Here is a 56,403-nt window from a genome sequence, read left to right as displayed (position 1 = left end):
CTGCTGCTCGCGCAACGTGGTCGGCGCGGCATTGAGCCAGATGCCGGGCTGCGGCAGTTCCAGGGCGGCGATCGCGTTCATCGGCCGATTATGCCGGAGCCGCCGTCGGCGGACAGTCGCGCCACGCTGCCGGCGGCGGCTTCGTCTACCAGGCGCCAGACGTCCTCGAAGTGCTGGCTGCCGCCGGTGTACGGGTCGGGAATCTCGCGGCGCCCGTCCAGGCCCGCCCACGGCAGCCACAGCGCCACCCGTTGCAGCGCGGCGGCCGGGGCGCGTTGGCGCACGTCGCGCAGGTTGCTCGCGTCGGCGCACAGGATCCAGTCGAAGTCGGCGAAGTCGGCGGCCTGCAGCTGGCGCGCGCGCAGCCCGGCGATGTCCACGCCATGGCCGCGGGCGCAGGCGATCGCGCGCCGGTCCGGCGCCTCGCCGCTGTGCCAGTCGCCGGTCCCGGCCGAATCCACCTGCACCTGGCCGGCCAGCGGCGAGCGCTCGAGATGGTGGCGCAGCGCGCCTTCGGCCATCGGCGAGCGGCAGATATTGCCCAGGCACACCAGCAGCAGCTTCATGCCAGGGCCTGCAGGTGCGCCTCGGCACGGGCCAGGTCCTCGGGCGTATCCACCCCGGGCGGGAACCGCGCCGGCGACAGCGCCACCGCGATGCAGAAGCCGGCTTCCAGCACCCGCAGCTGCTCCAGCGCCTCCAGCTGTTCCAGGCCGCCCGGCGGCATCGCCGCGAAACGGCGCAGGAACCCGGCGCGGTAGGCGTAGATGCCGATGTGGCGCAGCCACGGGCCCGGCGGCAGCCGTTCGCGCGAGGCGGCGAACGCGTCGCGGTGCCAGGGAATCGGCGCGCGGCTGAAATACAGCGCATCGCCCTGCGCGTTGCGCACCAGCTTGACCACGTTCGGATCGAACAGGCTCTCGGCCGATTCCACCGGCGTGCCCAACGTCGCCATTTCCGCGCCGCTGGCGGCCAGCGCCTGCGCCACCGCGACGATGCCGGCGGCCGGCGCGAACGGTTCGTCGCCCTGCAGGTTGACCACCAGGGTGGCGTCGTCCCAGCCAGCGAGGTCGGCGCATTCGGCCAGGCGATCGGTGCCGGAGACGTGCGCCGCCGAGGTCAGCGCCACGTGCACACCGTCCAGATCGGCCACCGCCGCGGCGATGCGCGGATCGTCCGCGGCCACCCACACCTGCTGCGCACCGGCGCCGAGCGCACGGCGCGCCACATGCCGCACCAGCGGTTCGCCGCCGAGCAGGCGCAGTGGCTTGCCGGGCAGGCGCGAGGCGGCGTAGCGCGCCGGAATGGCGACCACGAACGGCGGCGGCAGCGCGGGCGTGGCGCTCATGCGCGGCGCGCGCCGGCGCCGGCGGCGGCTGAATGCTGGAATGCGTGGGATCCAAACATGGATGGTCTTCTCCGTGGTCGATGGGGGGCAACGCGTCTTCGAAGGCTCGGCGGCGGCAGCCGGTTCGCTGCAGCCAGGCACGCCAGCCGCCGCCGAGCGCGTGGCGCTCGCCGTTGCTGCCATTCTATAGACCCTGTCGATCGCGCTCTGCAGCTATTCCGCTTGGGCGAAAGCGTCTGCAGGGTCGGCGACGGCGACGGCTGGTCCGCGATGGCAGCAGAAGCGCACACAACGCCTTCCCGTGGCCGGGCGACGCCATTTCGACCCGGCACCGCAGCCAGCGCGGGACCGTGTGGGAGCGACTTCCGTCGCGACGGGCGTTACCGGTAGAACCTGTCGCGACTGAAGTCCTACACGGCCTGCGGATAGCCTACTGGTGCGCTGCAGGAGTGGTTTCAGCCGCGACAACTTCCGAAGTCGGAAGGCCCGCCGCTGCGTTCGTCGCGACTGAAGTCGCTCCCACAAGGATTCCACCGGCGCCGCGGAGCTGTGAGGCCTCTTGTGGGAGGGACTTCAGTCCCGACTGCATGCCGGTTCGGAACATTCGCCACTGCGCTCGTCGCGGCTGAAGACAGTTGCTCCTACATGATTCGCCTGCCGTGGTACGTGCCTGCAAAGGTCGCGGATGCGCTGTTTGCGAACCGCTATTCGATGGCGTCGCCGCTGCGCCCGCGCAGCTTGTCCAGCCGGTCGAGCAGGCCGATCCAGAACGCGGCCGGCAACTCGGCCAGCAGCGGCACGCTGAAGCACCAGTCGTTGACCAGCGACGCGCACTTGACCGCATCCTTCTCGGTCATCAGCACCGGCAGTTCGCTGCCGAACGACAGGTCGGCGGCGCGGTAGCGGTGATGGTCGGGAAACGCGTGCGGCACCACGCCGATGCCGTGCGCGCGCAGCATGTCGAAGAAGCGCTGCGGATGGGCGATGCCGGCGACGGCATGCACGCGCTGCCCGGCGAAGCTGCGCAGGGCGCGCGCGCGGCCGCCCTGCAGCGGTTGCGCGCTGTCGATGCGCAGGCGCATCGCCCACTCGCCGAACCCGGCCTGGACTTCGCCGACATCGCTGGCCTGGCCCAGGTTGATGACCCGGAAATCGCATTCGCGGCCGCGCGCCACCGGCTCGCGCAGCGGCCCGGCCGGCAGCAGGCGGCCGTTGCCGTAGCGGCGATGGGCGTCCACCACTTCGATCTCGATGTCGCGCTGCAACCGGTAGTGCTGCAGGCCGTCGTCGCAGACCACGATGTCGCAGCCGGCCTGCAGCAGCGCGCGCGCGGCGGCGACGCGGTCGCGGTCCACCCGCACCGGCGCGCCGGTCTTGTGCGCGATCAGCACCGGCTCGTCGCCACCGAGTTCGGGGGTGGTGCCGGGCTCGATCCAGCGCGCGACCTGGTCCTGGCTGCGGCCGTAGCCGCGGGTGGCCACGCCCGGTTTCCAGCCGGCGTCCTGCAGCTTGCGCACCAGGGCGATGGTCAGCGGGGTCTTGCCGGCGCCGCCGGCGGTGAGGTTGCCGACCACCACCACCGGCACCGCGATGCTGTAGCGCTTGCGCCAGCCGCGCCGGTACAGCGCGCGGCGCAGGCCGATCGCCGCCGCGTACAGCGGCGTGAGCAGCTGCGCGTACAGCGGCGGCGTGCCCTGGCCATACCAATAGCCAGGCGTGTGTGGCCCGCGACCGCTCATCAGGGCTGCCTTTCGCGGAACTGCATGCTGTGCAGGTGGGCGTACAGGCCACCCTGGGCGAGCAGCGCGTGGTGGGTGCCGCGCTCGACGATGCGGCCGTGGTCCATCACCAGCACCTGGTCGGCAGGTTCGATGGTGGACAGGCGGTGCGCGATGACCAGCGTGGTGCGCTCCGGCATCAGCCGGTGCAGCGCGTCCTGCACCAGGCGCTCGGATTCGTTGTCCAGTGCGGCGGTGGCTTCGTCCAGGATCAGGATCGGCGCGTCGCGCAGGATCGCGCGAGCGATCGCCAGGCGCTGGCGCTGGCCGCCGGACAACAGCGCGCCGTTCTCGCCGACCGGGGTGCGCAGCTGCAGCGGCAGCCGTTCGATGAATTCCCAGGCGTTGGCCGCCTCGGCCGCGGCGCGGATCTGCGCGTCGCTGGCCTGCGTGCCGTAGGCGATGTTGGCGGCGATGGTGTCGTCGAACAGCATCACCCGCTGGCCGACCAATGCGATCTGCCGGCGCAGGTCGTGCAGGCGGTAGTCCTGCAGCGGCACCCCGTCCAGGGTGATGCTGCCGCCGCTGGGTTCGTAGAAGCGCGGCACCAGCCGCACCAGGCTGGTCTTGCCGCTGCCGGAACGACCGACGATGGCGGTGACCGTACCCGGCCTGGCCGTGAAGCTGATGTCGTCCAGGGCCAGGCCGCCGTCCTGGAGGTAGCGCAGCATCACCTGGTCGAACGCCAGTTCGCCGCGCACGCGCTGCACCGACACGCTGCCGCTGTCGCGTTCTTCCGGTGTGTCCAGGATCGAGAACAGCCGCTCGGCCGCGGCCACGCCGCGCGAGATCGAGGTCTGCACGCTGGTCAGCCGGCGCAGCGACGGGATGATCGCCATCATCGAGGTCATCAGCGCCATGAACTGGCCGGCGTTGAGGCGCCCGGCCAGCGCCTCGCGGGTGGCGACCCAGACGATCGCCGCCAGCGCCACCGCGGCCAGGAACTGGACCATGCTCGAGGCCAGCGCGCGGGTGGTCTCGACCTTCATGTTCAGGCCCAGCATGCGGTTGGCCAGCGCCGCGTAGTAGCTGATTTCCAGCGCCTGGGTGCCGTGCACCTTCACTTCCTGCTGCGCCCCCAGCGACTGCTCGGCGCGTTGCGCCATCGAGCCCATGCCGTCCTGGATGCCGCGGCTGATCTTGCGGTAGCGCTTGCCGACGTAGGACACGATGACCCCGATCAGCGGCGCCACCACCAGCAGCGCCAGGGTCACCTTGACGCTCATCTGCAGCATCACCACCAGCATGCCGATGATGGTCAGGGTGTCGGCCACCAGTGTCTTCAATGCATCGGACGCGGCCTGGGTGACCTGTTCGGTATCGAAGTTCAGGCGGCTGACCATCACCGGCGTGGCCTCGACGTCGAAGTGCGAGGACGGCAGGTGCAGGTACTTGGCCAGCACCTGCTCGCGCAGATCGCGCACCACGCTGCGCCCGGTGCGGGCCATGCAGTAGTCGCCGACGAAGGTGGCGACGCTGCGCATCAGGAACAGGCCCAGGATCGCCAGCGGCAGCAGCACCGCCATGCGCGCCTCGGGATTGACGAAGCCGCGGTTGACCAGCGGGTCCATCAGCCGGGTGAAGAAATAGCCGGCGGTGGCCTCGATCACCATCGCCACCACCGCCGCGGTCAACATCGCCCAATAAGCGTGGGTATAGCCGAGCAGCCGACGGTAGATCGGCCAGACCGGTGCCGACTTCGCACTCACTGCTTGACTTCCGGCGCGGTGGCGATGGCGATGCGGCGGAAGCCGAGTTGACCCAGCGCGTCCTGCGCGGTGACCACGGCCTGATAGGGAGTGCGCGCATCGGCACGCAGCAGCACCGGCTGCGCGCGGTCGTCGCCGGCGACCTGGGCGATGCTGCGTTTGACCGACTCCACGTCGGTGCGCAGCACTTCCTGGTCGTTGATGAAGTAATGCCCGTCGGCATTGACCAGCACGCTCAGCGCACGCGGCGGCGCCGGGTCGTGCTGGTCGCTGGCGTTGGGCAACTGCAGCTGCAGCGTGGAACGGGCGTCGAAGGTGGTGGTCACTACGAAGAAGATGATCAGAACCAGGATGACGTCGATCAGGGGTACCAGGTCGATCTGCGGCTCGTCCTGGGCGCGGTCGTCGCGGATCCGCACCGGTCAGCCCTTGGCCTGCGCAGCGGCAGCGCTGCGCGAAGCCGGCTGCGCCGCCGCCGCGGTGGCGGCGCCGGGGCGGCCATGGCCGTCGAGGACATCGCTCAAGGCGGTGGCTTCGCGCTCCATCTCGATGATGTAGCCGGCGATGCGGCCCTTGAAATAGCGATGGAAGACCAGTGCCGGCACCGCGATGATCATACCGGTGGCGGTGCACACCAGCGCCTTGCCGATGCCACCGGCGAGCTGGTTCACGTCGCCGACACCGTGGTCGAGGATACCCAGGAACATCTGGATCATGCCAACCACGGTGCCGAGCAGGCCGAGCAGCGGCCCGGCCGAGGCCACCGTGCCCAACGCGTTCAGGAACCGCTCCATGCGATGCACGACGTGGCGGCCGGTGTCCTCGATGCGTTCGCGGACGATCTCGCGCGGCCGGTTGCGCACGTCCAGGCCGGCGGCGAGCAGCTCGCCCAGCGGCGAATTGCGCCGCAGCGACTCGATGTGGGTCGGGTCGAGCTTGCCGCGGGTGGCCCAGTTGCACACTTCCTGGCCCAGCCCCGGCGGCAGCACTTCGCTACGGCGCAGGCTCCAGAACCGCTCCAGGACGATCGCCAGCGCGACCACGCCCAACAGCAGCAACGGCACCATCGGCCAGCCACCGGCCTTGACCAGTTCCCACACGTCGCAACCCTCCGGCACGTTCGGCCGTTCGTTCACCGGCCGATAGGATAGCAGCCGCCCGCGCCCGCTCCGCGGCATCCCACAGCCGCGCCCGCCACGGCCGCCGTTCGCGCAGTTGCAGGCCGGCGCGTCCCAGCCACACGCGCAGCGCGCCGCCCTGCGGGGTGGTCGCGACCTCCGCGCCGGACGCCTGCCAGCGCGCCACCACCGCCGGCCGCGGATGGCCGAAGCGGTTGCCCTCGCCGGCCGAGATCAGCACCAGGCGCGCGCCGGTGGCGGCGACGAAGGCCGCCTGCGAGGAATGCGCGCTGCCGTGATGCGGCGCCAGTACCACCTCGGCACGCAGGTCCTGCGGCGCCTGGCGCAGCAGGCGGCTCTCGACCACCTCGCCGATGTCGCCGGTCAGCAGCATCGCGCCATGCGCGCTTTCCACCCGCAGCACGCAGCTCGACTCGTTGTCGAGATAGGGAAAGCCGGGCGCCGGATGCAGGAAGCGGAAGCGTACCCCATCCCATACCCAGGCGGTGCCGGCCAGGCACGGCCGGTCCACCCGCACCGGCGCGCCGGCCGGCGCCTCGGCCAAGCCGACCGGCAGCGCCGCGCGCACCGCCTCGAACCCGCCGGCATGGTCGTTGTCGCCGTGGCTGATCACGGTCCTGTCCAGCCGCGCCACACCGAGCGCGTGCAGCGCCGGCACCACCGCGCGCTCGCCGGCGTCGTAGCCGTCCTTGATCGCCGGGCCGGCGTCGTACAGCAACTGGTGCTGCGCGGTGCGCACCAGCACCGACAGTCCCTGTCCGACATCGATCATCACCAGTTCCACCTCGCCCGCGGCCGGCCGCTCCAGCGGCGGCCAGAACAGTGGCAGCCACAGCAGCGCCGCCAGCGGCTTGCCCGGCACCGCGCGCGGCAGCAGCAGCCAGAACGCGCCGAGCAGCGCCAGCGGCAACGCCCAGTCGCGCGCTTCCGGCAGCCACCACAGCGCGAAACGGCTTTCGCCGAGCGCGGCGAACAGCGGCCAGGTCAGGTCGAAGCACGCCGCCGCCGCACGCCATGCCCACACGCCGGCGCCGGCATGCAGCGCCTCCAGCGCGGTGCCGAGCAGCGCCAACGGCACCACCACCAGGCTCCACCACGGAATCGCCAGCAGGTTGGCGAGCGGACCGACGGCCGAGGCCTGGCCGAACAGCATCGTGCTCAGCGGCAGCAGGCCGAGCGTGGCCACGCCCTGCGCAGACAGGAATTCGCGCAGCTTGTCGCGCCAACCGCTGCCCGCGACCGGCATGCACCAGGCCAGCCAGGCCACGCCGAGGAAGCTCAGCCAGAAGCCGGCCGACAGCACCGCCAGCGGGTCGAAGGCCAGCATGACGATCGCGGCCAGCGCCAGCGCATCGACCACCCGCACCGGGCGCCGCCACAGCCGCGCGACCACGACGACCGCGATCATCAGTGCGGTCCGCACGGTGGGCAGCGCCATGCCCGACAGCAGGGTGTAGCCGCCGGCGCCGAGCACTGCCAGCAACGCGGCGGCCTGGTGGCGCGGCCAATAGCGCCCCAGCCGCGGCCACAGCCGCCACAGGCCGCCGCCGAGCAGCGCGAACGCGCCGGCGACCAGGCCGACATGGAAACCAGAAATGGCGATCAGATGCGTCAGGCCCGCGGCGCGCAGGATGCGCCAGTCGCGATCGTCCAGCGCGCGCGTGTCGCCGAGCGCCAGCGCCTGCACGTAACGCGCCGACGCGCTCGGCACCGCCGCCGCAATCCGCGCCGACAGCCGCTCGCGCCAGGCATCGATGCCCTGACCAGGCGCCAGTTCGGCGGCTTCGTGAGGCGCGGTCACGTAGCCGCTGGCGCTGATCCGCTGCGCCAGCGCATAGGCCTCCGCGTCGAAGCCGCCCGGATTGCTGAGCCCGCGCGGCGCGCGCAGGCGCACGCTCAGGCGCCAGCGCGCGCCGGCGTGCAATGCCGTGCGCGGACCAGGCGCGTGCGCGCCGAAATCGTCGTACCAGGCCAGTTGCAGCAGGCGCCCGCGCAACGGCGCCGGCTGCGTGGCATCGGCGTCCACCCGGAACATGAACCGCGTGCGCCGCACCTCGGCCTGCGGCAGTTCCAGCACCTGCCCGTGCAGCGTCGCCACGCGTTTTCCCCAACCGGCGGGCAATTGCCGCGCCAGGACCATGCCGGCGATCAGCCCCAGCCACGCAAAGCCCACGGCGAAGGCGCCCAGCCAGCGCCAGCGCGGCATGCCGATCCACACCGCGCTGCCGCCGAGCAACAGCAGCAACGACAGCGGCCACGGCGCCAGCCGCGGCAGCCACAGTGCCGCCAGCACACCCGCGGCGAGCGCGGCGGCGACGGCGATGCCGAACGGGGCGATCGCCTCGGCACGCACACGTCCTGGTGCGGCAAACCCAAGACCAGGCGCAGACTCAGGATGCTGCTGCATGCGATCGCCGCTCCTTGGCGTGAACAGGGTGCAGAGGTAACAGCGGCGATCGCCACAGGCGGCGACAACCGCGACGAGGCCAGGTCGATAGCCTCGCGCGCCGCGGTGATGTGCGCCATCGGCCAAGCCCTGCAAGCGGTGTAGGAATTCGCCTGGAGATGCACGACGACGCGCGACGCATGGGCGCTTTTCGCCATACTTTCATCGGCCTGCGGCTAGCGTACCCGGTTTACACAGAAGGAATTCGCGCATGCGCAAGGGCACCGCACTGGTGGTCGGGGTCACCGGCATCTCCGGCTATAACCTGGCCAATGTTCTGGTCGCGGACGGCTGGACCGTCTATGGCCTGGCACGCCGCCCGATCCCGCAGGAAGGCGTGATTCCCGTGGCCGCCGACCTGCTCGACCGCGATGCCACCGCGGCCGCGCTGCGCGGGCTGCCGATCACCCATGTGTTCTTCTGCACCTGGACGCGGCGCGACACCGAGAAGGAAAACGTCGCCGCCAATGGCGCCATGCTGCGTCACCTGTGCGAAGGCCTGGACGGCGCCGCGCTGCAGCACATGGCGCTGGTCACCGGCACCAAGCACTATCTGGGCTCGTTCGAGCAGTACGGCAGCGGCAAGGCGCAGACCCCGTTCCGCGAGAGCGAGCCGCGCCAGCCGGGCGAGAATTTCTATTACACGCTGGAAGACCTGCTGTTCGACGCCGCCGCGCGCCATGGTTTCGGCTGGAGCGTGCACCGCTCGCACACCATGATCGGCCAGGCCAACGGCAGCAATGCGATGAACATGGGCGTGACCCTGGGGGTGTACGCCACGCTGTGCAAGCACAGCGGGCAGCCCTTCGTGTTCCCCGGCTCGCGCGCGCAGTGGGACAGCCTCACCGACCTCACCGACGCCGGCCTGCTCGGCCGGCAGCTGGCCTGGGCCGCGACCAGTCCGGCCGCGCGCGACCAGGCGTTCAATACGGTCAACGGCGACGTGTTCCGCTGGCGCTGGATGTGGGGCGAGATCGCCGCGTTCTTCGGCCTGGAGGCAGCGCCGTATCCGGATGCGCCGATGCCGCTGCAGCCGCGCCTGCAGGACACCGCGCCGGCGCAGTGGCGCGCGATCGCCGAACGCCATGGATTGGTGCAGGCGGACGTGGACCAGTTGGCGTCGTGGTGGCATACCGATGCCGACCTCGGCCGCGAGATCGAGTGCGTCAACGACATGACCAAGAGCCGCGACCTCGGCTTCCTTGGCTACTACGACAGCCGTGCTTCGTTCCTGGAGCTGTTCACCAGGCTGCGTGCGCAGCGGGTGATTCCGTGAGGGGTGCGGCATCGGCGGGCGAGTTGCTGCCGCGGGGAGATGGGCGGTGCAGGATCGTCGGCTAGACAGGCTTTCCAGCGGTTTTTTTCATCCGATTGTCCGTCCGCATTGCGGGAGCGCTTGCGGGTGGCCCCGGGACATCGGCGCCGACCCATTCCGCAGCCGGACAGACTTCGGCTTCGTTGGTCGCGGCTGAAGCCGCTCCTACACGGTGCGGTTGGGTGCACTGTAGGAGCGGCTTCAGCCGCGACCGATCGCCGACACCGCCATGGCTCCGGGTTGCACGCGTCGCGGCCGCCGGGCCGCGGTCATCCCGGCGCGTTCCATACCGGCACGCGCGCCGCTACACGTCGGCAGGCGCCAGTTCGCGCAGCTTGCCCTGGTGCAGTTCCAGCACGCGGTCGAGCTTGCGCGCCAGGCCGCGGTCGTGAGTGACCAGGGCCAGGCTGGTACCGTGCGCGCGATTGAGATCGAGCATCAGCGCGAACACGTTGGCCGCGGTCTTGTCGTCGAGGTTGCCGGTCGGCTCGTCGCCGAGCACGCAGGCCGGGCGGTTGACCAGCGCGCGCGCCACCGCCGCGCGCTGGCGTTCGCCGCCGGACAGTTCGCCGGGCTTGTGCTCCAGGCGATGGCCCAGGCCCACCGATTCCAACAAGGCGCGCGCGCGCGCGTCGGCGTCCTTGACCGCGGCGCCGCCAAGCAGCACCGGCATCATCACGTTCTCCAGCGCGGTGAATTCCGGCAGCAGGTGATGGAACTGGTAGACAAAGCCGAGCGAGCGGTTGCGCAGCTGGCCGCGCGCCGCGTCCGACAGCGCCGACATGCGCTGCCCGGCCACGTACACCTCGCCGGCGGTGGGCACGTCGAGGCCGCCGAGCAGATGCAGCAGCGTGCTCTTGCCGGCGCCGGACGCGCCGACGATGGCCACGGTCTCGCCCGGCGCCACGCTCAGGTCCAGCCCGTCGAACACCGGGGTGCGCATCTTGCCCTCGGCATAGGTCTTGCCCAGGCCCTCGGCGCGGATCGCCGCGTCTGCCTGCAGTGGCTGGTGCACTGCCGATTCCCGATTCCCGATTCCCGATCTGCGGCCGTCATTCATAACGCAGCGCCTCCGCCGGTTGCGTGCGCGCGGCGCGCCAGGCCGGATACAGCGTGGCCAGGAAACTCATCAGCAGCGCGACGAGGGTGATCACCACCACGTCGTGCGGCTGCATGTCGGTGGGCAGGCCGGTGATGTAGTACACGTCCTCCGGCAGCAGCTTGATGTTGAACACGGCCTCGATGCCGGCCAGGATCCGCTCCAGGTTCAAGGTCAGCAGGATGCCGCCGATCACCCCGGCGATGGTGCCGAACACGCCGATCAGCGTGCCCTGCACCATGAACACCTGCATCACCCCGCCCGGGCTCAGCCCCAGCGTGCGCAGGATGGCGATGTCGGCCTGCTTGTCGGTGACCAGCATCACCTGCGAGGACACCAGATTGAATGCGCCCATCGCGATGATCAGCGACAGCAGGATGCCCATCACCGTCTTTTCCATCTTCAGCGACTGGTACAGGTTGGCGTTCTCGCGGGTCCAGTCGCTGACCATGTACGGGCCGTGCAGGTTCAGCGCCAGGTCGCGCGCCACCTCCCAGGCCAGATCCATGTTGTGCAGCTTCAGGCGCACGCCGGTGACGCCGTCGCCGATGCGCAGCACGCGCTGCATGTCCGCCATGCTGGTCACCGCCAGGCCGCGGTCGATCTCGTTGTAGCCGGCCTCGAAGATGCCGCTGACGGTGAAGCGCTTGTAGCGCGGCACCATGCCCATCGGGCTGGCCTGCGGTTCGCCGAGCATCACCACCACCTTGTCGCCCACGCCCACGCCCAGCCACAGCGCCAGTTCCTGGCCGAGCAGGATGTTGTAGGAACCGGGGGTCAGGCTGTCGATCGAGCCCTGCTTCATCTTCTGCGCCAGCACCGAGACCTTGGCCTCTTCGCTGGGCAGGATGCCGCGCACGATCGCCGGCTGGTTGCGCTGCCCGGTGAGCAGCGCTTCTTCCTCGACATACGGCGCGGCGCCGGCCACGCGCGGATCGCGGGTGGCCACGTCCACCGCGTGCTGCCAGTTCTGCATCGGCGCGCCCTGTGCGCTGACCGTGGCATGCGCGGCCATCTGCAGCAGGCGGTCGCGGATCTCCTTCTGGAAGCCGCTCATCACCGCCAGCGTGGTGATCAGCACGGTCACGCCCAGGGCGATGCCGAGGATCGAGGCCATCGAGATGAAGGAGATGAAGTTGTTGCGGCGCTTGGCGCGCAGGTAGCGCAGGCCGATGGCCACGGGTAAGGGTTTGAACATGCGCAGCCACCATCCTAAGGAGCGCTATGGTGCCATCTGCGGCGGCGCAGACGAAGCGGCACGGGCCTGAGCGGCCAGACGCAGTTCACGTCGTGCCGCTAGCGGCAGCGTATCCGGCCACCAGGCCAGGCGCCCCACCCTGCCCTGCGCGTCGCGCCAGCGCACGAACGCCAGCGGCCCGCGCCAGTCCACCTGCAGCGCCGCGACCGGCTGGCCATCGACGCTTGCCGCCGCGCTGCCCTGCGCCGGGAGCAGCAGCGCACGCGGCGCCCGCCGCGCCTCGCGCCGCAGCAGCCACGCCGCGTACAGCGCGGCCAGCGCCGCCGCCGGCCAGGCGCAGGCGCGCGGCATATCCGAGCCAAGGATCGACAGCGGCGCCAGCACGCTCAGCAGCGCCAGCGCCGCCAGCAGCCAGCGCGAGGGGCGCCACTCAAGCCGGCAGGGCGCGGATGGTGGCGATGAGATCGGCGGCGCGTGCATCGGGACAAGCCTCGTAGCCCATGAACCAGCGCCACAACTTATCGTCCTCGCAGTCGAGCAAGTATAGGAAAACCCCGCGCTCGGCCTCGGCGGCCTGCGCCCAGCGCCGGTCCAGGTAGCGCCCGAACAGCTGATCCAGCTCGCGCATGCCGCGCCGGCAGCGCCAGCGCAGCTTCTTCAGTTCGGTGGCTTCGTCCATCGCATCGCACCCTTGTCTTGGTGGGCGGACGCCTGCTGCGGCGACCGCCGAAAACGCGCGCGGCACCGAACCCGAGAGCCGGTGCCGCGAAAGTCGAACGGGCCTGCCGTCCGTGGTTGCAACGCTAGCCGATCAGGCGCGGCGCGCCATCATCAGCTTCTTGATCTCGGTGATCGCCAGCGCCGGGTTCAGTCCCTTCGGGCAGGTCCGCGCGCAGTTCATGATGGTGTGGCAGCGGTACAGCTTGAACGGGTCTTCCAGGTCGTCCAGGCGCGCACCGGTGTCCTCGTCGCGCGAGTCGATGATCCAGCGGTAGGCCTGCAGCAGGATCGCCGGACCCAGGTAGCGCTCGCCGTTCCACCAGTAGCTCGGGCAGCTGGTCGAGCAGCACGCGCACAGGATGCACTCGTACAGGCCGTCGAGCTTCTTGCGGTCTTCCGGCGACTGCAGCCGCTCGCGGTCCGGCGGCGGCGGAGTCTGGGTGCGGATCCACGGCTTGATCGACGCGTACTGCGCGTAGAAGTGGGTCAGGTCCGGCACCAGGTCCTTGATCACGTCCATGTGCGGCAGCGGATAGATCGGCACTTCGGCCTTGCCGCAGTCGGCGATCGCCTTGGTGCAGGCCAGCGTGTTGGTGCCGTCGATGTTCATCGCGCACGAACCGCAGATGCCTTCGCGGCAGGAACGGCGGAAGGTCAGGGTCGGATCGATCTCGTTCTTGATCTTGATCAGCGCGTCCAGGACCATCGGGCCGCACGCGTCCAGATCCACCTCGTAGGTGTCGGTGCGCGGATTGCTGTCGTCGTCCGGATTCCAACGGTAGACCTTGAAGGTGCGTGCATTCTTCGCGCCGGTGGCGGGAAAGTGCTTGCCCTTGCCGATCTTGGAATTCTTGGGGAGGGTGAACTCTGCCATGGCTTTAAAATCCGGGAATGGGGATTGGGGAATGGGGAATGGGAAGCAGGGGCGAAGAGCGCAGGCGCTGTTCTCGATTCCCCATTCCCGATTCCCGTTTCCCGGCTTTGGTCAGTACACGCGCGGTTTCGGCGGCACCACGTCGACATCCTTGCTGAGCGTGTACATGTGCACCGGGCGGTAGTCGAAGCTGCACTGGCCCTTGTCGTCGACGCTGACCAGGGTGTGCTTCTGCCAGTTGACGTCGTCGCGGTCCGGGAAATCCTCGTGCGCATGCGCGCCGCGGCTTTCCTTGCGTTGCTCGGCCGAGTTGATCGTCGCCACCGCGTTGAGCAGCAGGTTGTTCAGCTCGTAGGTCTCGATCAGGTCCGAATTCCACACCAGCGAGCGGTCGGAGACCTTCACGTCCTCGAAGGTGGCGTAGATCTCGGCCATCTTGTCCACGCCTTCCTTGAGCGTCTTGCTGGTACGGAACACCGCCGCGTCGGACTGCATGGTGCGCTGCATCTTGTCGCGTATCACCGAGGTCGGGGTGCCGCCGTTGGAATTGCGCAGCTTGTCGAGCAGGCCAAGCGCCTTGTCGCAGGCATCGCCGGGCAGGGTCTTGTGCGGCGCGCCGGTCTTGATGGTCTCGGCGCAACGGATCGCCACCGCGCGGCCGAACACCACCAGATCCAGCAGCGAGTTGGAACCCAGGCGGTTGGCGCCGTGCACCGACACGCAGGCCGCTTCGCCGATCGCGTACAGGCCGGGCACCACCGCATCGGGGTTGTCGCCGTCCTTGCGCACCACTTCGCCGTGGTAGTTGGTCGGGATGCCGCCCATGTTGTAGTGCACGGTCGGGAGCACCGGGATCGGCTGCTTGGCTACATCGACGCCGGCGAAGATGTGTGCGCTCTCGGCGATGCCGGGCAGCTTCTCGTTGATCACTTCCGGGCCGAGATGGGTCAGGTCGAGCAGGATGTGGTCCTTGTGCTCGCCGACGCCGCGGCCTTCGCGGATCTCGATGGTCATCGAACGCGACACTACGTCGCGCGAGGCCAGATCCTTGTAGTGCGGTGCGTAGCGCTCCATGAAGCGCTCGCCGTTGCTGTTGCGCAGGATGCCGCCTTCGCCGCGCACGCCCTCGGTGATCAGGCAGCCGGCGCCGTAGATGCCGGTGGGGTGGAACTGCACGAACTCCATGTCCTGCATCGGCAGGCCGGCACGCATCACCAGGCCGCCACCGTCGCCGGTGCAGGTATGCGCGGAGGTGGCGCTGAAGTAGGCGCGGCCGTAGCCGCCAGTGGCCAGCACCACGCCGTGGGCGCGGAACAGGTGCAGCGAGCCTTCGGCCATGTCCAGCGCGAGCACGCCGCGGCACACGCCTTCCTCGTCGAAGATCAGGTCGAGCGCGAAGTACTCGATCATGAAGCGCGCGTCGTGCGCCAGCGACTGCTGGTACAGCGTGTGCAGCATGGCGTGGCCGGTGCGGTCGGCGGCGGCGCAGGTGCGCTGCGCGGACGGGCCTTCGCCGTACTTGGTGGTCATGCCGCCGAACGGACGCTGGTAGATCTTGCCGTCCTCGGTGCGCGAGAACGGCACGCCGTAGTGCTCCAGCTCGATGATCGCCGGGATCGCCTCGCGGCACATGTACTCGATCGCGTCCTGGTCGCCCAGCCAGTCCGAGCCCTTGATGGTGTCGTAGAAGTGGTAGCGCCAGTCGTCCTCGCCCATGTTGCCGAGCGCGGCGGAGATGCCGCCCTGCGCGGCCACGGTGTGCGAACGGGTCGGGAAGACCTTGGTCAGACAGACCGTCTGCAGGCCCTTGGCGGCCAGGCCGAAGGTGGCGCGCAGGCCGGCGCCGCCGGCGCCGACCACGACCATGTCGTACTTGTGTTCGGTGATCTTGTAAGCGGACATCTAATTTGAATTCCTGTTCCGGGCGCCGATCAGGCGCTGCCCAGCGCGATGCGGGCGACCGCGAATACACCGACGAGCGCGCCGAGCACGGCGACGAACTTCACCGTGGTCTGCAGCGCCAGGGCCAGCAGCGAGTTGTGCACATAGTCTTCGAGGATCACCTGCAGGCCGATCTGCGCATGCCAGAACATCGCGATCAGGAAGCCGACCAGCAGCACCGCGTTCCACGGCTTGGCCACCGCCGCGGTGGCGGTGACGTAGTCGGCGCCGAGCAGGCTCAGCACGAACACCAGGAACCACAGGCTCAGGCCGACCAGCGCGGTGGCGGTGAGCCGCTGCAGCACGAAGTGCTCGGTGCCGGACTTGGCCGCGCCCAGGCCGCGCACGTTCTTCAACGGGGTGCGATAGCGGCTCATGCGGCGGCTCCGGTCAACACGTAGGCCCAGATCAGCGCGACGATCACCAGGCTGCCGATCACCGACAGCCAGCTGTTGCGCACGAAGGCGGGGATGCTGAAGCCGTGGCCGAAGTCCTGCACGATGTGGCGCAGGCCGTTGCACAGGTGATAGGCGAAGGCCCAGCTCCAGGCGAACAGGAACAGCTGGCCATACCAGGCGCCGGCCATGCCGCGGAAGCAGTTCCAGGACGCCGGGCCGAGCATCAGCACCAATAGCGCGGCCGCAAGGATCAGGGCACCGACCGACAGGATGATGCCAGTGGCTCGATGCAGGATCGAGGTGACCATCTGGATCTGCCAGCGATAGACCTGCAGGTGGGGGGACAGGGGACGTTCGCGCGTAGCCATTCGCTGGGCTCGTTGTCTCGGCTGGGCGGCGTGCTTAAGGCCGCGTTGGCTCAAAGCTGCTCAAAAATCGATGCAGCGTCCGTTTTTTTCCCAGTCGCCGTAGCGCGTCGGCTCGAGGCCGCCGCGACCGCCGATTTCCCGCGGCGCAGGCGTCGCGTGCGGAGTGTTCTCCTCGGCGGGTCGCTGCGTTTCGGGCTCGGGCTCGGGTGTGGGGGTTGCTTGGCTTATCATGCGGGTCTCACAACAGTGTAATTTTAGTCCTCCCCCTCGTGCCTGACAACCTGAATCTCACTTCCGCCGGTTTTTCCGCGCTCCCAGATCTGCAATACGTGGCATTGAGCGGCACGGATGCAGTGGCTTTCGCCCAGGCGCAGTTCGCCAACGATGTGCAGGCGCTGGGCAACGGCCACTGGCAGTGGAACGCCTGGCTGAGCGCCAAGGGCCGGGTGATCGCGCTGTTCGCGCTGCTGCGCCGCGCCGACGACGCATTGCTGGTGCTGCTGCCGGATGGCGGTGCCGCGGAGTTGGCAATCGCGCTGAACCGCTTCGTGTTCCGGCGCAAGCTGCGCATCGCCGCGCACGACGAGTTGCATGCCTACGCGCGCCTGGCGGCGCCCGCGCAGGCGCAAGGTGCGGCGCTGGCGGAGCGTGGCGACGGGACGATCGAACTGGACATGGGCGGCGCCGGCCTGCCGCGCACGCTGCTGCTGGTGCCGGCAGCGCAGGCCACGCAGGACGCGGCCGACCCGGCCTTCGTCGCCGCCTGGCGCCACGCCGACCTGCACCTGGGCCTGGCCCGGCTCGACCCCAGCCAGCGCGAGCAATGGACCCCGCAGCAGCTGGCGCTGGACCGGCTGCACGCGTTCAGCGTGAAGAAGGGCTGCTATCCGGGCCAGGAGATCGTCGCCCGCACCCATTTCCTGGGAAAGGCCAAGCGCGCGCTGCAGTTGCTGGAGGTAGAAGGCGTGGCCGAGGTCGGCGCGCAGGTGTTGCGCGACGGACAGCCGCTGGGCAGCGTGGTCAGCGTCGCCGGCGCGCTGGCGCTGGCGGTGCTGCCGCTGGAAGAAGTGCCGCCGACCGGCTTGTCCATCGGCACGCACCCTGCGCATTGGCAGCCGCTGCGCGACGGCCTCGCGCGCTGAACCAGCCCGCCCGCAGCGCCGCCTTGGCTTATTGCAGTTCCGAGTCCCGAGTCCCGAGTCCCGAGTCCCGAGTCCCGCGCCCCAAGTCCCGAGTCCCCCGCCTCCAGACGCTCTCCGCTTTCCGCATCGAAGAAATGCAGCGCCTCGCCGCGCACCGCCACGCGCAGGCGCTCGCCCAGGCCAGGCAGCGTGCGCGGCGCCACCCGCATCACCAGCGGCTGGCTGCCGTAGCTGAGGTTGACGAAGATCTCGTTGCCGACCGGCTCGATCACCTCGACCGTGGTCTCGAACCCGCCCTGCCCGTCCGCGCTGGGCTGCAGGTGCTCCGGGCGCACGCCGATCGCGATCGGCCGGCCAAGCCATTGCGGCGCGACATGCGCGCCGTGCAGCGGCACGCGGCTACCGTCAGCCAACTGCAACTGTTGCAAGCCGCCCTCTTCAACCAATTGGCCCTGCAACACGTTCATCGCCGGGCTGCCGAGGAAGCCGGCCACGAACAGGTTGGCCGGGCGGTCGTACAGCGCCATCGGCGTATCGATCTGCTGGATCAGCCCGTCCTTGAGCACCACGATGCGCTGGCCCAGGGTCATCGCCTCGACCTGGTCGTGGGTCACGTAGATCATCGTGGTGCCGAGCTTGCGGTGCAGCTGCGCGATCTCGGTGCGCACCGAATGGCGCAGCTTGGCGTCCAGGTTCGACAGCGGCTCGTCGAGCAGGAACACCGCCGGTTCGCGCACCAGCGCGCGGCCCAGCGCCACGCGCTGGCGCTGGCCGCCGGACATCGCCCGCGGCAGCTTGTCCAGCATCGGGGTCAGGCCCAGGGTGTCGGCGGCGGCGGCGACGCGGCGCGCGATCACATCCTTGCTTTCGCCGCGCAGCTTCAACCCGAACGCCAGGTTCTCGGCCACGGTCATGTGCGGGTACAGCGCGTAGCTCTGGAACACCATCGCGATGTCGCGGTCCTTCGGCGCCACGTCGTTGACCACGCGCTCGCCGATGCGCAGCTCGCCACCGCTGATCTCCTCCAGCCCCGCGATCATCCGCAGCAGGGTGGATTTGCCGCAGCCCGAAGGCCCGACCAGCACCATCAATTCGCCGTCGGCCACTTCGAAACTGGCCCCGTGCACGGCGACCTGACCGTTGTCGTAGACCTTGCGGATGTTGTCCAGTTGTACGTTCGCCATGGTGCGGTATCCGGTTTCCGGCAGGAGGGACGGGCTGCCGCCGGTCCCTCCCGAAGGCAGTGCATACGAATGCATTTCGCATCGTGCCAGCGACACAGGCAACAATGGGAGCGCAATGCGGTATTCTGCCATGTAACCGTTTTCACGGGGCAACATCGACGCCTGGGAGGGCCGCCGATGCGATCCGCCAGCCGCCGCCGTCCGGGCGTGCGCCGAGCACCGACTCTGATGCTTGCTGCATTAGGCAGGTATGCTGGGAGGTCTGGCCGTCGTCTTCATCTCCCGGTTCGTGCGCTCCCGCCTGGCGGTCGTAATCGCCATGCCCCCGCGCGAGCTGCAGGACGGATACAGGCCGCCTCCGCCGCTTGCTTACCAACGCCACGTCACTACTAGCCCCAGGTAATCGACGAAATGTCACCCGAAACCGAAAACCGGTCGATGCACGATACGTTCCTGCTGTTTGGCGCCACCGGCGACCTCGCCCAGCGCTACCTGTTCCCGTCGCTGCTGCGCATGCTCGACGACGGCTTCCTGCCGGACGACTTCCGCATCCGCGCGCTGGCGCTGTCGCCGCACGACACCGCCAAATTCCACGACATCCTCAAGCCGCGGCTGCAGGCGGCGATGCCGCAGGTCAGCGAGGCGGTGATCCAGTCGCTGCTGGATCGCACCGACTACCGCTCGGTAGACCTGCGCAATGCCGAATCGGTAGCCGACGCGGTGCGCGAGCTGGCCGGGCGCAAGTGCGTCAGCTACCTGGCGATCCCGCCGGGGCTGTACATCAGCACCTGCCAGGGCCTGGCCCTGGGCGGCGCGCTGGCCGCACCGAACCGGCTGATGCTGGAAAAGCCGATCGGCCACGACTCGGCCAGCGCGCGCGAGATCCTGCAGGCGATCGGCGCACTGATCGACGAGGACCGCGTGTTCCGCCTGGATCACTACCTGGGCAAGGCCGCGGTGCAGAACCTGATCGCGCTGCGCTTCGGCAACACGCTGCTGGAAGCGGTGTGGAACCGCAACTACATCGAGTCGGTGGAGATCCTGGTCGCCGAGAGCGAGGGCGTGGACGGACGCGACGCCTATTACGCGCGTTCCGGCGCGCTGCGCGACATGGTCCAGAGCCACATCCTGCAGCTGCTGTGCCTGGTGGCGATGGAGCCGCCGGCCTCGCTGGAAGCGGACCGCATCCGCGACGAGAAGGTCAAGGTGCTGCGCGCGCTGCGTCCGCTGCAGGCCGCGCAGGCCGCGCGCGACAGCGTGCGCGGCCGCTACACCGCCGGCACCATCAACGGCCAGCAGGCGCAGGCCTACCAGCCGCCGGAAGGCAGCGACGTGGAGACCTTCGTCGGCGTCACCACCTACATCGACAACTGGCGCTGGGCCGGGGTGCCGTTCCGGCTGTGCACCGGCAAGCGCCTGGCCGAGCGCACCACGCGCATCGTGGTCACGCTCAAGCCGGTCACCCATTGGTTGTTCGAGCGCCCCGATGCGCAGCACGTGGCGCCGAACCGGCTGACCTTCCAGCTGCAGCCGCAGGAGAACATCGAACTGGGCCTGATGAGCAGCCTGGCCGGCCCGGAATGGGGCGCGCTGGAACTGCAGCCGCTGGAACTGGAACTGTCGATGCCGACCGGTCTGCATCGCCGCATCGCCTACGAGCGGCTGATGCTCGATGCGCTCAACGGCAACCACGCGCTGTTCGTGCGCGACGACGAAGTGCGCGCGGCCTGGGCCTGGATCGACAGCGTCAGCGACGCCTGGGCGCAGGCGCAACTGCCGCTGCTGCCCTACCCGGCCGGCAGCTGGGGACCACAGGAAGCCGAACGCTACGTGTCCGCCGACGACGCCAGCGCCGTGCAGCGGGACACGCCATGAGCGCGCCGCTGCGGCCGGTGCTGGTCGCCGACATCGGCGGCACCAACGCGCGTTTCGCGCTCGCCGACCTCGGCGCGTCCACGCCGCTGCTCGACGACAGCACCCAGACCTATGCGGTGGTGGAGTTCCCGTCGCTGGGCGACGCGGCGCGCCACTACCTGCAACAGACCGGGGTGGAGGCACGCAGCGGCGTGTTCGCCGTGGCCGGGCGGGTGGATGGCGACGAAGCGCGGATCACCAACCATCCATGGGTGATTTCGCGTTCGCGCACCCGCGCCATGCTCGGCTTCGACGCCCTGCACCTGATCAACGACTTCGCCGCGCAGGCGATGGCGATCAGCCTGCTGCAGCCGCAGGACGTGGTCCAGGTCGGCGGCGCGGCGTGGCAGCCGGCGCCGATCGCGCAACCGCGCAACTACGCGGTGATCGGCCCCGGCACCGGCCTGGGCGTGGGCGGCCTGCTGATCCGCGGCGGCCGCTGCTATCCGCTGGAGACCGAGGGCGGCCACGTCAGCTTCCCGCCGGGTACGCCGGAGGAAATCCGCATTCTCGAGCTGCTGTCGCAGCAGTTCGGGCGCGTGTCCAACGAACGCCTGATCTGCGGTCCCGGCCTAGTCAACATCCATCGCGCGCTGAGCGAGATCGCCGGCGACAATCCGGGTCCGCTGCAGCCGTCGGACATCACCGCGCGCGCGGCGCAGGGCGACTACCGCGCGATGCGCACCATCGACGTGTTCTGCGCGGTGTTCGGCGCCATCGCCGGCGACCTGGTGCTGATGCACGGCGCCTGGGACGGCGTGTTCCTGACCGGCGGGCTGGTGCCGAAGATGCTAGACGCATTGCAGCACTCCGGCTTCCGCCAGCGCTTCGAGCACAAGGGCCGCTTTTCGTCGATCATGGCGCGGGTGCCGTCGCTGGCGGTGACCCACCCCCGTGCCGGTCTGCTCGGCGCCGCCGCCTATGCGGTCGATGCCGAACGGCAATCCCCAGGAGTCGTTGCATGAGCCCCACGTTGTCCGATCGCATCACCCTGATCCGTTACGACGATGCCGACGAATGGATCGACGCGGCGGCGGCCGAGATCGGCGCCGCGCTGCGCAAGGACATCGACCTGCGCGGCGGCGCGCGCCTGCTGCTGTCCGGCGGCACCACCCCGGCGCCGGTGTACCAGGCGCTGGCCGAGCTGCCGCTGGACTGGAGCAAGCTGGAAGTGGGCCTGGTCGACGAGCGCTGGCTGTCGCCGCAGGACAGCGACAGCAACGCCTACCTGGTCCGGCAGAGCTTCCTGGAGCGTGCCGAAGGCGCGCGTTTCGAACCGCTGGTGCGAGTCGGCCAGCCGCTGCAGGATTGCGTGCACGCCGCCAACCTGCATGCGCAGCACGCGCCGGCCGCGTGCATGGCGGTGCTGGGCATGGGCGGCGACGGCCACACCGCGTCGCTGTTCCCCGGCGCCACCGACCTGAACAAGGCGCTGGCCAATCCGCTGCCCTACGCCGCGCTCGACGCCACCGGCTGCCCCGGCGCCAACACCTGGCCGCTGCGCATCACCCTGACCCCGGCCGGGCTGGCGCCGATCGGCCAGCGCATGCTGCTGCTGCGCGGCAAGCAAAAGCTCGACGTGCTCGAACGCGCGCTGGCCGGCAACGATCCGCACGAATTCCCGATCCGCGTCGCCTTCGACACGCCTGGCGCGCGCTTGCGCGTGCATTGGTGCGAATGAAGCCGGGACTCGGGACTCGGGACCCGGAACAGCCCAGCGCTGCCGCATTCCCGCTCTTTCGAGTCCCGAGTCCCCAGTCCCGAGTCCCGACTACACCCCAACACTTCATAGCCACTTCTGCCAATGACCCTGCATCCTAAAATCCACGCGATCACCGAACGCATCCGCGCGCGCAGTGCGCCGTCGCGGCGTGCCTATCTGGCCGGCATCGACGCCGCGTTGCGCGACGGCCCGTTCCGCAGCCGCCTGAGCTGCGGCAACCTGGCGCACGGCTTCGCCGCCTGCGGCCCGACCGACAAGAGCCGGCTGGAAGGCGGGATCACCCCGAATCTGGGCATCGTCACCGCCTACAACGACATGCTGTCGGCGCACCAGCCGTTCGAGCACTACCCCGAGATCATCCGCAGCACCGCGCGCGCGCTCGGCGCCACCGCGCAGGTCGCAGGCGGCGTGCCGGCGATGTGCGACGGCGTGACCCAGGGCCGCCCCGGCATGGAACTGTCGCTGTTCTCGCGCGACGTGATCGCCCAGGCCGCCGCGATCGGCCTCAGCCACGACATGTTCGACACCACGATCTACCTGGGCGTGTGCGACAAGATCGTGCCCGGCCTGCTGATCGGCGCGCTGGCCTTCGGCCATCTGCCGGCGGTGTTCGTGCCGGCCGGGCCGATGACGCCGGGCATCCCCAACAAGCAGAAGGCCGAAGTGCGCGAGCGCTACGCCGCCGGCCAGGCCACCCGCGAGGAACTGCTCGCCGCCGAATCGGCGTCCTACCACGCGCCCGGCACCTGCACCTTCTACGGCACCGCCAATTCCAACCAGGTATTGCTGGAGGCGATGGGCGTGCAGTTGCCCGGCGCCTCGTTCGTCAATCCAGGCACGCCGCTGCGCGATGCGCTGACCCAGCAGGCCACCGAGCGCGCGCTGCGCATCACCGCGCTGGGCAGCGATTTCCGCCCGCTCGGCCGGCTGATCGACGAACGCGCGATCGTCAACGCCGCGGTCGCGCTGATGTCCACCGGCGGCTCCACCAACCACACCATCCACTGGCTGGCGGTGGCGCGCGCGGCCGGCATCGTGCTGACCTGGGACGACCTGGACGAACTGTCGCAGATCGTGCCGCTGCTGACCCGCGTGTACCCCAATGGCGAGGCCGACGTGAACCATTTCGCCGCGGCCGGCGGCGTGGGGTTCGTGTTCCGCGAGCTGATGGATGCGGGACTGATGCACGACGACCTGCCCACCATCGTGCCCGGCGGCATGCGCGCCTACGGTGACGAGCCGTGCGTGCAGAACGGCGCGCTGGCCTATGTGCCGAGCCCGGCCAAGAGCGCCGACGAAACCGTGGTGCGCCCGGCCTCCAATCCGTTCGAGGCGCAGGGCGGGCTGCGCCTGCTGCGCGGCAATCTCGGCCGCTCGCTGATCAAGCTGTCGGCGGTGAAGCCGGAATTCCGCAGCATCGAGGCGCCGGCGGTGGTCATCGACGCGCCGCAGGCCTTGAACAAGTTGCACGCCGCCGGGGTGCTGCCGCACGACTTCATCGTGGTGCTGCGCTACCAGGGACCGCGCGCCAACGGCATGCCGGAACTGCATTCGCTGGCGCCGCTGCTGGGCCTGCTGCAGAACCAGGGCCGGCGCGTGGCGCTGGTCACCGACGGGCGCCTGTCCGGCGCCTCGGGCAAGTTCCCGGCGGCGATCCACGTGACCCCGGAAGCGGCCCGCGGCGGCCCGATCGCGCGCGTGCGCGAAGGCGACATCGTGCGCCTGGACGGCGAGGCCGGCACCCTGGAAGTGCTGGTGGATGCCGCCGAATGGGCGACGCGTGCGCTGGCGCCGAACACCGCGCCGGCCGCGCACGACATCGGCCGCAACCTGTTCGCGCTCAACCGCCGCGTGGTCGGCCCCGCCGACCAGGGCGCGATGTCGATCTCCTGCGGCCCGCCCGCGGCCGATGGCGACGTCTGGGACTACGACGCCGAGTACGACCTGGGCCGCAACGCCGAGGCCGCCGCGGCACCGCACGAGGCGAAGGACGCGTAAGCCTGCGACCACGCGGCGCCGCGCGCCATGCCTGCCCCGCGCTGGCCGCCTGCGGCCAGCGCACTCCTGACCATCATTGCGAACACGAGAGTGCCATGACGATTGCCGAACACCAGAACACCGCCGAGCAGCTCCTGCGCGCCGCCGGCATCCTGCCGGTGGTGACCGTGCACAGCCTGGACGAGGCGCGCCGCGTTTCCGCCGCGCTGCTCGAAGGCGGCCTGCCCGCGATCGAACTGACCCTGCGCACGCCGGTGGCGATGGATGCGCTGGCGATGCTCAAGCGCGAGCTGCCGGACATCAAGATCGGCGCCGGCACCGTGCTCACCGACACCCAGCTGCAGCAGGCGATCGACGCCGGCGCCGATTTCATCGTCACCCCGGGCACGCCGCCGGCGCTGGCCGACGCGCTGGCGCGGGCGCCGCTGCCGGTGGTACCGGGCGCGGCCACCCCGACCGAACTGCTGGCGCTGATGGCGCGCGGCTTCCGCGTGTGCAAGCTGTTCCCGGCCACCGCGGTCGGCGGCCTGGCGATGCTCAAGGGCCTGGCCGGTCCGCTGGCGGACCTGAAGCTGTGCCCCACCGGCGGCATCGGCGAAAGCACCGCGGCCGAGTACATGGCGCAGCCGAACGTGGTCTGCATCGGCGGCTCGTGGATGGTGCCGAAGGACTGGCTGGCCAACGGCGAGTGGGACAAGGTGCGGGAGAGCGCGGCGAAGGCGGCGGCAATTGTGCGCGGGACTCGGTAGAGCCGGGACCGGGGACCGGGGACCCGGAAAATCAAGAGCAAACAAAAAGCGCCGGCATGCCGGCGCTTTTTGTTTGGCTGTTGCTGTCGCGTTTGCCGTTCCGGGTCCCCGGTCCCGGCTCTACCGAGTCCCGAGTCCCCAGTCCCGACGCCTCACCTCACCTCAATCTGCACATCCGCCGGCAACGACCGGATCCGCAGTTCCCCATGTTCCCATTGCGCCGGCTCGCCGTTGATCTGGGTGCGCCCGGGTTCGCCCGGATACGGCCACGGCAGCACCAGGCCGCCGCTGGGCATGCGCAGGCCGCCGCTGATGCCCAGGGTCAGGCGGTTCTTCTGCCGGCGCAGCTGGTAGCTCAGTTCGCCCTGCGGGGTGCGCAGGTCCTGGATCGCGATGCCCTTGCCGTCGAACCACGCCACCGGCACGCCGGCCGCCAGCACCAGGCTGTCGTCGATGTCGCGCGCGTAGGCGAACATGTCCAGCGTCGAGCGCACGAAATCCGATGCCACCCAGGCGTGCGGCAGGTCGCCGACGAAGAACGGCTTGCGCGGCGTATGCGAGACCACCTCGGCCCACTGGTTCCACGGCTGCGGCGCGCGGTCCTTGAAGAAGAACTGGGTCGCGTCCCAGGCGCGTTCGCGCCAGCCCAGGCGCACGAACGCGGCCACGTTGCGCCACTCGTACGGGGTGTAGTCCTTCCACTCGCGCTTGCCGTCGCGGCGGCTGGCGAACTCGCCCCAGTAGCGCTCGAAGGTGCCGTTCAGCAGCTGCGGCGGCAGCCGGCCCTGCTCCCCGCCCGGCGCCAGCGCGATGGTCGTAGAGGTGGGATCGAAATCGCCCAGCTCGGCCGAGCCCGGCAGGAAATCGATGTGGTGCTGCTGCGTGGCGGTCTGCAGCGAGGCGTACAGGTCCTGGCGGAACTCGTCGCGCGCGGCGGCGAAGCGCGCCACATCGTCGATCCGGCCCAGCTCGGCGGCGATCTCCACCGCGTCCTTGTAGCCGCGCAGCGTCCAGAAGTTGTCCCAGTACGAATGCATCGGCTTGGCCGAATAGCCTTCGTGGCTGATCGACACCGGCATCATCCCGTAGAACGCCGGGTTGCGCGCGCGGTTTTCTTCAGTGCGCTCGCTCAGCCGCAGCTGGTCCATGTACTCGTACGCGGCCAGCACGTGCGGCCACATCTTTTCCAGGAACGCGCGGTCGCCGCTGTAACGGTAGTAGTCGGCGACGCCGAAGATCAGCTCGCCATGGCTGTCGTTCTCCGGCACCGGATCGCTGCCGCGGTCGTCCACGCAGCACGGCACCATGCCGTTGGCGAACTGGTACGGCGCGTACCAGTCCAGATATTCGCGCGCCACGTCGGCGCGGCCCAGGCGCAGCAGGCCTTCGGAAATCATCGCGCCGTCGCGGATCCAGCTGCGCGAATACGAGCGCGTACCCGGCTGCAGGCGCGGCCCGATCCGCGAGATCAGCATGTGCGCCAGCGCAGTGCGCAAGGTGTCGGCCAGCGGCTTGCCCTCGGCCGGGACGTTGAGCTGCACCCGGTCCAGCTTCTCGCGCCACTGCTCGGCCACCTGCTGTTGCGCACGCGCCGCGTCGAACCCGGACGGCAGCGCCTGCACGCCGGTCTGCGGGATCAGCAAGGCCACGTCGCGCACTTCGCCCGGGGCCAGGCGCCCGCGGTACAGCAGCGCGCCCGAGGCCAGGCCGTCGGCATCCTGGGCCTGCTGCGGCAGCGCGGCGGTATCGGCGGCCAGCCGCTCGATGTCGATGCCGGCGTCGAACGCGGTGGCGTAGGCCGCGTCGGGCTTCTGCACCGCGAACACACGCGGCTGGCCGTTGACCTGCACCTGCGCGCCGTCGAACGCCAGCGAACGGATCGGACTGACCCCGCCGACGGTGTTGAGGAACTGGCTGGGCGGGTTCACTTGGAACGGCCGCACCGCCAGCGCCAGGGTGTAGTCGTGCGGCTTCTTGCTCGGGTTGCTGAGCCGGTAGCGCGCCACCAGCTGCGCCTGCTCCGGGGTGCCTTGGACGAAGGCGGTGATGCGCAGGCCGGCGTTGTCGTGGTTCCAGTCAACGCTGGGGATCGGCAGGTAGTCGTCCTGCAGGCTCTGCGCGCTCTTCACGTCGGCCCAGCTCAGGCGCTTGCCGTCCAGCAGCAGGAACGGCTCGATGCTGAAGGCGCCCTTGCCCACTTCGATCGCGCCGTCCTCGCCGACCAGGCCCTGCTCGCGGCCGCCGTCCAGGCCGACGATGGTCCAGTACGGCTGCTCGCCGCTGAAGCCGCGCGGGAACCAGCCGCGGGGGGAATCGGCCGCCACCGACTTGACGAAATCGTTCGGGGTGGCGGCGAAGGCCAGCGGCTGCAGCGCGATGTCGGCGATGCCGTAGCGGAAGCTGGGGCCGTCCTCCAGGTCGATGCGCACGTAGCGCGCCTCGGTGTCGGGCATCGGCAACCAGTCGGTGCCGCCGTTGCCGGCGGTGACGTTGCGCAGCTCGCGCCAGCTGCGGCCATCGGCCGAGCCCTGCACCCTGTAGCGCGAGGCGTACACGCCCGGCGCCCATTGCAGCTTGGCGCCGCCGAATTCGCGCACCTTGCCCAGGTCCAGCATGATCGTCTGGGTCTTGGCGTTGCCGCTGTACCACACCGTGTCGGCCTTGCCGTCGGCGATGCGCTGCTCCAGCGCCGGCGCGGTGTCGGCGCTGACCTTCACCGTCAGCGGCGAGGTGTCCTGCGGCGGCAGCGGGGTCAGGGTCAGCTGGTCGAAGCACACCGTGCCCTTGCCGCCGACCTGGTTGTAGAGGGTGAACTCGACCTGCGCGCTGCGCTTGAGTTCCTTGTCCGGGCTCGGCCCCCAGGCCTTGTCGATCTGCCGCTTCTTGAAGCTGACCGTGCTCCACTGCTTGGGAAAGGCGTAGCGCGGCCGGTTGACCCACCACACGTTATCGCCGCTGGCGTCGACCAGCTTGAACTGCAGGTCGTTGCTCGGCGAATCGCCGCGCAGCTGGAACGCGAACTGGTAGTTGTCCGGATAGTCGATCGGGATCGCGCGGCGGATCCCGGCATAGCCGGAGACGCCGTTGAAGTCGTAGTCCAGGCAGATCGCCTTGGCGCGGCCGCCGCTGGCGGCCTGCACCAGCCGGGTCGAGGCGGTGACCTGGTTGGAGACCACGATCTGCCAGTTGTCGAGGTTGTTGAAGCCGTCCAGCTGTACCGGCGCGGTCGGTGCCGCGGCGAAGGCCTGCGCCGCCGCCAGGCCCAGGATGGCCATCGCCCACCGTCTGCTCGTCATCGCCGCTCCCGTCATGAACCTCGTCCCCGTTGTGTCGTTGGCTTTTTTGTAGGAGGGGCTTCAGCCCCGACGCGTGACCGGTAAGGCGTCGGGGCTGAAGCCCCTCCTACACGTGTGCGTCGATCATGGCCTGCGATTGGCACGCCCCACACGCGTGCATTCGCCATGCCGTCCCTGGCGAAGCATACCGGCTCCGGACAAACCGGCCCGACCATCCGTGGCCGGGCGTTCGGGAACGCGCGAGCCAGTGGCTCGCAAGCGCGTCCGCTCACCCCTTAACGCTACCCAATAGCAGTCCCTGGATGTAGTAACGCTGCAGCGCCAGGAACAGCGCCAGCACCGGGATCACCGTCACCACCGCGCCGGCCATCATCATCTCCACGTCCATGATGTGCTCGCGCGACAGCGCCGCCAGCGCCACCGGCAAGGTGTAGTGCTCCTGGTCGGTCAGCACGATCAGCGGCCACATGAAGTCGTTCCACGCGGCCATGAAGGTGAAGATGGTCAGCGTCACCAGCACCGGCTTGAGCATCGGCAGCACGATCTGGAAGAAGATGCGCAGCTCGCCGGCACCGTCGATGCGCGCCGCCTCCAGCAGTTCGTCCGGGATCGAGCGCGCGTACTGACGCACCAGGAAGATGCCAAACACGGTCGCCAGCGCCGGCACCACCACGCCGCCGAAGTTGTTGACCAGGTGCAGCTGCTTCATCAGCAGGAACAGCGGCAGCATCGCCACCTGCGCCGGGATCACCAGCGCCGCCAGCAGGATCTGGAAGATCCGCTCCTTGCCGGCGAAGCGCAGCTTCGCGAACGCATAGCCGGCCATGGTGTTGATCAGCAGCGAGCCAAAGGTGATCGCGCACGACACCAGCAGGCTGTTGGCGAAGTTGCGGGCCATGCCGGTGCGCGAGAACAGCTCGCCGTAGTTGGCCAGGGTCGGGCCGGTCGGCAGCATCGGCGGCGGGAAGCGGCTCGCCTGCCCGGCCGGCATGAACGACACCGACAGCATCCACAACAGCGGCGCCAGGCTGACCAGCGCCAGCAGCAACAGCCCGCCGTTGACCAGCAGCGTGTTCCAGCGCGACGCGCCGATTTCGCGGCTCATACCAGGTCCTTCTTGCGGCCGAAGCGCAGCATCACGGAGGTCACTCCCAGGATGATCAGGAACAGCAGGAACGCCACTGCCGACGCGCGGCCGAGGTTCCACCACTTGAAGCCTTCCTCGAACATGAAGTACAGCACGCTGACCGTGCTTTGCAGCGGGTCGCCGCGGGTCATCACGTAGGGTTCGGCGAACAGCTGGAAATAGCCGGACACGGTGATCACCCCGACCACCAGCAGCACCGGCCCCAGCATCGGCAGGGTGATGTGCAGGAACTGCCGCCACTTCGACGCGCCGTCGATGCGCGCGGCCTCGTACAGGTCCTGCGGGATGCCCTGCAGGCCGGCCAGGAAGATCACCATATTGTAGCCGAAGTTCTTCCACACCGCGAACAGCATGATCGTCGGCATCGCCCAGTGCGGGTCGCCGAGCCAGTCGATCGGGCCGATGCCCAAGTGGCTCAGGCCGTAGTTGACCAGGCCGTAGCTGGTGTGGAACAGATAGCGCCAGATCACCGCCACCGCCACCAGCGTGGTCACCACCGGCGCGAACAACGCGGTGCGGAACAGCGGCTTGAACCGCGCCACCGGCGCGTTGAGCAGCAGCGCCGCGCCCAGCGAGGCGCCGATCGACAGCGGCACGCCGACGATGACGAAGTAGGTGGTGTTCCACAGCGACTTCCAGAACATCTGCGTCTGCAGCAGCTCGATGTAATTGCCGAAACCGACGAAGCGCAGGTGGTTGCTGTCGGCCAGCGCATACAGGTCGAAGTCGGTGACGCTCAGCGCCAATGCCGACAGCACTGGCAGGCCGAAGAACACGCCGATCACGATCAGCGCCGGCCCGGCGAACAGCCAGCCGACCAGGGACCCGCGCTTCATGGCGCCGCTCCCGCAGCCGGCGCCGCCGCTGCCTGCGGATGCTGCTGCTGGTAGATCCAGCGCCGCTTCTCCAGGATTTCGTCCACGCGCTTGTCCAGGTCCTGCACTGCCTTCTCCTGGCTTTCGCCGCCGCGCACCACGCGCTCGGTGACCAGCCGCATTTCCTGCACGATGCGCTCCCATTCCAGCACCTTCGGCGCCGGCTTGACCCGCTCCAGCTGGTCGCGGAACGCGTGCGCCAGCGGATCGTTGGCCAGCGACGGGTACTCCCAGGTGCTGCGCCGCGGCGGCATGTCGCCGATCAGCGCATGGAAACGCGCCTGGGTCTGCGGCCGCGACAGGAACTCGATCAGCTTCCACGCCGCGTCCTTCTGCTGCGACTTGCGGAAAATCACCAGGCTGGTGCCGCCGGCGATGCCGGCACCCGGGCCGTCCGGACCCGGCAACGGCATCGTGCCCCACTGCCCTTTCAGCGCCGCCGGCTCCAGCTTGCGGAACTCGCGGATATTCCACGGCCCGGAGATGTAGAACGCGTAGAAGCCGTTGAAGAACTCGTCCCAGACGTTGGAGATCTGGGTTTCGGACATCTTCGGCGCCCAGCCCTGCTCGAACATGTTGGCGTAGAAGCCCAGCGCCTTGCGGAAACCGGGACTGCGGAAGTTGCCGTAGTTGTTGTGGTCGCGCAGCAGCGGATCGTCCAGCTGCAGGCCCAGCGACAGCTGCTGCTCGAATTCGTTGATCGGCATCAGGATCGCATAGCGCTTGGGCCCCACGTGCCGCTTCACCGCGGCCATGGCCTGTTCCCACTCGGCCCAGGTCTGCGGCAGTTTTTCCACGCCCGCATCCTTGAGCATGTCCTTGCGATAGAACAGCAGGCGCGTGTCCACGTACCACGGCACCCCGTACAGTTGGCCGTCAATGACGCTGGTGTCCCAGATGCCGGCGAAGTAGTCCTTCGGATCGATCACCTTGGATTTATCCACGTACGGTTGCAGCGGCTGCAGCGTGTCCAGCGCGGCGAACTCGGGAATCCAGGTGTTGCCGAGCTGGCACACGTCCGGCAGCCCGTCGGCGGCGAACGCGGTCAGCAGCTTTTCGTGCGCGGCGGTCCACGGGATGTTCTGGATATCCACGTGGATGCCGGGATGTTCCTTCTCGAACTCGGGGATCAGCTCGGCCACCACCTCGGCCTCGCGGCCCATCGCCCAGAACCGCACCACCTCGCCCTGCGGCGCGCGCGCGCAACCGCACGCGGCCAGCACCAGCACGCCCAGCGTCGCCCAGCGGCGCATCGTCGGCAATGCGCTCATTGCGGATTCTGCGGTTGGCGTTGCGCGGGATTGGGCTGCGCCTCGGCGGAGGCGGCACGCGACTCGGCGATGCCCAGCGCGCGGGCCGTGGCGGCCTGCTCGTCCTTCTTCGGCACCGGCGGGGCCTCGCCTTCCGGGGTCAGCCAGCCGCCGCTGAAGCCGGCGCGCTCCAGGCCGGCACGCAGGTACTTGTTCTTCTTCATCACGTTCCACACGAACTCGTTGCGGTAGTTGGCGATCATGGTGACGATCGCGCCCTGGTCGATGCCGATGTAGTCGCCTGCGACCCAGCCGCGGTTGGGCAGCATGCGCCCGGTCTTGAGCGGGATATCGTAGTTGAAGCTGGGATTGAACGAATCCAGGAAACCATAGCTGGAATAGATGTAGTCGCCGAAGCGCTTGTGCATCTCCTGCGTCGCCGGGATCACCACCTCCGGCGCGAACACGATCGAGGACACCGTTGCGGTCGGCGCGATGGTGCCGTCGTCGAAGGCTTCGAACAAGCCGGCGCCGCGGGTGCGGTAATGGAAGAACTGGCGTGGTTCGCCGCGGTAGTCCTGGGTGGTGTTCTGCGGGCCGTCGCTGGCGGTCAGGCCCCACACGTTCTCGCCGTACTCCTTCCACTTCATCGGGTTGTCGATGGCGTACTCGCGCTGCGCGAGCGTGGCGCGGCGGCTGTTGAGGAAGTAGTCGATGCCGTGCTCGCGCATGTACTGGTCCTGGATGTCGCGGAAGTCGATCCAGACGTGGTTGTACTGGTGCGCGAACAAGGGCCCGAACGCCAGGTATTCCTGGCCGTAGTACACGCCCCAGTCCTTGTTGTAGGTGCGCGTCCACTCCTGCCACGCATCCGGTTCCACCGGATGGGTCGGCGAGCCCAGCGCCAGCAGGTAGACCATCATGCCTTCGTTGTAGCCCATCCAGTCGTGCTGGATGAAGCCACGCTCGGGGTACCAGCCCATCGTGATCAGCGGCGTGCGCTGCTGCATCCACTTCCAGTCCACGCGCCGATACAGCGTGTCGGCGATCTGGCGGATTTCCTTTTCGTCGGCGCTGTCGCCCTCGTAGTAGGACTGCGCGAACAGCACGCCCATCATCAGCAGCGCGGTGTCCACGCTCGACAGCTCCACCCACTGGTCGTAGCGCAGGCCTTTCTGCATGTCCAGGAAGTGGTAATAGAAGCCCTTGTAACCGGCGCGGCCGGTGCGCTGCGGGCCGACCGGCACGTCGCGCAGGAAACGCAGCGTGGTCAGGGTGCGCTGCACTGCCTGCTCGCGGCTGATCCAGCCGTTCTCGTAACCGATCGGATAGACGGTGAGCGCGAAACCGACCGAGGCGATGCTGGCGAACGGGCGCGACGGGTAGCGGTCCACCGCCATGCCGTTCTGCTCGTTGGTGGTGTCCCAGAAGAACTGGAAGGTGCGCCGTTCGATGTCGTCGAACAGCGGCGGCAATTCGGGTTTGACCAGCTTGGGGGGCAGTTCGGCTTCGATCAGGATCACTTTTACCGGCTTCTTGTCCGCAACGGAGGGCTCCTCGGGTTTCTTGCACGATGCCAGCAGCGTTGCCGCCGCCAGCAGCAGCAGGACCAATGGTGAGCGTGCGACGCTGCCCGGTTTCATGCTTTCGACACCCCTGTGAAATCGCTTACATGCGCGGTTGAAACTATCCCATTCCAGGACCTGCTGCTGCGGCCGCCCCGGAAGCTTCCGGGGCGGCCTTGATGTCGCCGCTTACCAATTCAGGCCGAACGACAGCCGGAACGTGCGCATCTGACCATAGATCTGATAATCGGTGGTGCCATACGCGGTGTCCGGATCGGTGGCGGTCCCGGTATTGGCGCCGTAGGAGTTGTAGTTGATCCAGTTGAACACATTGAGCACATCGGCACGGACGTTGAACTTGACGTTGCTGCCGGTATCCCACTGCTTGTTCAAGGTCAGGCTCAGGTCCTTGTAGCCGATGCTGCGGTCCGGGGTGAACTCGATGATGGCGCACTGGTCGTTGCCGGCCAGGCAGTTGGTGCCGTAAAACGGCGTGGGCGTGGACAGGGTCAGCTTGCCGGACAGGGTGATGTCCCACGGCAGATCGTAGATCGCAGTGGCGACCAGGCGATGCTTGGGCACGCCGGCGGCCTGGTGCCAGCCGTAGCCACCGATGCTCGGGTAGTCGAGCGAATAGTGCTCGCCGAACTTGCGGTTCTCCTTGGCATTGCTGAAGGTGTAGGCCACGGTCATGCCCCAGCCGGATTTGGCGGTGTACGGCTTGTCGATCTTCAGCCCGAGGGAATCGTTGCGCGTCTCCAGCGCATTGGTGCCGAGCAGCACGCTGCCGAAGCCGTCCGGGCCTTCGCCGAACGGCGCGCCATAGAGGGTGCCGGGGGCGAAAAACGAACCGTCGGCGCGGCGGTTGCCGAGCATGAACGCGAAGCCGTCATGGCTGGCGATGTGCGACAGCGTCACTTCGGTGTTCCACTGATTGCCCCACAGATCGACCGCATTGCGCATGCCCAGGCTGAACTGGTCCGAGTACGGGGTCTTGATGTCGTTGTCGATCAGGTAGATCTCGCGGCCGCTGCCGGCGCCACCGCCGGCCACCAGCGCCTGCAACGCAGCCGGATCCAGGTACGCCGGATCCCAGCCCAGGCATGGCTGGCCGCGGCATGGATTGGCTGCCGACTGGAAGTAGTAGGTGTAGGAACGGAAGCTGCCGTTGAGCTGCTCCAGCGACAGGTGGTCGAAGATGTTGCGGTCGTAGGCACGGCCGGCGCCGCCGAAGATCACGTGGCGCTGGTCGCCCGCCAGATCGTAGGAAAAGCCCAGTCGCGGCTGCCAGGCATCCTTGAACGCCTTGCGGTTGTTGCCGGTGCTGATGTAGTTGCGGATGTTGTAGTCGGCGTTGTCCAGGTTGCTCCAGTTCAACAGCGCCGAGCTGACGTCGCCGGGGGTCTGGAAGTTCAGGAACGACGGGGTCTTCTCGTAGTCCCAGCGCACGCCCAGATTCAGGGTCAGGTGTTCGTCGACCTCCCAATCGTCCTGCAGGTAGATGCCGTACTGCTTATTCTTGGAGATGGCGTTGCCGCCGCTGGTGCCGGCGACCGCATCTCCGAACTGCACCTGGTAGGGAATCTGGGTGCTGGTCAGGATGTTGTAGTAGAACTGCGGGTTGTACGGGATCTGCTGCAGCGTGTTGAGTTCCACGTCCTTGTACTTCACGCCCATCTTCAGCGTGTGGGTGCCGTGCCACTGCAGGTCCTGGATGGTCAGGTCGTCCTGCAGGCCCACGCCCTTCTGGCCCTTGCGCTGGTAGTTGGAGCCGGCGCCGACGCTGAGGATGGTGTCCGGATTGCCGTCGGCCGGGTAGTACATCAGGTTGTAGCCGAGTCCGCCGTTGACCGACTGCGGATTGACGAAGGAATTCTCATAGGTCACGTGCGCATCGTTGATGATGCGACCGTAGGTGAACTGGTAGCGCAGATCTGCGCGCTTGTCTTCCTGGTAGGTATCGGTCGCATACGACGCAGCGTCGGTGCCGTCGATGCCGTCGATCGAGCTTTCCTTGCGATACTTGCCGCTGAGCTCGAAGTAGTGGTTCTGGCCGATGGTCCAGTCGAGCTTGCCGAAGTACAGGTCTTCCTTGAAGGGCTGCGGATAGGTGCCGATCTGCGACTGCAGGTTGGCCGGCAGTTCGTCGACACGGTCGCGATAGATCGAACCGGCCTGGACCACGCCCGGGGTCACGTATTCCTTGGCCTCGTAGGCAACGAAGAAGTGCGCCACGTCCTTGAGGATCGGGCCGCTGAAGGTGGCGCCGTACTGCTCTTCCTTGAACTCGTCGCGCTTGCCGTCGCGTTCTTCCAGCGGGCTGGGCTTGCGCCACTTGTCGTTGGTGTAGTCCCAGAAGAAGCTGCCCTCGAAGGTGTTGCCGCCCGAGCGCGTGGCCGCGACCACCGCGGCGCTGCTGAGCTGGTCGAACTCGGCCTTGTAATTGGAGGTGATGACCTTGTACTCGCCGATCGCCGACTGCGGGAACGGGTTGCCGCGGCTGGAGTCCTGACCGCTGACGCCGCCGGTGAGCACGTAGTTCTTCTGGCTGACTCCGTCGATGAAGACGTTGGTGCCGTTGGCCGAGGTGGCGCCGGAGCGCATCGTCGTGTTGCCCTGGCCGTCGCGGCTGAACTGCACGCCCGGCACGGTATCGGCCAGTTCCAGGAAGTTGCGCGTCGCGCGCGGCAGCGACTCGATAAGCTTGTTGGAGATATAGGTGGCATTCTCCGAGGTACGGGTTTCCACCAGTGCCGGCGCGGTGACGTTGACCGCGCCGAGCGTGGTGGCGTCGCCGGCGGTCGCGCTGGCCGCCTCGCCGCCCACCCCCAGGTTCAGCGTCGCCACCTGGCCGACCTGCACGGTGACGTTCTGCGAGGTGGTCCGGCCATTGGCGGTGACGTCGATCCGGTAGGAGCCCGGCGGCAGGCCGCCAACGGCGTACACCCCGTTGTTGGCCTGCACGCTGCGGGTCAGGCCGGTGGCCAGGTTGGTGGCGGTGACCTGCGCCGCGGTGGCGGGCGCGGAGTCGACCATGACCTGGCCACGGATGGTGCCGCCGGTGCTCTGCGCGAGCGCCGGTGCGGCGCCAAGCAGCAGACAACTGGCCAGAGCGCAACTCAACAGCTTGGGTGCGGGCCGCGCGGAACGTCGTGGGTGCTTCATGTGGTGCTTCCCTCCAGGAATGGCAGTGCTCGTTATGGGTGCTGAGTGGTGCTTGGGATACGGACAAAGCGAAACAAGACAGCTGCGACGCGGACAGCGGCGCCGCTAGGAACGGGGCATGCTGGAATCGCGCACGACCAGTTCCGGAACCAGGGTCTGGCGCTGCATGTCGTCGGTGCCGGGGTGGTCGATCAACTGCAGCAGGCGGCGCAGCGCCTGCTCGCCAAGCCCGGCGATGCTGACCCGCATGGTGGTGAGAGAGGGGTGAACGAAGCGCGCCAGCGGAATGTCGTCGAAACCGGCCAGGGCGACCTCGTCGGGCACGCGCACGCCGGCCTGGGCGAAGGCGTACAGGCAGCCGAGCGCGGTCATGTCGTTGGCGGCGAACACCGCGTCGGGCAGCGGGCCGGCCTGCAGCAGCGCCTGCCCGGCGCGATGGCCGGAGGCTTCGTCGAACTGGCCGGGAAATTCCTGGCCCTGCGCCTGGCCCGGATGCGCGGCGATCGCGTCGCGGAATCCGCGCAGGCGTTCGCGCGCATCGAAGTTCAGTTCCGGACCGCCGACGAAGGCGATGCGGCGGTGGCCCATCGCCAGCAGGTGCTCGGTCATCGCCACCGCGCCGGCATGGTCGTCGATGCTCAGCACCGGATACTCGGCGCCGGGCAGATGGGTGTTGATCAGCACCGTCGGCAGCGCCTGCGGCAGGTTGTCGGTGAGGAAGCCGGGCCGCTCGGCATACGGCGACAGCACCAGCAGGCCGTCCACGCGCCCGCGCATCGCGCGCAGCGCGCGGCCCTGCTCTTCCGGATCGCCGTGGTAGCTGGACACCAGCAGGTGCTGGCGGCGCGCGCGCGCGGCACCGTCGATGCCGCGGATCAATTCGGAGAAGAACTCGCCGTACAGGTCCGGCAGCACCACGCCCAGGGTCTGGGTGCGGCGGCTGCTGAGGCTGCGCGCGGCCGCATGCGGGGTGTAGCGCAGGCGCTCGGCCACTTCCAGCACCAGCTTGCGCACCGGCTCGGCGACGTTCTCGTGCCCGTTGAGCGCACGCGACACCGTGGCCACGGATACCCGGGCCTCGCGTGCGACATCTTTGATGGTGATCGCGCTCTTCGCCATCGTGCCGCCCTCCGCGGCCGAGACATTGAGAAACTGGCGCGGACTGTAATCGTTTTCAGGACAGGGCAGAAGTGTTTTGTTAGTTTTTCAATAAAAACCTTTCAATTCAACCACTTGATTCATCGCAAAATCGCCGGAATCATGCCGCGTCGCAGCATAATGTCGCTGTGGATTCCGTTTTTCCTGGCTACCGCGGCATCGCCTGGCCCCGTGGCGAGCGGCCACGCGCGACCTGCGCGGTAAATCAGGCAACCTCGCGCGGCGCCTCGGCACGGATCGACAGCGCATGGATGTCGCTCTGCATCATCGCGCCGAGCACGGCATAGACCGCGCGGTGCCGGGCCAGCGGCGCCATGCCGGCGAACGCGGCGCTGACGATGCGCACATTGAAATGGCCGCGCCCGTCGCGCGCGCCGGCATGGCCGGCATGGCGATGGCTGTCGTCCTCGACCTCCAGCGCCTGCGGCGCGAACGCGGCCTGGAGCGCGGCGCGGATGCGTTCGACCCGGCCCGCGGCCGTCTCGCTCACGGCAGGCCCGCTCACGGTAAGGTCTTCCGGAACGGCCGCACCTCGACCCGCGCGTAAACACCCGCGGCCACGTACGGATCGGCCTCGGCCCAGGCCCGGGCCTGCGCCAGCGAATCGAACGCCGCCACCACCAGGCTGCCGCTGTAGCCGGCCGGACCCGGATCCTCGGCGTCGATCGCCGGGCACGGACCGGCCAGCAGCAGGCGTCCGGCCTGCTGCAATGCCTCCAGCCGGGCCAGGTGCGCCGGCCGCGCCGCCGCCCGCCGCGGCAGCGCATCGGCGCCGTCGTATCCTTCGATCACATACCACATACCGCCACCGCCCTTCGTTTCGCAGATGAACCCCGCACAATTCTAGCGCCACGGCGCTGGACACCGACCCGGCTGGCGCATTACCCTTGGGTCCATTGCACGCGGCCGGATGCAGCGGCCCGTCGGTGATTGGCTCCCCCAGCCCCTTCCGACGACCGATTCGCTGCCCGACACCGCCCGCGCAGACGTCCTCCTCAAGCTGTTCCATCGCCGCGACTCGTGCGGCGTATGCCTTGTGCCCTGTTGAAGTGTGTGTGGCTCGCGTTGCGGGGATGACGCGACATGCAACCGTAGTCCTGCAGGCAAGGCGCCGCGCCGGATCGCCCCTGCCCGGCCCTTCGCTACCGCAACACCTGATGTCCCTGATCTCCAACTGATGACCTCCGAACTCGCGCTCGACGCGAACCCGCCAATCCAGCCGACCGCGCCACAGCAGCAGGAAATGCCGCTGGCGGTGGTGCATGGGCAACCGGTCCTGCAGATCCCGCAGGACCTGTACATCCCGCCGGACGCGCTGGAAGTGATCCTGGATGCGTTCGAAGGCCCGCTCGACCTGCTGCTGTACCTGATCCGCCGGCAGAACCTGGACATCCTGGACATCCCCGTCGCCGAGATCACCCGGCAGTACGTGGACTACATCAACGTGATGCAGGAGCTGCGCTTCGAACTGGCGGCCGAATACCTGGTGATGGCCGCGATTCTGGCCGAGATCAAGTCGCGGATGCTGCTGCCGCGGCCGCCGGCGCAGGAAGGCGAGGAAGCCGATCCGCGCGCCGAACTGGTCCGCCGCTTGCAGGAGTACGAACGCTTCAAGCAGGCCGCGGAGGACATCGACGCGCTGCCGCGGCAGGACCGTGACACCACGCCAGTGCAGGCGCACGTGCCGGACCGCGCCGCGGTGAAGCTGCCGCCGCCGGTGGAGCTGAAGGAAATGCTGCTGGCGCTGTACGACGTGCTCAAGCGTGCCGAACTGTTCAGCGGCCACGCGATCAAGCGCGAAGCGCTGAGCGTACGGCAGCGGATGGGCGATGTGCTGAGCCGGCTGGACGACGGCCGATTCTACCGTTTCGAATCGCTGTTCAGCGCCGAGGAAGGCAAGCTGGGCGTGCTGGTCACCTTCCTGGCCTTGCTGGAACTGGCCAAGGAACAGCTGCTGGACATCGTCCAGGAGCCGATGGAGCAGGCCGTTCGCAATGGCGAACGGCTGCCGCTGGCGCCGATCTACGTCAAGTCGCTGGCGCTGGGCAACACCAACGAACCGCTGCAGTTCAACAGCGAGTTCGACGATACCGACGCCGCCAACGACCCTACCTGAGTTTTCGAAGACCCCCTTCCGCATGGATCAAGCGCTGATCAACCGCATCGTCGAGGCCGCCCTGCTCGCCGCCAACCAACCGCTGCCGCTGGCGCAGCTGCACGGCCTGTTCCCCGAGGACGAGCCGGCGCCGCCGGGCAGCATCGAGCGGGCGCTGGAGCAATTGCGCGAGGCCTGCGCCGGGCGCGGCGTGGAACTGGTGGAAGTGGCCTCGGGCTTCCGCTACCAGGTCAACAGCGAGGTGCACCCGTGGGTGGCGCGGCTGTGGACCGAACGCAAGACCCGCTACACCCGCGCCACGCTGGAAACCCTGGCGCTGATCGCCTACCGCCAGCCGATCACCCGCGGCGAGATCGAGCAGGTGCGCGGCGTGGCGGTCAGCAGCAACATCATCCAGGCGCTGGAAGAGCGCGAGTGGATCCGCGTGGTCGGCCACCGCGACGTGCCCGGCAAGCCGGCGCTGTTCGGCACCACCAAGGGCTTCCTCGACTACTTCGGGCTCAAGCGCCTGGACGAACTGCCGCCGCTGTCGGAACTGAAGGACATCGGCGAACTGGAACCGCAACTGCAGCTGGACCGCGACACCCTGCCGGTCGGCGACCTGGCCCAGGCCGGCGCGGACGTGGACAAGCCGGCAGCTGATGCCGACGCAGCCGACGCGCCGCCCGCCGCGGCGAGCGACGACGACGCCACATCCGATCTGGAGACGGCATCCGATTCGGACGCAGCGCAGGCCGACGGCGACAGCGCAGCTGCTGCCCACGCTGCGGACGCCACGGCCGCCGCACCCAGCGATAACCACACCGAACGCGACACCGATGCAGACGCCACCACGGCCGATGCCTCGTCTCCCGACACCGCCCCGACGGGCGAACCCGAAGCCGCGCCGGGAGAGCGCGCGGCGGATGCGAACGAAGCCGAAGACAACGCCGTCGCGACGACGACCGTGGCTGTTGACGATGCCGATTCCGAACCACAGGCCGACGCCCCCCGCGCCGGCCGGAGCCAAGTAAATGAGTGACACCTCCCGCAAGCTGTCGTTGAACAAGCTCTCGCTCAAGCGCGATACCGCCGGCGAGCAGCCGAAACTGGAAGAACGCCTGCACAAGGTCCTGGCCCAGGCCGGGCTGGGATCGCGCCGCGCGCTGGAGCAGCGCATCGCCGACGGCCTGGTCAAGGTCAACGGCGAAGTCGCGCAGACCGGCATGTCGGTCAAGAGCGGGGACCGGATCGAGCTGGACGGCCGCAGCTTCGTCGCCAGCGCGCTGACCGAGCCGGCACGCGTGCTGATCTACAACAAGCCCGAAGGCGAAGTGACCACGCGCGAAGACCCGGAAGGCCGCCCGACCATCTTCGAGGCGCTGCCGGCACTGAAGGGCGCGCGCTGGATCGCGATCGGCCGCCTGGACATCAACACCACCGGCCTGCTGCTGCTGACCACCGATGGCGAGATGGCCAACGCGATGATGCATCCGTCCTACGAGATCGAACGCGAGTACGTGGTGCGCGTGCGCGCCCCGGAAGGCGAGGACAATGTGCCCGACAGCATGGTCGAGCGCCTCTCGCGCGGCGTGCTGCTGGAAGACGGCAGCGCAAAGTTCGACGAGATCGAACGCATCGGCGGCACCGACTCGCACGACTGGTTCCGGGTGGTGGTCAAGGAAGGTCGCAACCGCGAAGTGCGCCGGCTGTGGGAATCGCAGGGCTGCCAGGTCAGCCGCCTCAAGCGCACCCGCTACGGCAAGGTCGGCCTGCCGCGCGAACTGCTGCGCGGGCAGTCGCTGGAACTGGCGCAGGACAAGGTCGAGGCGCTGCGCGCCGAACTGAACCTGGAAGAAGGCACCCCGTCGGCGCTGACCCTGCAGCCGGTGATCGGCCAGCGCAAGGCGGCCAAGGCCACCGTGCAGGTCGGCCGCGGCGGCAATGCCTACGTCAACGGCCACAACGTCGCCGACGAAGGCCGCGAGCTGCGCCGCTTCGACAACTTCCGCGAGGACCGCGGCCGCGGCCGCGGCGGCAAGAAGCCGCACGGCGGGCTGACCGTCAGCGGCGAGATGGCCGCCCAGCAGGCGCAGAAGCCGTTCAAGCAGCGCACCCCGAAGGGCCCCAAGCCGCTGCCGGACGGCAACCCCGCCGCGTTCCGCACCTGGTACGTGCCCGACGGCGTCAGCACCGGCCCGACCGGCCACCGCAATGCCGGTCCCGCCGCCGCGCGTGGCCCGGGGCAGGGCCAAGGCCAGGGCCGTCCCTACGGCAAGCCGCGCCCCGGCAGCGCCGGTGCCGGCCAGGGCGCAGGCCAGGGCCGCGGCGGCCAGGGTCAGGGACAAGGCCAGCGCAAGGCGCACCCGTACGGGCATCCGGGCAATGCGCCCAGCTTCCCGTCCGACCATGCCAACCCCGGTTTCAGCCCGTACGGCGCCGCACCGCGCTCGGCGCGTCCGGCCGGCCCGCGGGCCGACGGGCAGAAGCGCGGCCCGGGCGGTCCCGGTGGCCCCGGTGGTCGTCCGGCCGGCAATCGCCCCGGCGGCGGTCGCCCCGGCGGCGGTGGCAACCGCGGCCCGCGCGGCGGCGGCTGAACACCCCGCGGCCGGCACCCGTTGCCGGCCGCAGCAGCCAAGACCAAGGGCGCCTGCGCATGCGGCGCCCTTTTTGCTGGGCGCAGCAGCGGCAGGCGCTGCAGGATGTCCTCGCTGGTCAGCGGGAGATGGCACAGGCGATGCCGACGCAGACGCGCGCCGCGGTACCGCCGGCCAAGGTATGGCGTCGATTCCCGAGTCAGTCGCTGACGCTGTCGGGTCGCCGGCCGGCGCTGCCTGGCAGCGCCCGACTGGCGGTCGGGTCATCGAGCCGCGCGGTGTCGGCCGGCGGCCGGCGGCCCGACCCTCAACGTCGCTGTTGCGCGTGCGCGCTGCCGTCTCGGCGTTCTGGCACGGACAACATCTGGCTCCTTTACTGGCCTTGCCGCATGCACGCGCGAGCGTGGCGCGATCCGCTCGTGGCTGGATGCCGCTCCCTAAGGCGAGCCTGGCCGGCATTCCTGGCTGTACGCCACGGCATAGGATTTTTCCATGCACCGCGCCAGCCCTTCGACGACGTCCGCATTCGGCGGCCAGCGCATCTTGATCACCTGCCCGTCCTGCATCGGCAGTGCGATGACGCCGTCCTGCAACGGCGGCAGGTCCGGCGACGGCGGCAGCGCGTCCAGCGCCTTCTTTGCCGCCGCCAGGCCCTTCTTGTCGTGGGCGAGGAAGGCCATCGTCGCATCGACGTAGGGATTCCATCCGGTAGGGTCCTGCGGCGCAGGCTTCTTGGACGCCTGCATCAGCGCCATCGCGGCGGGATAGTCGCCGGCGAACGCGCGCAGCTGTCCCTCATGCCAATAGAGAAGGCCCGGGTCGTCGGGATGCGCCCTCCTGTAGTCGCGGACCAGATCGGCCGCGGCGGTTTCGCAGCCGGGACGCGCCGCTACGGCGCGCCAACCGCCGCCGGCACCGCGCACGTCCTGATCGAACTGTTGCCGATCCAAGGCCAGCAGCCCGGGCCTGTCGATCTCGCAGGCTTGCCTGCCCTGCCCGGCTGCGGACGCCTCGCGCGCCGACAGCAGCGCCATGAACACAATAGCCAGCCCGATCCTGCCCATCGATCGCCTCTCCTGCCTGCAGCATGCGCATACGCAGGATGTCGGTGGCGATCTTGCCACGCAAGCGACGGGCGACGAACCAGCGTTCGACCGGTCTGCGTCCGCACAGGTGGGACATGGCGTGAAGGTCCGCTGCGGCATCCGCGCATGGCCGCATTCCCGAGGCGCCGATGCGCAAAGCCGGCGAAGCCGATATCCTGCACATCCTGAGCTGCCCACTTTCGCGGCGGCGCCTCTACCTATCGGGAGATTCCATGTCACGGAAGATACTGCTGCCCCTGTTGATCGCCGCCGTGCTGAGCCTGGGCGCGTGCAAGAAAGTGCAGGAAGAAGTCGCCGCCGCGCAGAACCCCTACCCCAAGAGTTCGCCGCTGCATGAGCCGTTCGACCGCATGCTGCGCAAGCTGGTCAACGATCCGCGTTATGTCGCGCTGCTCGGCAAGGGCGACAAGACGCAGGCGCAGCGCGCCGGCTTCGAACTGGCGCAGAAGGGCATCGCCCGGCTCGATCACGCGACGCTGGAACAGCGCCTGGAAATCCTGGCGGCGGCCAGCGACAAAGTGGACGCCGCCAAGTGCGCGGTGCTGGCCCGCGGCGGCGATCCGCGCGACGCGCAGGCGATGAGCGCGGCCATGCTGCAGGGACTGGAAGCGCTGCCGCCGGCGCAGATCGATCAATGGTTCGACATTTCGCTCAAGGCCACCGACGCGCAGCTGAGCAACAAGCCGCCGCAAACCGTGGCGCCGGCCGACGTGCAAGCGGCGATGAACACGTTGATCACGTCCTTGCCGCCGGACCAGCAGCAGCGCCTGCTGAAGGTGCTGCCGCAGATGGCGCAGGCCAGCGACGAAGACGCCTGCTGGGCCGCGCGTACGCTGTACAAGCAGACCCTGGCCACCAAGGAACCGGTGCGCGGCCAGCTGGCCTGGGTGTTCGCTCAGCAGTGAGCGGACCTGCCGGCGCTGCAGCCTCCCTCGGGAAGCCGCAGCGCCCCCTGGCGCCGCTGCGATCGCAGACGGCGACGCGCGGCTCAGCGCCGCTCGATGGTGAAACCGCCGACCGCCACACCCAGGTCCCAGCCCTTGCCGGTGCCGGCCAGGGCCAGCGAGATATCGCCCTTGGTCATCACCTGCGCATCGGAGGACTTGACCGCGCCGGCATGCGCCTCGGCCACCGCATAGGTGCCGAACAGGTCGTTGAGGGTGTAGGCGCCGGTGAAGCGGCCGCGGCCGTCGACGATCTTCGACTTGCCCACGCTCAGGCCGCCGCCCTTGGCGCTGATCTTGACCGGGATCTTGGCGCCGTTGTCGCAGGTGATGGTGCCGGTACCGGTGGCGGTCTTGTAGAACACCGACCAGCCGGACAGGTTGAAGCGCAGCTGGCAATCGATGTTGCCGGCGGCATGCGCCTGCGGCATGAAGGCGATGCCGGCGAGCAGCGCGGCGGTGGTCAACAGTTTGTTGTACATGGCGACGCTCCGTGGATGGGAAAACCGCGCCGAGCGTAGCAGCGCGCCGCGCACGGCAGCGTGGTGAAAACCGCCTCCGGCACGGCACCGTTCAGCGATCGGCGTTGGCCGCGCCGAGGCTGAAGGCGTCGGCGTCGAGCATGGCCGGGAAGCGCGCGCGGTGCGCGGCCAGCGCCGCCGCCGAGATCGTGGTGGTGGCCACCTGCTCGCGCTCGCGGATCTCCAGCTGCGGCTGGCCGAGGAAGTCGATGACCGCGCTGTCGCCGGCATAGTGCAGGCCATTGCCGTCTTCACCCACCCGGTTGACCGCGGCCACGAAGCACAGGTTCTCGATCGCGCGCGCGCGCAGCAGGGTGCGCCACGGGTGGGCGCGCGCCGACGGCCAGTTGGCGACGAAGATCTGCAGGTCGAAATCCAGCTCGCCGGGGCGCTCGACGTCGTAGCGGTTGCGGCAGAACACCGGGAAGCGCAGGTCGTAGCAGACCTGCGGATTGATCCGCCAGCCCTTCCAGTCCACGCACAGCCGCTCGCGCCCGGCAGCATAGCGCTGGTGCTCGTTGGCGTAGCGGAACAGGTGGCGCTTGTCGTAGTGCTGCAGTGCGCCGTCGGGCGTTGCCCACAGCAGGCGGTTGAACACCTTCGCGACGCCGTCCTCGCCGGGTACGCGCAACTGCACGCTGCCGGTCACCGCCGCTCCCAGCCGCGCCGCCTGCTCGCGGATCCAAGCCACGGTCGGCCCGTCCATGCCCTCGGCCTGGTCCAGCGCCTCGTTGGAGAAACCGCTGGTGAAGGTCTCCGGCAGGATCACCAGATCGGTGGCCCCGGCCAGCGGCGCCAGCAGGTCGGCGTAGTGCGCGCGATTGCCGGCCGGATCGTGCCAGCGGGTGTCGCCTTGGATCAGGGAGATGCGGAGGTCGATGGGGTGCATGGAGAGTGTCCGGTTCTGAGGTGGCGGGACTCGGGACTCGGGACTGGGGACTCGTAAAAGCGACGTCGCCGATTCACGCTCTTGATTTTACGAGTCCCGAGTCCCGAGTCCCGGTGCGGCGCATCAGAGCCGCACCAATCGCTCGATCGCCGCATCCAGCGTCGCTTCGTTCTTGGCAAAGCACAGCCGGGCCAGGCGCTGGCCGGGCGGCGGGGTCTGGTAGAACGGCGACAGCGGGATCGCGGCCACGCCCTTCTCGATGGTCAGCCACTTCACGAACTCGGTGTCGGGCAGGTCGCTGATGGCCGAATAGTCCACCAGTTGGAAATAGCCACCCGGCACCGGCAATGGCTGCAGCCGGGTGCCCAGCAGCTGTTCGCGGAAGCGGTCGCGCTTGGCCTGGTAGAACGCGCCGAGCTGTTCGTCGTGCTCGGGCTCGTCGCGGATCATCGCGGCGAAGGCGTACTGGGCCGGGCCGAAGCTGGTGAAGGTGTTGTACTGGTGGACCTTGCGGAATTCGGCGCTCAGCGCCGGCGGCGCGATCGCGTAGCCGATCTTCCAGCCGGTGCAGTGGTAGGTCTTGCCGAAGCTGGAAATCACAAACGCGCGTTCGCGCAGTTCCGGCCAGCGCAGCACCGATTCGTGGCGGCGGCCGTCGAACACGATGTGCTCGTAGACTTCGTCGGAGATCAGCAAGATGTCGCTGCCGCGCAGCAGGTCGGCCACCGCCTGCAGGTCGTCGGCGCCGAGCATCGCGCCGGACGGGTTGTGCGGGCTGTTGAGGATCAGCAGCCGCGTGCGCGGGGTGATCGCCGCGCGTACCCGCTCCCAGTCCACCGCGAAGCTCTGCGGGTCCAGCGGCACGTGCACCGCGCGCGCGCCGGCCAGGTCGATCGCCGGCTCGTAGCTGTCGTAGGCCGGATCCAGCACGATCACTTCCTCGCCCGGCCGCACCACCGCATGGATGGCGTTGAACAGCGCCTCGGTGGCGCCGCTGGTCACGGTCACCTCGGTATCGGGGTCGACCTGCGCGCCGTAGCAGCGCAGCGCCTTGCCGGCGATCGCCTGGCGCAGCACCGGCACCCCGGTCATCGGCGGATACTGGTTGTGGCCGTCGCGCATCGCCTGGGCCAGCGTGTCGATCAGCCGCGCCGGTGCGGCGAAGTCGGGAAAGCCCTGGCCCAGGTTGACCGCGCCGTGCTCGGCGGCCAGTTGCGACATCACGGAGAAGATGGTGGTGCCCACCTTGGGCAGCTTGGTCTGCGGGTGCATGCGTCCGGGTACGGGAGCGGGAAAGCGTCGAGTGTACGCAAAGCCGCTTGCCGGCGATGCGTCGCCGCTGCGCAAAACAGCGTTCCTCACGCAGCCCCGCGGCACCGGCGCCGCCGTCGCCGCGGCGGCGCCCGCGCCGGGTGGCCGCATGCCGATACAATGCGCGCCTCCCGCACCCACCGCCTGCCACCGCGCCCGTCCCGGCGCGGCACTCCGCCGATGACCGATCCGCTGCATTCCCCGCCGCCGCTGCTGGCCGCGCACGGGCTCACCTTCGCCCGCGACGACGCCGCCGTGTTCGGTCCGCTGGACTTCCATCTGGATGCGGGCGAGGCGCTGCTGGTGCAGGGCGACAACGGCGCCGGCAAGACCACCCTGCTGCGGGTGCTGGTCGGGCTGCTGCGTGCCGAGGCCGGACGCATCGAGATCGACAGCCGCCCGGTGCGCCGCGGCGACCGCGCGCGCTACATGGCCTACCTCGGCCACCTGGGCGCGCTGAAGGCGGACCTGAGCACCCTGGAGAACCTGCACTACCTGTGCGGCCTGCAGGGCCGCCGCGCCAAGCAGATGCCGGGCAGCGCGCTGGCCATCGTCGGCCTGGCCGGCTACGAGGACACGCTGGTGCGGCAGCTGTCGGCCGGGCAGAAGAAGCGCCTGGCGCTGGCCCGGGTGTGGCTGTCGCCGGCGCCGCTGTGGCTGCTCGACGAGCCCTACGCCAACCTCGACCTGGACGGCATCACCCTGGTCAACCGGATGATCGCCGCGCACCTGCGCAGCGGCGGCGCGGCGCTGGTGACCACCCATGGCGCCTATGCCGCGCCGCCGGTGCGCACGCGCATGCTGAGCCTGAGCGGAGTGGCCGCATGAGCCTGGCCGCACCGCTGCCCTCGTTGTGGCAGGCCACCCGCGCGCTGCTGCTGCGCGACCTGCGCCTGCTGTGGCGGCGGCGTGGCGATGCGCTGCAGCCGGCGCTGTTCGCGCTGCTGATCGTGGCCCTGTTCGCGCTGGCGCTGGGCAACCAGCCGCGCCTGCTCGGCGAGGTCGCCGGCGCCGCGCTGTGGCTGGCCGCGCTGCTGGCCGGACTGCTGGCGCTGGACAGCCTGTTCCGCGGCGACGCCGAGGACGGCTCGCTGGAACAGTGGCTGCTGGCGCCGGTGCCGCTGGCCTGGCTGGTGCTGGTGCGGGTGCTGCTGCACTGGCTGACCACCGCGCTGCCGCTGATCGTGGCCACCCCGCTGCTCGGCGAATTGCTGCACCTGCCGCATGACCGCATGCCGGTGCTGCTGGCATCGTTGGCGCTGGGCACGCCGCTGCTGAGCCTGATCGGCGCGGTGGTGGCGGCGCTGACGGTGAGCATGAAGCGCGCCGGGATCCTGGTCGCGCTGCTGGCGCTGCCGCTGTACGTGCCGGTGCTGGTGTTTGGCGCCGGCAGCGTGGCGGCCGCGGCGCAGGGCCTGGACCCCGGTGGCGGCCTGCTGCTGCTGGCGGCCGGGCTGGTGCTGGGCCTGGTGCTGGCGCCGCTGGCGGCGGCCGCGGCGATCCGGATCTCGTTGAGCTGAGCGTGTCGGCGCCGCGTCCGCGCGGCGCGCGCCGTACCATCTGGTCTATTGTTGAAGCGCTGTCGCCGCACCGTCGCAAGCCCTCCGCCCGCTAGAATCGACCGCATGTCCTCCGTCGTCCGCTGGTTCCACCAACTCGGTTCGCCCCCCGCCTTCGACCGCTTCGCCGCGCGCTGGACGCCGTGGTGCTACCTGGCCGCGTTGCTGCTGGGCGGGCTGGGGATCTGGCAGGCGCTGTTCGTGGTGCCGGCCGACCGCCTGCAGAGCGACGCCTTCCGCATCCTCTACATCCACGTGCCCAGCGCCTGGATGAGCCTGTTCGTGTTCGGGCTGATGGCGCTGTACGCGGCGATCGCGCAGGTGTGGCGGATCAAGCTGTGCGAGGTGCTGGCGATGGCCTGCGCGCCGATCGGCGCCGCCTTCACCGTGATCACCCTGCTGACCGGCAGCATCTGGGGCAAGCCGATGTGGGGCGCCTGGTGGGACTGGGACCCGCGCCTGACCACCGAACTGATCCTGCTGTTCCTGTACATCGGGGTGATGGGCCTGTACCTGGCGATCGAGGACCGCCGCAACGCCGCGCGCGCCGCCGGGCTGCTGGCCATCGTCGGCGTGGTGCTGCTGCCGGTGATCCGCTATTCGGTGGTGTGGTGGAATTCGCTGCACCAAGGCCAGACCATCCGCCTGTTCGGCCAGTCGAGCATGGACCCGAGCATGCTGCCGCCGCTGTGGCTGATGGTGGCGGCGACCAAGTTCTGGTTCGCCGGCGCGCTGCTGGCGCGCGCGCGCGCCGACAACCTGCGCCGCGAGGCCGGCAAGGACTGGGTGGCGAAACTGGCGGAGGCGCGCGGATGAACTACCTGCCCTACGTGATCGGCGCCTATGCGGTGTTCGTCGGCGTGCTGCTGGCCGACTTCGTGCTGGCGCGGCTGCAGCTGCGCGGCGCCCTGCGCGCGGCGCGGCTACGCGCGCAGCGCAAGCAGCAGCCCAAGCCCGACCCGGCCGCGCTGGACCTGAGCCGATGACCCCGCAGCGCAAGCGCCGCCTGCTGCTGTTGATGGTGCTGGTGCTGGCCGCCGGCCTGACCACCACGCTGGTGGCGATGGCGCTGCAGCGCAATACCGCCTACCTGTACACCCCGGCCGAAGTGCTGGCCGGCCAGACCGGCGAGCACGCGCGCTTCCGCCTCGGCGGCATGGTCGAGAAAGGCTCGTTCCAGCGCGCGCCCGGCTCGCTACTGGCGCGGTTCCGGGTCACCGACGGCGACGCGCAGCTGACCGTCAGCTACGACCGGATCCTGCCCGACCTGTTCCGCGAAGGCCAGGCGGTGGTGGCCACCGGCCGCATGCACGACGGCGTGTTCGTGGCCGAGGACGTGCTGGCCAAGCACGACGAGACCTACATGCCCAAGGAACTGGAAGACAAGATGGGTAGTGCGCATCGCAAGCACGATGTGGCGGAGGCGGCGCGGTGACTGGAGTTTTTTGCGGGACTCGGGACTCGGGACTGGGGACTCGTAACAGCCAACGCCCAGGCCGCGCGCGGTCCCGCTTTTCCGGGTCCCGAGTCCCGAGTCCCGAGTCCCGGCCCCGCGATGCTCCCTGAACTCGGCCAAATCCTGCTCATCCTGGCCCTGCTCGCCGCGCTGCTGCAGGCGGCGCTGCCGCTGGCCGGTGCGCAGCGCGGCGACGCGCGCTGGATGGCGGTGGCGCGACCGGCCGCGTTCGCGCAGCTGGCGCTGGTCGCCGGCGCCTTCGCGGTGCTGACCCATGCGTTCCTGGTGCAGGATTTCTCGGTGGCCTACGTGGCCGAGAATTCCAATTCGCTGCTGCCGCTGGTGTACCGCTATTCGGCGGTGTGGGGCGCGCACGAAGGCTCGCTGCTGCTGTGGACGCTGATCCTGGCGCTGTGGACCGGCGCGGTGGCGCTATGCTCGCGCAGCCTGCCGGCGCCGGTGGTGGCGCGGGTGATCGGCACGCTGGCGCTGGTCAGTCTGGGCTTTTTGGCGTTCCTGCTGTTCACTTCCAACCCGTTCGCGCGGCTGCTGCCGGCGCCGCTGGAAGGCCGCGATCTCAATCCGCTGCTGCAGGATCCGGGGCTGGTGATCCATCCGCCGCTGCTGTACGCCGGCTACGTCGGCTTCGCGGTGCCGTTCGCGTTCGCGATCGCCGCGCTGCTCGACGGCCATATCGATGCGCGCTGGCTGCGCTGGACGCGGCCGTGGACCAACGTGGCCTGGGGCTTTCTGACCATCGGCATCGCCTTGGGCAGTTGGTGGGCGTACTACGAACTGGGCTGGGGCGGCTGGTGGTTCTGGGACCCGGTGGAGAATGCCAGCTTCATGCCGTGGCTGGCCGGCACGGCGCTGCTGCATTCGCAGGCGGTGACCGAAAAGCGCGGCAGCTTCACCGCATGGACGCTGCTGCTGGCGATCGCCGCGTTCTCGCTGTCGCTGCTTGGTACCTTCCTGGTGCGTTCGGGGGTGCTGACCAGCGTGCACTCCTTCGCCGCCGACCCTAGCCGCGGCCTGTTCATCCTGGTGTTCCTGAGCCTGGTGTGCGGCGGCGCGCTGCTGCTGTACGCGCTGCGCGGCGGACGCGTCGGCGCCAGCGCCGGCGACGAACGCCAGCGCTTCGCCGCGTCCTCGCGCGAGACCCTGCTGCTAGCCAACAACCTGCTGCTGACCTGCGCCTGCGCGATGGTGCTGCTGGGCACGCTGTATCCGCTGCTGGCCGACGCGCTGGGGCTGGGCAAACTGTCGGTCGGCCCGCCCTACTTTGGCACCTTGTTCGTGGTGCTGATGGCGCCGCTGGTGGCGCTGCTGCCGTTCGGGCCGCTGACCCGCTGGCAGCGCGAACAACCGTCGCGGCCGCTGGCGCTGCTGGCGCCGTGGGCCGGGCTGGCGCTGCTGGCCGGCGTGCTCGGTTTCTTCCTGGCGCCGCAGGGACCGTGGAAGACCGCCGCCGGCGTGGCCGGCGCGGCCTGGGTGCTGCTGGGCACCGCGCGCTTCGTGTGGAGCCGCTTCCAGCTCAAGGGCAGCCGCTTCACCGCCGAGATGCTGGGCATGACCCTGGCGCATGCCGGCATCGCCGTGTTCCTGACCGGTGCGCTGCTGGTCGAAGCGCTGGACCAGCAACGCGAAGTGGCGCTGGCGCCGGGGCAGAGCCTGCAGATGGGCCGCTACCGCTTCGAGTTCCAGAGCCTGGACCAGCTCCGCGGCCCCAACTACCTGTCCGAACGCGCGCACGTGCAGGTGCTGCGCGACGACCGCCCGCTGGCGCTGCTGCATCCGGAAAAGCGCGTCTACGCCAGCGGCGGGCAGAGCCTGAGCGAGGCCGGCATCCATCCCGGCCTGTTCGGCGACGTCTATATCGCCCTGGGCGAACCGCTGGGCGGCAACGCCTGGGCGATGCGCCTGCATGTCAAACCGTTCGTTCGCTGGATCTGGCTCGGCGCGGCGCTGATGGCGCTGGGCGGCTTCGTCACCGCCGGCGACCGGCGCTTCCGTCGTTCCCCGGAGAAATCCTGATGTCCGCTCCTGCTCCACGTCGTCTGCCGCTCGCCGCCATCGTGCTCGGCGCCCTGTTCTTCCTCGGCCTGCTGGCGCTGATGGTCTATGCGGTGCAACGTTCCGGCGTGGCCGATCGCGATGCGCTGCCGTCGGCGCTGATCGGCAAGCCGGCGCCGGCATTCGAGTTGCCGGTACTGCACGATGCGTCGATCCGCGTGCGCAGCGCCGAACTGCGCGGCGCGCCGTACGTGCTCAACGTGTGGGGCAGCTGGTGCGCCACCTGCCGCGAGGAACACCCGGTGCTGACCCGCTTCGCGCTGACCAAGCGCGTGCGGGTGATCGGCTACGACTGGAAGGACACCCGGCAGGATGCATTGCACTGGCTGGAGCAGTTGGGCAATCCGTTCTTCGTGGTGCTGTTCGATCCGGACGGGCGTACCGCGATCGACTGGGGCGTGGCCGCGGCGCCGGAGACCTTCCTGGTCGATGCGCGCGGCGTGGTGCGCTGGAAGCATTCCGGCGCCTTGACCGACCGGATCGTGCGCGACGAACTGCTGCCGGCGCTGCTGCAGGCCGAACGCGACACGCCGACCGCCAGGCAGGGCCGGGCCACGCCGTGACGCGCCGTTGGCTCGCGCTGCTGCTGGTGCTGCTGGCGTGCGCCGGGCACGCCGGCGCGCAGCCGGTGGCCGATCCGACTCCGCTGGCCTACCGCTCGGCGGCCGAGGAAGCGCGCTTCCACGCGCTGACCGCCGAACTGCGCTGCGTGCAGTGCCAGAACCAGTCGCTGGCCGACTCGCATGCGCAGATCGCGCTGGACCTGCGCCGCGAAGTGCTGCAACTGATGCAGCAGGGGCGTTCGGACGCGGAGATCAAGCGCTTCCTGGTCGATCGCTACGGCGAGTTCGTGCTGTACCGGCCGCAGCTGGAAGCGCGCACCTGGCTGCTGTGGTTCGGGCCGCTGGCGCTGCTCGGCGCCGGTGCGCTGCTGGTGGTCTGGGTGGTGCGCCGCCGCGCGCCGGCCGGCGCGGCGCCGCCAGCGCAGGAGGAACAGGAATGGTGAGCCGATGCTGAGCTGGGGCATGCATGCCGCCGCGGCGGTGCTGGCCGCGTTGGTGTTCGGCGCGGTGCTGTGGCCGTTGCGGCGCGGCCGCGGCCGCGGCGACATGGCGCTGCTCGGCGTCGCGGTGCTGGCGCTGGGCGTGGCCGCCGCCGCGCTGTACGCGCTGGTCGGCACGCCGCGCGCGCTGCAGGCGCAGAACCGCGAAGCGCCGCGCAATCTCGAAGACGGCGTGGCGCAGTTGCAGGCGGCGCTGGCCAAGGATCCCAACCGCGCCGAAGGCTGGGCGCTGCTGGCGCGCTCGCAGATGTCGCTGGGCCGCCCCAACGAAGCCGCCGCCGCGTTCGCCCGCGCCGTGCAGCTGGCGCCGGACGAAGCGCAATGGCTGGTGCAGGCGGCCGAAGCGCGCGCGCTGGCGGCGCCGCAGCGCCAGTTCGATGCGCAAGGCGTCGCCTGGCTGCGGCATGCCTTGCAGGTCGAACCGAACAACGAGCGCGCCGCCTGGTTCCTGGGCATTGCGCAGCGCCAACGCGGCCAGCCTGCCGAGGCCGCCGCGACCTGGGAAGCGCTGCTGCCGCGCGTGGATGCCGCCACCGCCGCCGCGCTGCGCCCGCAGATCGACGCGGCGCGCGCCGATGCCGGGTTGCCGGCACTGCCGGCTGCTGCTGCGCCAGGCGCTGCGGCAACGGCACCGGCAAGCGCGACCGCAGCGTCGAACGCCGCAGCAGCGCCTGCATCCGCCGCCGGCATGCTGACCGTCGCAGTGTCGCTGGACCCGCAATTCGCCGCACGGGTGCGCCTGCGCGGCGACGCCAGCGTGTTCGTGATCGCGCGCGTGCCTGGCGGCCCGCCGATGCCGGTCGCGGTGCAGAAGCACCCGCTGCAGTCGCTGCCGCTGCGCGTGACCCTGAGCGACAGCGACAGCCCGATGCCGACGCAGCAGCTGTCGCAGCTCAAGCAAGTGCAGGTGCTGGCGCGGCTCTCGAACAGCGGCAACGCGATGCGCCAGGAGGGCGACCTGGAATCGGCACCGGTGACAGTGACGCTGCCGGCGAAGACGCCGGTGGAGTTGGTGATCGGCAAGCCATAGCTCGGCTTCCCTGTAGGAGCGGCTTCAGCCGCGACAGGCACTCTCCGGAGCCGACATGGTCCCAGCGGCGATGTCGCGGCTGAAGCCGCTCCTACAAAGGCGCACGTGACGCCACACCCACGCCGCGTCCGCCGCGGCACGGCTAGAATCGGCGCATGACCGAATTCATCCCTCCCGGCAGCCGCTTCCTCGCCCTGCCCTCGCCGTTCCCGATGAAGCGCGGCGGCCAGCTGCGCGATGCGCGCGTCGCCTACGAGACCTGGGGCACGCTGGCGGCGGACCGCAGCAATGCGCTCCTGATCGTTACCGGCCTGTCGCCGGACGCGCACGCCGCCGCGCACGCCGATGATCCCACCCCCGGCTGGTGGGAGGCGATGCTCGGCGCCGGCAAGCCGATCGACACGCAGCGCTGGTTCGTGATCTGCGTGAATTCGCTGGGCAGTTGCAAGGGTTCGACCGGCCCGGCCTCGCCGCATCCGGACGACGCGCAACCCTATCGCCTGCGCTTCCCGGAACTGTCGATCGAAGACGTGGCCGACGCTGCCGCGCACGTGGTGCGCGCGCTGGACATCGAGCGGCTGGCATGCCTGATCGGCAACTCGATGGGCGGCATGACCGCGCTGGCGCTGCTGCGCCGGCATCCGGGGCTGGCGCGCAGCCATATCAACATCTCCGGCAGCGCGCAGGCGTTGCCGTTCTCGATCGCGATCCGCTCGCTGCAGCGCGAGGCGATCCGCCTGGATCCGAACTGGAACGGCGGCGACTACGATGAAGCCACGTATCCGGAGTCGGGCATGCGCATGGCGCGCAAGCTGGGCGTCATCACCTACCGTTCGGCGCTGGAATGGGATGGCCGCTTCGGCCGCGTGCGGCTGGATTCGGACCAGGCCGACGAGGATCCGTTCGGCCTGGAATTTCAGGTCGAAAGCTATCTGGAAGGCCATGCGCGGCGCTTCGTGCGCCGCTTCGATCCGAACTGTTACCTGTACCTGAGCCGTTCGATGGACTGGTTCGACCTCGCCGAATACGCCGATGGCGACGTGCTCGCCGGGCTGGCGACGCTCCGCATCGAGCGCGCGCTGGCGATCGGCGCCAACACCGACATCCTGTTCCCGGTGCAGCAGCAACAACAGATCGCCGACGGCCTGCGCGCCGGCGGCGCCGAGGCGCAGTTCCTGGGCCTGGACTCGCCGCAGGGACACGACGCGTTCCTGGTCGATTTCGCGCGTTTCGGTCCGGCGGTGAAGGGGTTTTTGGATGCGCTGTAGCCGATCCTCCAGCAGCGGCTGGCATCGCGCTTCGTTGTCGGGCGCGGATGAGGGGTTTACCGCTCCGTTCGTCGCGGCTGAAGTCGCTCCCACGGAGAGCGTCTTGCGAGCGCGGGAATCTGACGCCTCATGTAGGAGGGGCTTCAGCCCCGACAGGTAGTTCGGCCCCGAGATGTGGTCGCGGATGGATGGCTCGCGGCTTCGTTCGTCGCGGCTGACGCCGCTCCTACAGGGAGCGTCGTGCGAGCGCGGGAATCTGCCGCCTCATGTAGGAGGGGCTTCAGCCCCGACGGGTAGTTCGGCCCCGAGATGTGGTCGCGGATGGATGGCTCGCGGCTTCGTTCGTCGCGGCTGAAGCCGCTCCTACAGGGAGCGTCGTGCGAGCCCGGGAATCTGCCGCCTCATGTAGGAGGGGCTTCAGCCCCGACGGGTAGTTCGGCCCCGAGATGTGGTCGCGGATGGATGGCTCGCGACTTCGTTCGTCGCGGCTGAAGCCGCTCCTACAGGGAGCGTCGTGCGAGCGCGGGAATCTGCCGCCTCATGTAGGAGGGGCTTCAGCCCCGACAGGTAGTTCGGCCCCGAGATGTGGTCGCGGATGGATGGCTCGCGACTTCGTTCGTCGCGGCTGAAGCCGCTCCTACAGGGAACGTCGTGCGAGCGCGGGAATCTGCCGCCTCATCTAGGAGGGGCTTCAGCCCCGACAGGTAGTTCGGCCCCGAGATGTGGTCGCGGATGGATGGCTCGCGGCTTCGTTCGTCGCGGCTGAAGCCGCTCCTACAGGGAGCGTCGTGCGAGCGCGGGAATCTGCCGCCTCATGTAGGAGGGGCTTCAGCCCCGACAGGTAGTTCGGCCCCGAAATGTGGTCGCGGACGGATGTCTTGCGGCTTCGTTCGTCGCGGCTGAAGCCGCTTGTGTCTGGAGATTGCTCTACAGTTTGAGTGGAGAGCGATGTGCGGCACGCCGACAGGCCGTAGTGTTCAAGCACGTGTAGG

At 69.3% G+C, this 56,403-nt stretch carries 51 protein-coding genes and 1 pseudogene (1 of these 52 cut by a window edge); 21 read left to right on the top strand and 31 right to left on the bottom strand.

Features of this window, described 5'->3' with window-relative positions:
* The 8 genes from KHF85_RS08475 to KHF85_RS08440 form a co-directional block, all read right to left on the bottom strand.
* Window positions 1-81, bottom strand: partial view of a hypothetical protein gene (locus KHF85_RS08475; RefSeq protein WP_284569231.1) — the 5' portion only. Its footprint begins 1,341 nt before the window's first position; the window shows 81 of its 1,422 coding nt (coding positions 1-81); the start codon lies at window positions 79-81; the stop codon falls past the left edge of the window.
* Window positions 78-566, bottom strand: coding sequence for a low molecular weight protein-tyrosine-phosphatase (locus tag KHF85_RS08470; RefSeq protein WP_284569230.1), 489 nt, complete (start codon window positions 564-566; stop codon window positions 78-80). Before KHF85_RS08470 ends, KHF85_RS08475 begins: the two co-directional genes overlap by 4 nt.
* Complete coding sequence (gene kdsB / locus KHF85_RS08465) at window positions 563-1,348, bottom strand: 3-deoxy-manno-octulosonate cytidylyltransferase (RefSeq protein ID WP_284569229.1); 786 nt, start codon at window positions 1,346-1,348, stop codon at window positions 563-565. The genes KHF85_RS08470 and kdsB overlap by 4 nt, the downstream gene beginning before the upstream one ends.
* 704 nt (window positions 1,349-2,052) lie before the next feature.
* On the bottom strand, window positions 2,053-3,087 hold the full coding sequence (lpxK, locus tag KHF85_RS08460; protein WP_284569228.1) for a tetraacyldisaccharide 4'-kinase: 1,035 nt from the start codon (window positions 3,085-3,087) through the stop codon (window positions 2,053-2,055).
* The gene (gene msbA, locus KHF85_RS08455; RefSeq protein ID WP_284569227.1) at window positions 3,087-4,835 is read right to left on the bottom strand and encodes a lipid A export permease/ATP-binding protein MsbA; all 1,749 of its coding nucleotides are present in this window, start codon (window positions 4,833-4,835) and stop codon (window positions 3,087-3,089) included. Before msbA ends, lpxK begins: the two co-directional genes overlap by 1 nt.
* Window positions 4,832-5,254 carry an ExbD/TolR family protein gene (locus tag KHF85_RS08450; protein ID WP_284569226.1) on the bottom strand — a complete coding sequence of 141 codons (423 nt, stop codon included), beginning with the start codon at window positions 5,252-5,254 and terminating at the stop codon, window positions 4,832-4,834. The genes msbA and KHF85_RS08450 overlap by 4 nt, the downstream gene beginning before the upstream one ends.
* Before the next feature lie 3 nt (window positions 5,255-5,257).
* Window positions 5,258-5,935 carry a MotA/TolQ/ExbB proton channel family protein gene (locus KHF85_RS08445; protein ID WP_284569505.1) on the bottom strand — a complete coding sequence of 226 codons (678 nt, stop codon included), beginning with the start codon at window positions 5,933-5,935 and terminating at the stop codon, window positions 5,258-5,260.
* Window positions 5,829-8,381, bottom strand: coding sequence for a DNA internalization-related competence protein ComEC/Rec2 (locus KHF85_RS08440; RefSeq protein ID WP_284569225.1), 2,553 nt, complete (start codon window positions 8,379-8,381; stop codon window positions 5,829-5,831). Before KHF85_RS08440 ends, KHF85_RS08445 begins: the two co-directional genes overlap by 107 nt.
* A gap of 250 nt (window positions 8,382-8,631) precedes the next feature.
* On the opposite strand from KHF85_RS08440, the gene KHF85_RS08435 reads away from it, so the two are divergent.
* The gene (locus tag KHF85_RS08435; RefSeq protein WP_284569224.1) at window positions 8,632-9,696 is read left to right on the top strand and encodes an SDR family oxidoreductase; all 1,065 of its coding nucleotides are present in this window, start codon (window positions 8,632-8,634) and stop codon (window positions 9,694-9,696) included.
* Window positions 9,697-10,039: 343 nt separating this feature from the next.
* On the opposite strand, the gene lolD is transcribed toward KHF85_RS08435, so the two are convergent.
* From lolD to KHF85_RS08390, 9 genes are all read right to left on the bottom strand, one after another.
* The gene (lolD, locus tag KHF85_RS08430; RefSeq protein ID WP_284569223.1) at window positions 10,040-10,795 is read right to left on the bottom strand and encodes a lipoprotein-releasing ABC transporter ATP-binding protein LolD; all 756 of its coding nucleotides are present in this window, start codon (window positions 10,793-10,795) and stop codon (window positions 10,040-10,042) included.
* Window positions 10,788-12,032, bottom strand: a complete 1,245-nt coding sequence (locus KHF85_RS08425; RefSeq protein WP_284569222.1) for a lipoprotein-releasing ABC transporter permease subunit — start codon at window positions 12,030-12,032, stop codon at window positions 10,788-10,790. Before KHF85_RS08425 ends, lolD begins: the two co-directional genes overlap by 8 nt.
* A 24-nt stretch (window positions 12,033-12,056) precedes the next feature.
* A complete protein-coding gene (locus KHF85_RS08420) occupies window positions 12,057-12,512 on the bottom strand; it encodes a hypothetical protein (protein WP_284569221.1) in 456 nt (151 codons plus the stop codon).
* Window positions 12,463-12,711 carry an FAD assembly factor SdhE gene (locus KHF85_RS08415; protein ID WP_284569220.1) on the bottom strand — a complete coding sequence of 83 codons (249 nt, stop codon included), beginning with the start codon at window positions 12,709-12,711 and terminating at the stop codon, window positions 12,463-12,465. The genes KHF85_RS08420 and KHF85_RS08415 overlap by 50 nt, the downstream gene beginning before the upstream one ends.
* 132 nt (window positions 12,712-12,843) lie before the next feature.
* A complete protein-coding gene (locus tag KHF85_RS08410) occupies window positions 12,844-13,626 on the bottom strand; it encodes a succinate dehydrogenase iron-sulfur subunit (protein ID WP_284569219.1) in 783 nt (260 codons plus the stop codon).
* A gap of 111 nt (window positions 13,627-13,737) precedes the next feature.
* Complete coding sequence (gene sdhA / locus KHF85_RS08405) at window positions 13,738-15,528, bottom strand: succinate dehydrogenase flavoprotein subunit (protein WP_284569218.1); 1,791 nt, start codon at window positions 15,526-15,528, stop codon at window positions 13,738-13,740.
* A 29-nt stretch (window positions 15,529-15,557) separates the two neighbouring features.
* A complete protein-coding gene (sdhD, locus tag KHF85_RS08400) occupies window positions 15,558-15,944 on the bottom strand; it encodes a succinate dehydrogenase, hydrophobic membrane anchor protein (RefSeq protein ID WP_039006570.1) in 387 nt (128 codons plus the stop codon).
* Window positions 15,941-16,333, bottom strand: a complete 393-nt coding sequence (gene sdhC / locus KHF85_RS08395; RefSeq protein WP_009593461.1) for a succinate dehydrogenase, cytochrome b556 subunit — start codon at window positions 16,331-16,333, stop codon at window positions 15,941-15,943. The genes sdhD and sdhC overlap by 4 nt, the downstream gene beginning before the upstream one ends.
* 60 nt (window positions 16,334-16,393) lie before the next feature.
* Window positions 16,394-16,564 carry a DUF1674 domain-containing protein gene (locus KHF85_RS08390; RefSeq protein ID WP_080998941.1) on the bottom strand — a complete coding sequence of 57 codons (171 nt, stop codon included), beginning with the start codon at window positions 16,562-16,564 and terminating at the stop codon, window positions 16,394-16,396.
* A 38-nt stretch (window positions 16,565-16,602) separates the two neighbouring features.
* Here KHF85_RS08390 and ygfZ point away from each other — a divergent pair, with 38 nt between their 5' ends.
* Window positions 16,603-17,475, top strand: a complete 873-nt coding sequence (gene ygfZ / locus KHF85_RS08385) for a CAF17-like 4Fe-4S cluster assembly/insertion protein YgfZ (RefSeq protein WP_284569217.1) — start codon at window positions 16,603-16,605, stop codon at window positions 17,473-17,475.
* 89 nt (window positions 17,476-17,564) lie between these two features.
* On the opposite strand, the pseudogene KHF85_RS08380 reads toward ygfZ, so the two are convergent.
* Window positions 17,565-18,659, bottom strand: a pseudogene (locus KHF85_RS08380) (ABC transporter ATP-binding protein); the annotation flags it as partial.
* 411 nt (window positions 18,660-19,070) lie between these two features.
* Between KHF85_RS08380 and zwf the strand changes: the two are divergent.
* From zwf to KHF85_RS08355, 5 genes are all read left to right on the top strand, one after another.
* A complete protein-coding gene (gene zwf / locus KHF85_RS08375) occupies window positions 19,071-20,534 on the top strand; it encodes a glucose-6-phosphate dehydrogenase (protein WP_284569216.1) in 1,464 nt (487 codons plus the stop codon).
* Window positions 20,531-21,538, top strand: coding sequence for a glucokinase (gene glk, locus KHF85_RS08370; RefSeq protein ID WP_009593316.1), 1,008 nt, complete (start codon window positions 20,531-20,533; stop codon window positions 21,536-21,538). The genes zwf and glk overlap by 4 nt, the downstream gene beginning before the upstream one ends.
* On the top strand, window positions 21,535-22,254 hold the full coding sequence (gene pgl, locus KHF85_RS08365; RefSeq protein WP_284569215.1) for a 6-phosphogluconolactonase: 720 nt from the start codon (window positions 21,535-21,537) through the stop codon (window positions 22,252-22,254). Before glk ends, pgl begins: the two co-directional genes overlap by 4 nt.
* Before the next feature lie 123 nt (window positions 22,255-22,377).
* Window positions 22,378-24,294 carry a phosphogluconate dehydratase gene (edd, locus tag KHF85_RS08360; protein ID WP_284569214.1) on the top strand — a complete coding sequence of 639 codons (1,917 nt, stop codon included), beginning with the start codon at window positions 22,378-22,380 and terminating at the stop codon, window positions 24,292-24,294.
* 95 nt (window positions 24,295-24,389) lie between these two features.
* A complete protein-coding gene (locus KHF85_RS08355; RefSeq protein WP_284569213.1) occupies window positions 24,390-25,043 on the top strand; it encodes a bifunctional 4-hydroxy-2-oxoglutarate aldolase/2-dehydro-3-deoxy-phosphogluconate aldolase in 654 nt (217 codons plus the stop codon).
* Between the two features lie 152 nt (window positions 25,044-25,195).
* On the opposite strand, the gene KHF85_RS08350 is transcribed toward KHF85_RS08355, so the two are convergent.
* The 9 genes from KHF85_RS08350 to KHF85_RS08310 form a co-directional block, all read right to left on the bottom strand.
* Window positions 25,196-28,318: a discoidin domain-containing protein gene (locus KHF85_RS08350; RefSeq protein ID WP_409976698.1), complete on the bottom strand. Its 3,123-nt coding sequence runs from the start codon at window positions 28,316-28,318 to the stop codon at window positions 25,196-25,198.
* Window positions 28,319-28,607: 289 nt separating this feature from the next.
* Window positions 28,608-29,444: a carbohydrate ABC transporter permease gene (locus tag KHF85_RS08345; protein WP_284569211.1), complete on the bottom strand. Its 837-nt coding sequence runs from the start codon at window positions 29,442-29,444 to the stop codon at window positions 28,608-28,610.
* Window positions 29,441-30,322 carry a carbohydrate ABC transporter permease gene (locus KHF85_RS08340; protein WP_009593198.1) on the bottom strand — a complete coding sequence of 294 codons (882 nt, stop codon included), beginning with the start codon at window positions 30,320-30,322 and terminating at the stop codon, window positions 29,441-29,443. Before KHF85_RS08340 ends, KHF85_RS08345 begins: the two co-directional genes overlap by 4 nt.
* Complete coding sequence (locus KHF85_RS08335) at window positions 30,319-31,614, bottom strand: sugar ABC transporter substrate-binding protein (protein ID WP_284569504.1); 1,296 nt, start codon at window positions 31,612-31,614, stop codon at window positions 30,319-30,321. The genes KHF85_RS08340 and KHF85_RS08335 overlap by 4 nt, the downstream gene beginning before the upstream one ends.
* A 14-nt stretch (window positions 31,615-31,628) precedes the next feature.
* The gene (locus tag KHF85_RS08330) at window positions 31,629-33,254 is read right to left on the bottom strand and encodes a glucoamylase family protein (protein WP_284569210.1); all 1,626 of its coding nucleotides are present in this window, start codon (window positions 33,252-33,254) and stop codon (window positions 31,629-31,631) included.
* Between the two features lie 111 nt (window positions 33,255-33,365).
* Window positions 33,366-36,341 (bottom strand): TonB-dependent receptor, encoded by a 2,976-nt coding sequence (locus KHF85_RS08325; RefSeq protein WP_284569209.1) that lies wholly within the window; start codon window positions 36,339-36,341, stop codon window positions 33,366-33,368.
* A 105-nt stretch (window positions 36,342-36,446) separates the two neighbouring features.
* Complete coding sequence (locus tag KHF85_RS08320) at window positions 36,447-37,460, bottom strand: LacI family DNA-binding transcriptional regulator (RefSeq protein WP_009593190.1); 1,014 nt, start codon at window positions 37,458-37,460, stop codon at window positions 36,447-36,449.
* A gap of 244 nt (window positions 37,461-37,704) precedes the next feature.
* On the bottom strand, window positions 37,705-38,004 hold the full coding sequence (locus tag KHF85_RS08315) for a BolA family protein (protein WP_081274893.1): 300 nt from the start codon (window positions 38,002-38,004) through the stop codon (window positions 37,705-37,707).
* On the bottom strand, window positions 38,001-38,300 hold the full coding sequence (locus KHF85_RS08310) for a YciI family protein (protein ID WP_003471764.1): 300 nt from the start codon (window positions 38,298-38,300) through the stop codon (window positions 38,001-38,003). The genes KHF85_RS08315 and KHF85_RS08310 overlap by 4 nt, the downstream gene beginning before the upstream one ends.
* 376 nt (window positions 38,301-38,676) lie before the next feature.
* Between KHF85_RS08310 and KHF85_RS08305 the strand changes: the two genes are divergently transcribed.
* The 3 genes from KHF85_RS08305 to KHF85_RS08295 are packed head-to-tail and all read left to right on the top strand — an operon-like array spanning window position 38,677 to window position 42,191.
* Window positions 38,677-39,615 (top strand): segregation and condensation protein A, encoded by a 939-nt coding sequence (locus KHF85_RS08305; protein ID WP_003471766.1) that lies wholly within the window; start codon window positions 38,677-38,679, stop codon window positions 39,613-39,615.
* 22 nt (window positions 39,616-39,637) lie between these two features.
* Window positions 39,638-40,636: an SMC-Scp complex subunit ScpB gene (gene scpB, locus KHF85_RS08300; RefSeq protein ID WP_284569208.1), complete on the top strand. Its 999-nt coding sequence runs from the start codon at window positions 39,638-39,640 to the stop codon at window positions 40,634-40,636.
* Entirely contained in the window at window positions 40,629-42,191 is a 1,563-nt protein-coding gene (locus tag KHF85_RS08295) for a pseudouridine synthase (protein ID WP_284569207.1), read from the top strand. The genes scpB and KHF85_RS08295 overlap by 8 nt, the downstream gene beginning before the upstream one ends.
* Window positions 42,192-42,628: 437 nt before the next feature.
* Here the strand turns inward: KHF85_RS08295 and KHF85_RS08290 are convergent, their stop codons facing one another.
* Window positions 42,629-43,255 carry a hypothetical protein gene (locus tag KHF85_RS08290; protein ID WP_284569206.1) on the bottom strand — a complete coding sequence of 209 codons (627 nt, stop codon included), beginning with the start codon at window positions 43,253-43,255 and terminating at the stop codon, window positions 42,629-42,631.
* Window positions 43,256-43,509: 254 nt separating this feature from the next.
* On the opposite strand from KHF85_RS08290, the gene KHF85_RS08285 reads away from it, so the two are divergent.
* Window positions 43,510-44,202: a hypothetical protein gene (locus tag KHF85_RS08285; protein WP_284569205.1), complete on the top strand. Its 693-nt coding sequence runs from the start codon at window positions 43,510-43,512 to the stop codon at window positions 44,200-44,202.
* Between the two features lie 83 nt (window positions 44,203-44,285).
* Here KHF85_RS08285 and KHF85_RS08280 read toward each other — a convergent pair whose 3' ends face one another.
* From KHF85_RS08280 to KHF85_RS08270, 3 genes are all read right to left on the bottom strand, one after another.
* The gene (locus KHF85_RS08280) at window positions 44,286-44,723 is read right to left on the bottom strand and encodes a hypothetical protein (protein ID WP_284569204.1); all 438 of its coding nucleotides are present in this window, start codon (window positions 44,721-44,723) and stop codon (window positions 44,286-44,288) included.
* Between the two features lie 91 nt (window positions 44,724-44,814).
* Window positions 44,815-45,651, bottom strand: coding sequence for an amidohydrolase (locus KHF85_RS08275; RefSeq protein ID WP_284569203.1), 837 nt, complete (start codon window positions 45,649-45,651; stop codon window positions 44,815-44,817).
* A gap of 123 nt (window positions 45,652-45,774) precedes the next feature.
* Complete coding sequence (locus KHF85_RS08270) at window positions 45,775-46,923, bottom strand: pyridoxal phosphate-dependent aminotransferase (protein ID WP_284569202.1); 1,149 nt, start codon at window positions 46,921-46,923, stop codon at window positions 45,775-45,777.
* 219 nt (window positions 46,924-47,142) lie between these two features.
* On the opposite strand from KHF85_RS08270, the gene ccmA reads away from it, so the two are divergent.
* The 10 genes from ccmA to metX all read left to right on the top strand — a co-directional run bounded on the left by ccmA (window position 47,143) and on the right by metX (window position 55,411).
* Window positions 47,143-47,790 (top strand): heme ABC exporter ATP-binding protein CcmA, encoded by a 648-nt coding sequence (ccmA, locus tag KHF85_RS08265; protein WP_108084912.1) that lies wholly within the window; start codon window positions 47,143-47,145, stop codon window positions 47,788-47,790.
* Window positions 47,787-48,482 carry a heme exporter protein CcmB gene (gene ccmB / locus KHF85_RS08260; protein ID WP_009593099.1) on the top strand — a complete coding sequence of 232 codons (696 nt, stop codon included), beginning with the start codon at window positions 47,787-47,789 and terminating at the stop codon, window positions 48,480-48,482. The genes ccmA and ccmB overlap by 4 nt, the downstream gene beginning before the upstream one ends.
* Before the next feature lie 105 nt (window positions 48,483-48,587).
* Complete coding sequence (ccmC, locus tag KHF85_RS08255) at window positions 48,588-49,337, top strand: heme ABC transporter permease CcmC (RefSeq protein WP_009593098.1); 750 nt, start codon at window positions 48,588-48,590, stop codon at window positions 49,335-49,337.
* Window positions 49,334-49,507 carry a heme exporter protein CcmD gene (locus KHF85_RS08250; RefSeq protein WP_009593097.1) on the top strand — a complete coding sequence of 58 codons (174 nt, stop codon included), beginning with the start codon at window positions 49,334-49,336 and terminating at the stop codon, window positions 49,505-49,507. The genes ccmC and KHF85_RS08250 overlap by 4 nt, the downstream gene beginning before the upstream one ends.
* Window positions 49,504-49,956: a cytochrome c maturation protein CcmE gene (gene ccmE / locus KHF85_RS08245; RefSeq protein WP_284569201.1), complete on the top strand. Its 453-nt coding sequence runs from the start codon at window positions 49,504-49,506 to the stop codon at window positions 49,954-49,956. Before KHF85_RS08250 ends, ccmE begins: the two co-directional genes overlap by 4 nt.
* Before the next feature lie 120 nt (window positions 49,957-50,076).
* A complete protein-coding gene (locus KHF85_RS08240) occupies window positions 50,077-52,011 on the top strand; it encodes a heme lyase CcmF/NrfE family subunit (RefSeq protein WP_284569200.1) in 1,935 nt (644 codons plus the stop codon).
* On the top strand, window positions 52,011-52,613 hold the full coding sequence (locus tag KHF85_RS08235) for a DsbE family thiol:disulfide interchange protein (protein ID WP_284569199.1): 603 nt from the start codon (window positions 52,011-52,013) through the stop codon (window positions 52,611-52,613). The genes KHF85_RS08240 and KHF85_RS08235 overlap by 1 nt, the downstream gene beginning before the upstream one ends.
* A complete protein-coding gene (locus tag KHF85_RS08230; RefSeq protein ID WP_284569198.1) occupies window positions 52,610-53,056 on the top strand; it encodes a cytochrome c-type biogenesis protein in 447 nt (148 codons plus the stop codon). Before KHF85_RS08235 ends, KHF85_RS08230 begins: the two co-directional genes overlap by 4 nt.
* 4 nt (window positions 53,057-53,060) lie before the next feature.
* Entirely contained in the window at window positions 53,061-54,143 is a 1,083-nt protein-coding gene (locus tag KHF85_RS08225) for a tetratricopeptide repeat protein (RefSeq protein ID WP_284569197.1), read from the top strand.
* Window positions 54,144-54,298: 155 nt separating this feature from the next.
* Window positions 54,299-55,411 (top strand): homoserine O-acetyltransferase MetX, encoded by a 1,113-nt coding sequence (gene metX, locus KHF85_RS08220; protein WP_284569196.1) that lies wholly within the window; start codon window positions 54,299-54,301, stop codon window positions 55,409-55,411.
* Window positions 55,412-56,403: the final 992 nt, after the last annotated feature.

Origin of the sequence: Xanthomonas graminis pv. graminis, assembly GCF_030168915.1 — a bacterium.
GTDB lineage: Bacteria > Pseudomonadota > Gammaproteobacteria > Xanthomonadales > Xanthomonadaceae > Xanthomonas_A > Xanthomonas_A translucens.
Note: the sequence above shows the minus strand (reverse complement) of the source record. Positions and strands in the feature narration are given on the sequence as shown.

Coding starts and splice junctions, on each gene's coding strand:
- KHF85_RS08470 (WP_284569230.1), bottom strand. CDS start 566: ATGAAGCTGCTGCTGGTGTGCCTGGGCAATATCTGCCGCTCGCCGATG.
- kdsB (WP_284569229.1), bottom strand. CDS start 1,348: ATGAGCGCCACGCCCGCGCTGCCGCCGCCGTTCGTGGTCGCCATTCCG.
- lpxK (WP_284569228.1), bottom strand. CDS start 3,087: ATGAGCGGTCGCGGGCCACACACGCCTGGCTATTGGTATGGCCAGGGC.
- KHF85_RS08440 (WP_284569225.1), bottom strand. CDS start 8,381: ATGCAGCAGCATCCTGAGTCTGCGCCTGGTCTTGGGTTTGCCGCACCA.
- KHF85_RS08435 (WP_284569224.1), top strand. CDS start 8,632: ATGCGCAAGGGCACCGCACTGGTGGTCGGGGTCACCGGCATCTCCGGC.
- lolD (WP_284569223.1), bottom strand. CDS start 10,795: ATGAATGACGGCCGCAGATCGGGAATCGGGAATCGGGAATCGGCAGTG.
- KHF85_RS08425 (WP_284569222.1), bottom strand. CDS start 12,032: ATGTTCAAACCCTTACCCGTGGCCATCGGCCTGCGCTACCTGCGCGCC.
- KHF85_RS08420 (WP_284569221.1), bottom strand. CDS start 12,512: ATGCACGCGCCGCCGATCTCATCGCCACCATCCGCGCCCTGCCGGCTT.
- KHF85_RS08415 (WP_284569220.1), bottom strand. CDS start 12,711: ATGGACGAAGCCACCGAACTGAAGAAGCTGCGCTGGCGCTGCCGGCGC.
- KHF85_RS08410 (WP_284569219.1), bottom strand. CDS start 13,626: ATGGCAGAGTTCACCCTCCCCAAGAATTCCAAGATCGGCAAGGGCAAG.
- sdhA (WP_284569218.1), bottom strand. CDS start 15,528: ATGTCCGCTTACAAGATCACCGAACACAAGTACGACATGGTCGTGGTC.
- sdhD (WP_039006570.1), bottom strand. CDS start 15,944: ATGAGCCGCTATCGCACCCCGTTGAAGAACGTGCGCGGCCTGGGCGCG.
- sdhC (WP_009593461.1), bottom strand. CDS start 16,333: ATGGCTACGCGCGAACGTCCCCTGTCCCCCCACCTGCAGGTCTATCGC.
- KHF85_RS08390 (WP_080998941.1), bottom strand. CDS start 16,564: ATGATAAGCCAAGCAACCCCCACACCCGAGCCCGAGCCCGAAACGCAG.
- zwf (WP_284569216.1), top strand. CDS start 19,071: ATGTCACCCGAAACCGAAAACCGGTCGATGCACGATACGTTCCTGCTG.
- glk (WP_009593316.1), top strand. CDS start 20,531: ATGAGCGCGCCGCTGCGGCCGGTGCTGGTCGCCGACATCGGCGGCACC.
- pgl (WP_284569215.1), top strand. CDS start 21,535: ATGAGCCCCACGTTGTCCGATCGCATCACCCTGATCCGTTACGACGAT.
- edd (WP_284569214.1), top strand. CDS start 22,378: ATGACCCTGCATCCTAAAATCCACGCGATCACCGAACGCATCCGCGCG.
- KHF85_RS08355 (WP_284569213.1), top strand. CDS start 24,390: ATGACGATTGCCGAACACCAGAACACCGCCGAGCAGCTCCTGCGCGCC.
- KHF85_RS08350 (WP_409976698.1), bottom strand. CDS start 28,318: ATGGCCATCCTGGGCCTGGCGGCGGCGCAGGCCTTCGCCGCGGCACCG.
- KHF85_RS08345 (WP_284569211.1), bottom strand. CDS start 29,444: ATGAGCCGCGAAATCGGCGCGTCGCGCTGGAACACGCTGCTGGTCAAC.
- KHF85_RS08340 (WP_009593198.1), bottom strand. CDS start 30,322: ATGAAGCGCGGGTCCCTGGTCGGCTGGCTGTTCGCCGGGCCGGCGCTG.
- KHF85_RS08335 (WP_284569504.1), bottom strand. CDS start 31,614: ATGCGCCGCTGGGCGACGCTGGGCGTGCTGGTGCTGGCCGCGTGCGGT.
- KHF85_RS08330 (WP_284569210.1), bottom strand. CDS start 33,254: ATGAAACCGGGCAGCGTCGCACGCTCACCATTGGTCCTGCTGCTGCTG.
- KHF85_RS08325 (WP_284569209.1), bottom strand. CDS start 36,341: ATGAAGCACCCACGACGTTCCGCGCGGCCCGCACCCAAGCTGTTGAGT.
- KHF85_RS08320 (WP_009593190.1), bottom strand. CDS start 37,460: ATGGCGAAGAGCGCGATCACCATCAAAGATGTCGCACGCGAGGCCCGG.
- KHF85_RS08310 (WP_003471764.1), bottom strand. CDS start 38,300: ATGTGGTATGTGATCGAAGGATACGACGGCGCCGATGCGCTGCCGCGG.
- KHF85_RS08305 (WP_003471766.1), top strand. CDS start 38,677: ATGACCTCCGAACTCGCGCTCGACGCGAACCCGCCAATCCAGCCGACC.
- scpB (WP_284569208.1), top strand. CDS start 39,638: ATGGATCAAGCGCTGATCAACCGCATCGTCGAGGCCGCCCTGCTCGCC.
- KHF85_RS08295 (WP_284569207.1), top strand. CDS start 40,629: ATGAGTGACACCTCCCGCAAGCTGTCGTTGAACAAGCTCTCGCTCAAG.
- KHF85_RS08290 (WP_284569206.1), bottom strand. CDS start 43,255: ATGGGCAGGATCGGGCTGGCTATTGTGTTCATGGCGCTGCTGTCGGCG.
- KHF85_RS08285 (WP_284569205.1), top strand. CDS start 43,510: ATGTCACGGAAGATACTGCTGCCCCTGTTGATCGCCGCCGTGCTGAGC.
- KHF85_RS08280 (WP_284569204.1), bottom strand. CDS start 44,723: ATGTACAACAAACTGTTGACCACCGCCGCGCTGCTCGCCGGCATCGCC.
- KHF85_RS08275 (WP_284569203.1), bottom strand. CDS start 45,651: ATGCACCCCATCGACCTCCGCATCTCCCTGATCCAAGGCGACACCCGC.
- KHF85_RS08270 (WP_284569202.1), bottom strand. CDS start 46,923: ATGCACCCGCAGACCAAGCTGCCCAAGGTGGGCACCACCATCTTCTCC.
- ccmA (WP_108084912.1), top strand. CDS start 47,143: ATGACCGATCCGCTGCATTCCCCGCCGCCGCTGCTGGCCGCGCACGGG.
- ccmB (WP_009593099.1), top strand. CDS start 47,787: ATGAGCCTGGCCGCACCGCTGCCCTCGTTGTGGCAGGCCACCCGCGCG.
- ccmC (WP_009593098.1), top strand. CDS start 48,588: ATGTCCTCCGTCGTCCGCTGGTTCCACCAACTCGGTTCGCCCCCCGCC.
- KHF85_RS08250 (WP_009593097.1), top strand. CDS start 49,334: ATGAACTACCTGCCCTACGTGATCGGCGCCTATGCGGTGTTCGTCGGC.
- ccmE (WP_284569201.1), top strand. CDS start 49,504: ATGACCCCGCAGCGCAAGCGCCGCCTGCTGCTGTTGATGGTGCTGGTG.
- KHF85_RS08240 (WP_284569200.1), top strand. CDS start 50,077: ATGCTCCCTGAACTCGGCCAAATCCTGCTCATCCTGGCCCTGCTCGCC.
- KHF85_RS08235 (WP_284569199.1), top strand. CDS start 52,011: ATGTCCGCTCCTGCTCCACGTCGTCTGCCGCTCGCCGCCATCGTGCTC.
- KHF85_RS08225 (WP_284569197.1), top strand. CDS start 53,061: ATGCTGAGCTGGGGCATGCATGCCGCCGCGGCGGTGCTGGCCGCGTTG.
- metX (WP_284569196.1), top strand. CDS start 54,299: ATGACCGAATTCATCCCTCCCGGCAGCCGCTTCCTCGCCCTGCCCTCG.